This window comes from Levilactobacillus senmaizukei DSM 21775 = NBRC 103853 (genome assembly GCF_001592085.1).
GTDB classification, from domain to species: Bacteria; Bacillota; Bacilli; order Lactobacillales; family Lactobacillaceae; genus Levilactobacillus; species Levilactobacillus senmaizukei.
In genome coordinates, this window is record NZ_BCWD01000007.1 from 1 (window position 1) to 57114 (window position 57114).

At 49.5% G+C, this 57114-nt stretch carries 55 protein-coding genes and 2 pseudogenes (1 of these 57 only partly in view); 33 read left to right on the forward strand and 24 right to left on the reverse strand.

Features of this window, described 5'->3' with window-relative positions:
- Positions 1–22: 22 nt before the first annotated feature.
- Positions 23–769, reverse strand: a pseudogene (gene yaaA, locus LSE01S_RS03840) (peroxide stress protein YaaA).
- Positions 770–1021: 252 nt separating this feature from the next.
- On the opposite strand from yaaA, the gene LSE01S_RS03845 reads away from it, so the two are divergent.
- Positions 1022–1651 carry a DNA alkylation repair protein gene (locus LSE01S_RS03845; RefSeq protein ID WP_061776311.1) on the forward strand — a complete coding sequence of 210 codons (630 nt, stop codon included), beginning with the start codon at positions 1022–1024 and terminating at the stop codon, positions 1649–1651.
- A 130-nt stretch (positions 1652–1781) separates the two neighbouring features.
- On the opposite strand, the gene LSE01S_RS03850 is transcribed toward LSE01S_RS03845, so the two are convergent.
- Positions 1782–2501 (reverse strand): RibD family protein, encoded by a 720-nt coding sequence (locus LSE01S_RS03850; RefSeq protein ID WP_061776312.1) that lies wholly within the window; start codon positions 2499–2501, stop codon positions 1782–1784.
- Between the two features lie 386 nt (positions 2502–2887).
- Here LSE01S_RS03850 and LSE01S_RS03855 point away from each other — a divergent pair, with 386 nt between their 5' ends.
- The 3 genes from LSE01S_RS03855 to LSE01S_RS03865 all read left to right on the forward strand — a co-directional run bounded on the left by LSE01S_RS03855 (position 2888) and on the right by LSE01S_RS03865 (position 4633).
- Entirely contained in the window at positions 2888–3415 is a 528-nt protein-coding gene (locus LSE01S_RS03855) for a hypothetical protein (protein ID WP_061776313.1), read from the forward strand.
- 126 nt (positions 3416–3541) lie between these two features.
- Complete coding sequence (locus LSE01S_RS03860) at positions 3542–4225, forward strand: YjjG family noncanonical pyrimidine nucleotidase (protein ID WP_061776314.1); 684 nt, start codon at positions 3542–3544, stop codon at positions 4223–4225.
- A gap of 27 nt (positions 4226–4252) precedes the next feature.
- Positions 4253–4633, forward strand: coding sequence for a VOC family protein (locus LSE01S_RS03865; protein ID WP_061776315.1), 381 nt, complete (start codon positions 4253–4255; stop codon positions 4631–4633).
- Positions 4634–4685: 52 nt separating this feature from the next.
- Here the strand turns inward: LSE01S_RS03865 and LSE01S_RS11190 are convergent, their stop codons facing one another.
- Complete coding sequence (locus LSE01S_RS11190; protein WP_268872583.1) at positions 4686–4808, reverse strand: hypothetical protein; 123 nt, start codon at positions 4806–4808, stop codon at positions 4686–4688.
- A 136-nt stretch (positions 4809–4944) separates the two neighbouring features.
- Here LSE01S_RS11190 and LSE01S_RS03870 point away from each other — a divergent pair, with 136 nt between their 5' ends.
- Positions 4945–5832, forward strand: a complete 888-nt coding sequence (locus LSE01S_RS03870) for an EamA family transporter (protein WP_061776316.1) — start codon at positions 4945–4947, stop codon at positions 5830–5832.
- 127 nt (positions 5833–5959) lie between these two features.
- Here LSE01S_RS03870 and LSE01S_RS03875 read toward each other — a convergent pair whose 3' ends face one another.
- The gene (locus LSE01S_RS03875) at positions 5960–6838 is read right to left on the reverse strand and encodes a hypothetical protein (RefSeq protein ID WP_235808297.1); all 879 of its coding nucleotides are present in this window, start codon (positions 6836–6838) and stop codon (positions 5960–5962) included.
- 298 nt (positions 6839–7136) lie between these two features.
- Here LSE01S_RS03875 and LSE01S_RS03880 point away from each other — a divergent pair, with 298 nt between their 5' ends.
- The 7 genes from LSE01S_RS03880 (at position 7137) to LSE01S_RS03910 (ending at position 13509) form a co-directional block, all read left to right on the forward strand.
- Positions 7137–9023, forward strand: coding sequence for a glycoside hydrolase family 2 TIM barrel-domain containing protein (locus LSE01S_RS03880; protein ID WP_061776318.1), 1887 nt, complete (start codon positions 7137–7139; stop codon positions 9021–9023).
- Entirely contained in the window at positions 9007–9972 is a 966-nt protein-coding gene (locus LSE01S_RS03885) for a beta-galactosidase small subunit (RefSeq protein ID WP_061776319.1), read from the forward strand. The genes LSE01S_RS03880 and LSE01S_RS03885 overlap by 17 nt, the downstream gene beginning before the upstream one ends.
- Positions 9973–10081: 109 nt before the next feature.
- The gene (locus tag LSE01S_RS03890) at positions 10082–10444 is read left to right on the forward strand and encodes a hypothetical protein (RefSeq protein WP_061776320.1); all 363 of its coding nucleotides are present in this window, start codon (positions 10082–10084) and stop codon (positions 10442–10444) included.
- Positions 10445–10746: 302 nt separating this feature from the next.
- A complete protein-coding gene (locus tag LSE01S_RS03895) occupies positions 10747–11400 on the forward strand; it encodes an NAD(P)H-binding protein (RefSeq protein ID WP_061776321.1) in 654 nt (217 codons plus the stop codon).
- Between the two features lie 19 nt (positions 11401–11419).
- Positions 11420–11866: a MerR family transcriptional regulator gene (locus tag LSE01S_RS03900; protein ID WP_061776322.1), complete on the forward strand. Its 447-nt coding sequence runs from the start codon at positions 11420–11422 to the stop codon at positions 11864–11866.
- Between the two features lie 96 nt (positions 11867–11962).
- A complete protein-coding gene (locus LSE01S_RS03905; protein ID WP_061776323.1) occupies positions 11963–12445 on the forward strand; it encodes a flavodoxin family protein in 483 nt (160 codons plus the stop codon).
- Positions 12446–12465: 20 nt separating this feature from the next.
- Positions 12466–13509 carry a zinc-dependent alcohol dehydrogenase family protein gene (locus LSE01S_RS03910; RefSeq protein ID WP_061776324.1) on the forward strand — a complete coding sequence of 348 codons (1044 nt, stop codon included), beginning with the start codon at positions 12466–12468 and terminating at the stop codon, positions 13507–13509.
- A 493-nt stretch (positions 13510–14002) separates the two neighbouring features.
- Here LSE01S_RS03910 and LSE01S_RS11195 read toward each other — a convergent pair whose 3' ends face one another.
- Entirely contained in the window at positions 14003–14125 is a 123-nt protein-coding gene (locus LSE01S_RS11195; protein WP_268872584.1) for a hypothetical protein, read from the reverse strand.
- Positions 14126–14626: 501 nt separating this feature from the next.
- Here LSE01S_RS11195 and LSE01S_RS03915 point away from each other — a divergent pair.
- From LSE01S_RS03915 to LSE01S_RS03930, 4 genes are all read left to right on the forward strand, one after another.
- The gene (locus LSE01S_RS03915; RefSeq protein WP_061776325.1) at positions 14627–15964 is read left to right on the forward strand and encodes an MFS transporter; all 1338 of its coding nucleotides are present in this window, start codon (positions 14627–14629) and stop codon (positions 15962–15964) included.
- 78 nt (positions 15965–16042) lie between these two features.
- Positions 16043–16645: an NAD(P)H-binding protein gene (locus tag LSE01S_RS03920; RefSeq protein WP_061776326.1), complete on the forward strand. Its 603-nt coding sequence runs from the start codon at positions 16043–16045 to the stop codon at positions 16643–16645.
- A gap of 26 nt (positions 16646–16671) precedes the next feature.
- Positions 16672–17034: a nuclear transport factor 2 family protein gene (locus tag LSE01S_RS03925; RefSeq protein ID WP_061776327.1), complete on the forward strand. Its 363-nt coding sequence runs from the start codon at positions 16672–16674 to the stop codon at positions 17032–17034.
- Between the two features lie 95 nt (positions 17035–17129).
- Positions 17130–18299, forward strand: coding sequence for a PrsW family intramembrane metalloprotease (locus LSE01S_RS03930; RefSeq protein WP_082622336.1), 1170 nt, complete (start codon positions 17130–17132; stop codon positions 18297–18299).
- Between the two features lie 120 nt (positions 18300–18419).
- Here LSE01S_RS03930 and LSE01S_RS03935 read toward each other — a convergent pair whose 3' ends face one another.
- The 3 genes from LSE01S_RS03935 to LSE01S_RS03945 are packed head-to-tail and all read right to left on the reverse strand — an operon-like array spanning position 18420 to position 21507.
- Entirely contained in the window at positions 18420–19598 is a 1179-nt protein-coding gene (locus LSE01S_RS03935) for a MalY/PatB family protein (RefSeq protein WP_061776328.1), read from the reverse strand.
- A 27-nt stretch (positions 19599–19625) separates the two neighbouring features.
- The gene (nhaC, locus tag LSE01S_RS03940; RefSeq protein WP_061776329.1) at positions 19626–21119 is read right to left on the reverse strand and encodes a Na+/H+ antiporter NhaC; all 1494 of its coding nucleotides are present in this window, start codon (positions 21117–21119) and stop codon (positions 19626–19628) included.
- Between the two features lie 22 nt (positions 21120–21141).
- Positions 21142–21507, reverse strand: coding sequence for a RidA family protein (locus LSE01S_RS03945; RefSeq protein WP_061776330.1), 366 nt, complete (start codon positions 21505–21507; stop codon positions 21142–21144).
- 178 nt (positions 21508–21685) lie between these two features.
- Between LSE01S_RS03945 and LSE01S_RS03950 the strand changes: the two genes are divergently transcribed.
- Both LSE01S_RS03950 and LSE01S_RS03955 read left to right on the forward strand, forming a co-directional pair.
- Positions 21686–22387, forward strand: coding sequence for a helix-turn-helix transcriptional regulator (locus LSE01S_RS03950; protein WP_061776331.1), 702 nt, complete (start codon positions 21686–21688; stop codon positions 22385–22387).
- Between the two features lie 135 nt (positions 22388–22522).
- Positions 22523–23140, forward strand: a complete 618-nt coding sequence (locus tag LSE01S_RS03955; protein ID WP_061776332.1) for a LysE/ArgO family amino acid transporter — start codon at positions 22523–22525, stop codon at positions 23138–23140.
- Positions 23141–23196: 56 nt separating this feature from the next.
- On the opposite strand, the gene LSE01S_RS03960 is transcribed toward LSE01S_RS03955, so the two are convergent.
- The 9 genes from LSE01S_RS03960 to LSE01S_RS04000 form a co-directional block, all read right to left on the reverse strand.
- Positions 23197–23778, reverse strand: a complete 582-nt coding sequence (locus tag LSE01S_RS03960) for a cadmium resistance transporter (RefSeq protein WP_061776333.1) — start codon at positions 23776–23778, stop codon at positions 23197–23199.
- Positions 23779–23895: 117 nt separating this feature from the next.
- The gene (locus LSE01S_RS03965; protein ID WP_061776334.1) at positions 23896–24408 is read right to left on the reverse strand and encodes a GtrA family protein; all 513 of its coding nucleotides are present in this window, start codon (positions 24406–24408) and stop codon (positions 23896–23898) included.
- Positions 24409–24543: 135 nt separating this feature from the next.
- Positions 24544–26184, reverse strand: coding sequence for a peptide ABC transporter substrate-binding protein (locus tag LSE01S_RS03970; protein ID WP_061776335.1), 1641 nt, complete (start codon positions 26182–26184; stop codon positions 24544–24546).
- 472 nt (positions 26185–26656) lie between these two features.
- Positions 26657–27016, reverse strand: a complete 360-nt coding sequence (locus tag LSE01S_RS03975) for an MmcQ/YjbR family DNA-binding protein (protein WP_061776336.1) — start codon at positions 27014–27016, stop codon at positions 26657–26659.
- A 403-nt stretch (positions 27017–27419) separates the two neighbouring features.
- On the reverse strand, positions 27420–28544 hold the full coding sequence (locus LSE01S_RS03980; RefSeq protein ID WP_061776337.1) for an NAD(P)-dependent alcohol dehydrogenase: 1125 nt from the start codon (positions 28542–28544) through the stop codon (positions 27420–27422).
- Positions 28545–29006: 462 nt separating this feature from the next.
- Positions 29007–29792 (reverse strand): SDR family NAD(P)-dependent oxidoreductase, encoded by a 786-nt coding sequence (locus LSE01S_RS03985; protein WP_061776338.1) that lies wholly within the window; start codon positions 29790–29792, stop codon positions 29007–29009.
- Positions 29793–29820: 28 nt separating this feature from the next.
- Positions 29821–30144 carry a DMT family transporter gene (locus LSE01S_RS03990; protein ID WP_061776339.1) on the reverse strand — a complete coding sequence of 108 codons (324 nt, stop codon included), beginning with the start codon at positions 30142–30144 and terminating at the stop codon, positions 29821–29823.
- A gap of 225 nt (positions 30145–30369) precedes the next feature.
- Positions 30370–31038, reverse strand: a complete 669-nt coding sequence (locus LSE01S_RS03995) for an N-acetylmuramoyl-L-alanine amidase (protein WP_061776340.1) — start codon at positions 31036–31038, stop codon at positions 30370–30372.
- A 225-nt stretch (positions 31039–31263) separates the two neighbouring features.
- Positions 31264–31779 carry a DUF2798 domain-containing protein gene (locus LSE01S_RS04000; protein ID WP_061776341.1) on the reverse strand — a complete coding sequence of 172 codons (516 nt, stop codon included), beginning with the start codon at positions 31777–31779 and terminating at the stop codon, positions 31264–31266.
- A 204-nt stretch (positions 31780–31983) separates the two neighbouring features.
- Between LSE01S_RS04000 and LSE01S_RS04005 the strand changes: the two genes are divergently transcribed.
- From LSE01S_RS04005 to LSE01S_RS04020, 4 genes are all read left to right on the forward strand, one after another.
- On the forward strand, positions 31984–33168 hold the full coding sequence (locus LSE01S_RS04005) for an MFS transporter (RefSeq protein WP_061776342.1): 1185 nt from the start codon (positions 31984–31986) through the stop codon (positions 33166–33168).
- 267 nt (positions 33169–33435) lie between these two features.
- Entirely contained in the window at positions 33436–33936 is a 501-nt protein-coding gene (locus LSE01S_RS04010) for a TetR/AcrR family transcriptional regulator (protein WP_061776343.1), read from the forward strand.
- An 11-nt stretch (positions 33937–33947) separates the two neighbouring features.
- Positions 33948–35009, forward strand: a complete 1062-nt coding sequence (locus LSE01S_RS04015; protein WP_061776344.1) for an ABC transporter permease — start codon at positions 33948–33950, stop codon at positions 35007–35009.
- A 2-nt stretch (positions 35010–35011) separates the two neighbouring features.
- Complete coding sequence (locus LSE01S_RS04020; RefSeq protein WP_061776345.1) at positions 35012–35683, forward strand: ABC transporter ATP-binding protein; 672 nt, start codon at positions 35012–35014, stop codon at positions 35681–35683.
- A gap of 151 nt (positions 35684–35834) precedes the next feature.
- On the opposite strand, the gene LSE01S_RS04025 is transcribed toward LSE01S_RS04020, so the two are convergent.
- Positions 35835–36794, reverse strand: a complete 960-nt coding sequence (locus LSE01S_RS04025; protein WP_061776346.1) for a helix-turn-helix transcriptional regulator — start codon at positions 36792–36794, stop codon at positions 35835–35837.
- A gap of 82 nt (positions 36795–36876) precedes the next feature.
- Between LSE01S_RS04025 and LSE01S_RS04030 the strand changes: the two genes are divergently transcribed.
- Entirely contained in the window at positions 36877–37347 is a 471-nt protein-coding gene (locus tag LSE01S_RS04030; protein ID WP_061776347.1) for an effector binding domain-containing protein, read from the forward strand.
- Positions 37348–37426: 79 nt separating this feature from the next.
- Positions 37427–38056 carry a GyrI-like domain-containing protein gene (locus tag LSE01S_RS04035; RefSeq protein WP_061776348.1) on the forward strand — a complete coding sequence of 210 codons (630 nt, stop codon included), beginning with the start codon at positions 37427–37429 and terminating at the stop codon, positions 38054–38056.
- Positions 38057–38622: 566 nt separating this feature from the next.
- Here the strand turns inward: LSE01S_RS04035 and LSE01S_RS04040 are convergent.
- A complete protein-coding gene (locus tag LSE01S_RS04040; protein ID WP_061776349.1) occupies positions 38623–39795 on the reverse strand; it encodes an iron-containing alcohol dehydrogenase in 1173 nt (390 codons plus the stop codon).
- A gap of 411 nt (positions 39796–40206) precedes the next feature.
- Here LSE01S_RS04040 and LSE01S_RS04045 point away from each other — a divergent pair, with 411 nt between their 5' ends.
- The 6 genes from LSE01S_RS04045 (at position 40207) to LSE01S_RS04075 (ending at position 46016) form a co-directional block, all read left to right on the forward strand.
- Positions 40207–40953, forward strand: coding sequence for a hypothetical protein (locus LSE01S_RS04045; RefSeq protein WP_156470468.1), 747 nt, complete (start codon positions 40207–40209; stop codon positions 40951–40953).
- A gap of 65 nt (positions 40954–41018) precedes the next feature.
- On the forward strand, positions 41019–42002 hold the full coding sequence (locus LSE01S_RS04050; protein WP_061776350.1) for a serine hydrolase: 984 nt from the start codon (positions 41019–41021) through the stop codon (positions 42000–42002).
- Positions 42003–42845: 843 nt separating this feature from the next.
- Positions 42846–43829 carry a cation diffusion facilitator family transporter gene (locus tag LSE01S_RS04060; protein ID WP_061776352.1) on the forward strand — a complete coding sequence of 328 codons (984 nt, stop codon included), beginning with the start codon at positions 42846–42848 and terminating at the stop codon, positions 43827–43829.
- 249 nt (positions 43830–44078) lie between these two features.
- Complete coding sequence (locus LSE01S_RS04065; protein ID WP_061776353.1) at positions 44079–44450, forward strand: winged helix-turn-helix transcriptional regulator; 372 nt, start codon at positions 44079–44081, stop codon at positions 44448–44450.
- An 80-nt stretch (positions 44451–44530) separates the two neighbouring features.
- Positions 44531–44839, forward strand: coding sequence for a hypothetical protein (locus LSE01S_RS04070; protein WP_061776354.1), 309 nt, complete (start codon positions 44531–44533; stop codon positions 44837–44839).
- Positions 44829–46016 carry an NADH-dependent flavin oxidoreductase gene (locus LSE01S_RS04075; protein ID WP_061776355.1) on the forward strand — a complete coding sequence of 396 codons (1188 nt, stop codon included), beginning with the start codon at positions 44829–44831 and terminating at the stop codon, positions 46014–46016. Before LSE01S_RS04070 ends, LSE01S_RS04075 begins: the two co-directional genes overlap by 11 nt.
- Before the next feature lie 72 nt (positions 46017–46088).
- On the opposite strand, the gene LSE01S_RS04080 is transcribed toward LSE01S_RS04075, so the two are convergent.
- From LSE01S_RS04080 to LSE01S_RS04095, 4 genes are all read right to left on the reverse strand, one after another.
- Positions 46089–46772, reverse strand: a complete 684-nt coding sequence (locus LSE01S_RS04080) for a DUF4097 family beta strand repeat-containing protein (RefSeq protein ID WP_061776356.1) — start codon at positions 46770–46772, stop codon at positions 46089–46091.
- A 77-nt stretch (positions 46773–46849) separates the two neighbouring features.
- Positions 46850–47416, reverse strand: a complete 567-nt coding sequence (locus LSE01S_RS04085) for a TetR/AcrR family transcriptional regulator (protein WP_061776357.1) — start codon at positions 47414–47416, stop codon at positions 46850–46852.
- A gap of 99 nt (positions 47417–47515) precedes the next feature.
- Positions 47516–48787 (reverse strand): MFS transporter, encoded by a 1272-nt coding sequence (locus tag LSE01S_RS04090; RefSeq protein WP_061776358.1) that lies wholly within the window; start codon positions 48785–48787, stop codon positions 47516–47518.
- 133 nt (positions 48788–48920) lie between these two features.
- Positions 48921–49337, reverse strand: coding sequence for a MerR family transcriptional regulator (locus LSE01S_RS04095; protein ID WP_061776359.1), 417 nt, complete (start codon positions 49335–49337; stop codon positions 48921–48923).
- Positions 49338–49612: 275 nt separating this feature from the next.
- Between LSE01S_RS04095 and LSE01S_RS04100 the strand changes: the two are divergent.
- Positions 49613–50688: pseudogene (locus tag LSE01S_RS04100) on the forward strand (NCS2 family permease).
- A gap of 3 nt (positions 50689–50691) precedes the next feature.
- Positions 50692–51240 (forward strand): phosphoribosyltransferase family protein, encoded by a 549-nt coding sequence (locus LSE01S_RS04105; protein WP_061776360.1) that lies wholly within the window; start codon positions 50692–50694, stop codon positions 51238–51240.
- A gap of 176 nt (positions 51241–51416) precedes the next feature.
- Here the strand turns inward: LSE01S_RS04105 and LSE01S_RS04110 are convergent, their stop codons facing one another.
- Positions 51417–53051 carry a peptide ABC transporter substrate-binding protein gene (locus tag LSE01S_RS04110; protein WP_061776361.1) on the reverse strand — a complete coding sequence of 545 codons (1635 nt, stop codon included), beginning with the start codon at positions 53049–53051 and terminating at the stop codon, positions 51417–51419.
- A 620-nt stretch (positions 53052–53671) separates the two neighbouring features.
- Here LSE01S_RS04110 and cas9 point away from each other — a divergent pair.
- Positions 53672–57114 carry the 5' portion of a type II CRISPR RNA-guided endonuclease Cas9 gene (gene cas9 / locus LSE01S_RS04115; protein WP_061776362.1) on the forward strand. It continues 595 nt past the right edge of the window, so only the first 3443 of its 4038 coding nucleotides appear in the window; its start codon is at positions 53672–53674; its stop codon lies beyond the right edge, outside the window.

Sequence of the window (57114 nt, forward strand, 5' to 3'; positions counted from 1 at the left end):
AAAATTGGCCGGGCTTTTTGCGTTATTTTTGAGTGATAAAGGTCAGCTGATCTGCCGTGGAATGGGCCGCACTGAAGGCCCAGTCGGGATGATCAAATTATTTCAGGACGCGCCAATCGGTCGCCTGGTGTTCCGCTAAGAAACGGACCATTTCGCCCCGGGCCATTTTTGCCAGGGTCGCTTTGGTCTTGAGCTTACCATCGACCAGACTGGCAAAGACAACCGTGATAAAGCGCTGGTTAGGCGCCAGGTAGGGCCGAATGGTCTTCGCGTATTCCTGGGAGGCCAGGTTGACGATGGGTTCTGGCTTAGGCGTCAGGGCATGATACAGCCGGTCACCCCAGAATCGATAAAGGTTGGGACTTGTGCCTACGGCTAATTTGGCTTGCATTTCTAAGCGATAGGGTACAACCCCGTCAAATGGCCGCAGGATGCCATAGAAGCCCGATAAGATCCGTAAATTATCGCGGATGTAGTCAAGGGCGGGTGCAGTGAAGAGGTCGGGGGCCATGTACTGATACTGAATCCCGCTGAATGCCAGGATGGCGGGTGTCAGCTGGTGTTCCAGCTCGAGGCGTTGTAGCCGGTCGTAATTGGATTGAGCCAACTGGTCCCTGCAGTTCCACAGGGCCTTGGCCTCAGGATAGGAGAGCCGACGTAGCTCGGTTAAGATGGAGCGGGTCTGACCGAGGTATTCAGGCAGAGTATCGTAGGGGAAGGTGTCCGGATCAACCACCATTTTCTTAGCGGGCGCGATGATAATCTTCATGATGGACCGACCTTCTTTCTTGGCTAAAAGTATAACGAAAAAAACAGCCCTGCGCAAAGCGCAGAGCTGTCATTGGTGAGGTGCGGCGACCTTCGGAATGCTTGCGCACCGATCGCGTACCCCCACCATGGTTTGGCACCGAGAATAGTATCGCACGGCGAGTGGGGGTCCGTCAACCTAAATTCAATGGAACCTCGACTTATCGAAGGTGTTATGGAATAATCAAACTAATCAAGCGGGAGGTGGCCGATGATGGATTTAATGCTAACCGAGTGGACGGCAACAACCTATGCAGAATTTTTGACAGATTTGCAAACCCAGGCCAAACCAGAGGCTGGGCAACGGGTGAAGAAGATTGTGGTGACAGACTATCCCGTCTTGGGAATTTCAATGCGAGAACTGAAGATCATGGGAACCGAAATTGCCAAGGGTAATCCGAATGAATTCCTGCGGTTGGCGGGGGTCGAATTCTATGAAGTCATTATCATTCGTGGCTACGTCTTGGGGCAGTTAAAGGTGGATTGTCAGACGTTTGAACGCTATTTGGCGAGTTATTTAGCAACTGCCGACTGTTGGGCGATCTGTGATATGGCGATTCACTTCAAACAGGTGAAACGCTATCCGGATGAGTTCTTACAGGTGATTAAGACTTACTTGGCTAAAGATAATCCGTGGCTTCAACGAACGGGCCTAGTCTTCTTACTGAAATTTTACCTCGATGTAGCCCACTGGCAAGCCGCGATACAGTTAGGTCTGGCGGTTAGGAGCCCCAATTATTACGTGCAGATGGGACAGGCCTGGCTCCTGGCGACGGCCTATCGGACACATGAAGACACCGTGATCCAGAAGCTGAAAGCCGGGACGTCCCTGGAAGTTGCGTAGCGGACGGCCCAGAAAATTAAAGCGCTCACGCATACAACGACGGAACAAAAGGCTGAATTGACAGCCATCATTCAAAAAAGAAAAACGGTCGCAAAAAAGGACGCCTGGTGATTATCAGGCGTCCTTGTCTTTAGGATTTAGCGTTGTCGACTAAGTAACGCAACCAAACGGTACTGCCGTGGGGTTCAACGTTCTTAAACGTAAAGGACACGGGCTTGTTTTCGGAGAGTCCTTTGGTGGCGGAGAACAGCGTTGGCGTATCCGTGGAGCCGTCGGCAGAGTTCTTCAAGACCAGGCTAAGCTCATCACACAGTCCCTGTTGGATGAAGGACCAGTTCAGGACACCACCACCGCCGAGCATAACGGTTTCCATACCAAAGAGGTCCTTTAGCTTCTTCAGGGCTAGTGGGGCATCGAGTTCATCGTCACCAGCGATGATGTAAGGAATGTTGAGCTTACGCAAGAAGGCCTTGTAGGCGTTGCTAGTCTTAGTCGTCAAGACTTCCAAGACCAGGGCATGTGTGTCGTTGTAAATGAATTCACTGGAATCCCAAGCCAATCGACCGTGAATGTCGATCGAAACGTAGTACATGTCCCAAGGAGACTTGACGATGAAATCACCCGCTGGAACTTCTGGGGCATCTTCATCTAAGTCGGGTTTAGCGTAGTGGGTGAAGTTATCATCCGTCGTGGTCCGACCGGATAACCAGCCTTGGGGATGGTAGTAGCCGTCGCTTTCAAAAGCCAGATGGTAGAACAGGTTGCCTGAATCGGCAACGCTGGCGTAAGCACCGTTGATCTTGCCATCGAGTGAAGTGGCCATATGACAGAAAATATAAGGACGATCCATATGAATTAACTCCTTTCAGATTTGTAACTGTGTTTAGTGTAACAGCTTCGCCCTACTCGAAGGCAAGGCTCAAGGAAAAGTTGTTTCACATGAAACATTTGGTCAACCGTGAGACCAGGCAAATCAAGTGTAAACAGTCGCCAATTTGCGCCACGGCTGGTTATTAATAATTAATTATTAAATAGATTTAGATGCCCGTGAAGACGACGAGTGATCCTATCCTGGCAGGGTCTGGACCGATCTATTGATAATTAATCTGGCCATAAAGGGGCGGTTAGCCAATCTTCTAACATGTCAGATTTCTGAGGGTGTCGTATAGTTAATTTGTTCCCACGATGATTAGGGGGCACAAGTTGTTTGTCGACAGGACTTTAGGAGGAGAATTCATGAAGATTAAACGGGTGGTTATCCTAGTTTTAGTAGCCATGATGGTTTTCACGACGGGTCAGGCAATTGTGAATCCAGCAACGGCTAACGCTGCCGGAAGAACGATTCGCCAATTTCCCAAAGCGTTAAGGGGAACTTGGTACACGTATAATCAGCATCACCTGTATCGGCTCAAAATTGCGGCCACCGTGATCACCGACAATGATGGGCGTACGATTCATTTGCATTCACGCAAGCTATCGAGTTATCCGAAGCCGGGGACCAAGGCGACTCACCCAACCTGGGTGACGGGACTTAACTTCACCAATCAAAAGGAAAAGTGGACCCAGGTTTACGGGTGGTATCAAACAGCCGGGGCCGGCGACCTTTACCGGGTGGCCCATTATAAAATTCATGGCAAGAAGACGCCTGTTCTGCAAGTTGCAAGTGGCGCTGGCATCTGGACAGATGTTCATGGCTTTCATTCAAAAAGCTTAGCGCGGCATTATACGCACAAGCACTTCCGCGGGGAACGTTATCGGAATTAAAAATAGCCATGATTAGGGGCCAACAATTTGGGGTAGCGTTGGCCCTTAATCATGGCTATTATTTACGGAAAAACTCTGGCGGATTTGCTATACTTAGGAAAATTGTGAGTAAGGTGAGGCCGTGAGATGAAGAAATACGTTATTTTTGATTTGGACGATACGCTCCTGGATTTTAACCGGGGTGAAGTCGAAGGCATTCGACAATTACTGAGAGAGTATCAGGTGCCAGATGTTTCGGCCGGGTTCCAAACTTACCTTCAGGTCAATCATCAAGTTTGGGAGCAGATTGAACAAGGCGCCAATCGCGAACAACTATTGAACGACCGGTTTACGGAAACCTTTGCTCGGTTAGGAATGACCGTGGATGGTGCTGAATTGGAGCGGACCTACAGTGGGATGTTGGATCACAACTTTTATACCTTACCAGGGGCATCAACCCTTTTGGCTGACCTACAACAGGCCGGGGTACATCTGATTGCTGGAACCAATGGTACCAAGGCAACGCAAATTAGTCGGCTCGCCGGTTCGGGGGTCGGTCGCTACTTCGATGACGTCTTTATTTCAGAGGATGTGGGTTATAATAAGCCGGATCGCCGGTTCTTCCAGCCAATTTTCCGACGGCATCCTAACCTGAGTCAGCAGAACGCCCTAATGGTTGGGGATCGCCTGCAGTCGGACATCCTGGGTGCCGAGCGGGCGGAGCTACCCAGTGTCTGGTTTAATCCACATCAAGTCGAGAATCGGACGACGATCCAACCGACCTTTGAGACCGGATCTTATACCGAGTTGAAGCAACTAATTCTTGCCTAGTTCAGGTTTAGTTTAGGAGGAAAAGACATGCACGCACCGATAACTTATTTAGCCTTTAAGACGACGGCCAAGGCGGCTATCGAGTTTTACACGACGGTTTTTCCAAACACAACACTCAAATCAATTAATTATTATCCGGATCGGCCCAAACTGGTTTTGAACAGTGAGGTCGACATGCAGGGAGTGACGATTGGCTTGTTTGACATGGGGGCTGACGAGGACGCACCCATTGACTGGGGGACCTCCCTCTATATTGAATGTGACTCGGTTGTGGAATTTCAGACCATCTTTGATCAGCTAGCAGCGGCCGGCCATGTGATGATGGGACCCATGGCGATGGCCGGATTCACTAAGGTGACCTGGGTCACCGATAAATTTGGGGTAACCTGGCAATTAGTTGCCAAATGATGGTTTCACGTGAAACAGGTAACGGGCGTCTGTCCGTTACCTGTTTTTTTGGTTAGAGGTGAATGGTGCCGAAGGGATTAATCAACGCGGTGGTACTCCAGTGAGCCAAACACACGCTGGCCGTAGCACCTAGGATGATAATAGCTAAAATGAGTTTCAAGGTCTTACTGCGCATGGACGTCCTCCTCAAGTCGTTTATTTGCTTTTAGTGTAGCATGTTTCTCTTGAGACGACATCATGGAGGCGTTTGAGAAAATCGGCGAACGCGCCTATCATGAAGGAAGGAGTCATTTGATAAATGAGGCGATTATTTGAAAAGAGTAGCACCATTCTTTGTTGGACTGGGCGCCATTAGTTATGGTGTGCCAGCAACACTGTTTAAAATTGCACGGGGAGAGGGCGTCGTGAACGGACCGCTGTTGTTCTGGTCATTTCTGAGCTCCGTGGTGATCTTAGTTTTGATTCAATTATTTCGGGGACCACGGTTGAGCCAGCAGCACACCAGTTGGCGGCAAATGTTAACGGTTATGGCAGCGGGCACCGCGACGGGGTTCACCAACACCTTTTACATTACGGCACTCCGGTATGTTTCGGTCGCGGTTGCGGCGGTGATGTTGATGCAGGCGGTCTGGTTATCGGTCCTGTTAGCCGCAGTTATCCATCATCAACGACCATCACGATTACAGGTATTAAGTATCGTTTTGGTTTTGGGTGGCACCATTTTGGCTGCGGGACTATTGCCAATCAGAGGAAAAATCTCGACTTTAGGGATGACCTTGAGCTTTCTGGCAGCGGTAGCCTATGCCATCACGATTCAAGTGACCGCGAGTCTGGGCAAAAATTTGGCACCGCTCAGTAAGACGATGTTGATGTGTACCGGGGCCTTCGTCATTGTAACCCTAGTCTGGGGCCCTCAACTGATCTCGGTTCCCATGACCTTGGCTACAATCAAGTGGGGTGTGATTGTGTCTTTCTTCTCCATGATTCTGCCATTGTTGTGTTATACGGTCTTCATGCCCTTGCTAGCCTTAGGGGTTGGGCCGATCTTGTCATCGTTAGAATTACCAGCGGCCATTTGCGTGGCCTTTCTGGTTCTGGGTGAACGGGTCAGTATTCTGCAGATTCTAGGTGTGGCCATTATTATTGGGGCCGTTTTGCTCACCAACTTGTGGGGAGCGCGGCATCGTCAGCAAATATAGGCAAAATAAAAATGGTAAGGCCGACCAGTCATAGCTGGTGTTACTGAACAACGTGAATAGCGGACGCAAAAAGGAGGTGACCTTGGTCATCTCCTTTTCTGATTAAATGGTTGATTTCAAATGATGGTTAATCGCTAATGCCGTCGTAGCCAATAAAGGTATAGTACTTGGTCCCACCAACTTCGTAGAGGCTATCGAAGGTTCCCGCAATCCCTTTGAATGGATTACCAGTGGTATGTTGGGGCGTATGAAGATTTTTCAAAGTGAGACAATACTGTGCGTTTCCGCGCTGGCTGACACGTTTGGTGTGAACCCCCTTTAGGTCATGGCTGAAGTACAGCTTGCGGTAGGGGTCATTGAAGTCGGTTCGAGTAATTTTGGCGATTCCCAGCGGCTTTTGATAGAAGCCTAGGCCAGCGTTGGCCCGTAGATCGTCCTTCATGACTTGGACGTAGCCATCTGAAGTTACGCGGAGACTCTTATTTTGCGGTTCAATCGGGCTCAAGGCAGCCTGGGCACCGCCAATGAACAGGTCACCATGACTGTAACCGGGCATGTATACAGGGGCGGACACCCGTTTGAAGCCCGCCAACTTATCCATGTCTTTGATGGTGACTTGGGGATCGTAAGCCCCGGATCCCGGGTCCAAGGTATAACCAGGCTTAGCGCTATTCTGCAAGGCCGGTGTGCTTAACCGAGCCAGGTAAAGTTGCAGGCTGGGAACCAAGTAACCATTGCGTTTCGTCGTGGTCAAGTTGCCGGCGATGGTGATGCCGGCGGGCAGGTACAAGGACTGCATGATCGGCGACCCGGCCTTGTAGGTGGGAACGTAGGCCACCTTGACTCGGAGGGGCTTGGTCGTTTGATAGTAGGCACTTAAGTTAAGAAAGTCGGTACTGGCCGTATACTGGCCAACCTTGACGAGTGAACTCGGCTTCTCAGTCTGAGCATGAATTAAGCCATTATCAAGGAAGGTGACGACGCCGATCGTCAGTAGGCTAACCAATGCCTTAATGGTTCGTTTGAAGATGGGAACTCGCTCCTTTCCTTAAAAGTTAATAGCTCCAGTATACCTTAAAATACGAAACAAAATAACGGAAATGGGGGGATGTTTTCCGGATGCGCAATTAAAACCTGGGTTATATGCCCAAGTAAATCTAGAAAAATAACCCGGGTTATTTTAAATGAATGATTCAGTATTTCCAGGGCCTTCAGCCGATAGTTTACCGTTTTTTACCGTTTATCGCGGCCATCCTGCGCTATAATGTTAAATGTAAGCGGTTTAAAAAGGAGGAAGAGCTTTTTTGAAAGCAGAAATTTCTTGGCTGGATGATCCCCAGACCTTTCGGATCAACCAGTTACCAGCGCACAGTGATCATCGCGGCTACCAGAGTGTCGATGAGGCAGCTGAACATGACAGTAGTTTGGTTCAAAGCCTGGATGGCACCTGGGAATTTGCCTTTGCGCAGGATCCCCAGCACCGTCCGGTTGGCTTTTATGACCCTGATTTTGACCGGTCTGATTTCGACCGATTAGCCGTTCCTGGGCACATCGAGTTGGCAGGTTATGGCCAAATTCAATACATTAACACGGCTTACCCTTGGGAGGGCAAGCACTATCGGCGTCCCGCCTACTCAATGGGGGCCGATCAACCTGAGAAGGGAATGTTTAGTGAAGATCCTGAGAATACGGTTGGGGCCTATGTGAAGAGGTTTACCCTCGCCCCGGCCTTGCAAAATAAGCGAGTTAGCATCGAATTCGATGGGGTTGAACAGGCCATGTATCTGTGGTTGAATGGTCATTTCGTGGGTTATGCTGAAGATAGCTTTAGTCGCTCCGAGTTTGACCTGACCCCCTACCTGCAGGATGGTCAAAATTTACTGGCGGTGGAAGTCTTTAAACACAGTACTGCGGCCTTCTTAGAAGACCAAGACATGTTTCGCTTCTCGGGGATCTTCCGGAGTGTTCGGTTGGCAGCCAAGCCGGCTCTACACGTGGAGGATCTAACGATTCGGGCCAATGTCGACGATGCCTTTGAAACGGGTGACCTACAAGTGGCTCTTCAACTTTCAGCGGTCGATCAGTTGGTGGGCTCCGTCAAGGTTAGTCTATTGGACGATAGTGGTCAGCCGCTGTGGACGGCCGAAAGCGATGCAGCTAGCAAGCTTAAGCTGACAACCACCATCAACCACGTGCACCTCTGGGATCACCACGATCCTTACCTATATCAGCTTCAAATTGAGGTGTTGGATGCCGCAGGTCACCTCATTGAAGTGGTGCCTTATCAGGTTGGGTTCCGCCGGGTTGAAATGAAAGATAAAATCATGCAGTTGAACGGCCAACGGATTATTTTGAATGGGGTCAACCGGCATGAATGGGACGCCCATCGTGGGCGGGCCGTCACAATGGAAGACATGTTGCATGACCAATTGGTCTTCAAAGAAAACCATATTAACGCGGTGCGAACCTGCCACTATCCCGATCAGGATGCCTGGTATGACCTGTGTGATCTGAACGGGATTTATATGATGGCCGAGAATAACTTGGAAACCCATGGGACTTGGCAAAAGATGGGAGCCGTGGAGCCTTCTTATAACGTTCCTGGTAGTCTGCCGCAATGGCAATTGGCCGTTTTGGACCGGGCCAAGAGTAACTATGAAATGTTCAAGAACCATCCCGCCGTTTTGTTCTGGTCATTAGGGAATGAAGCGTACGCTGGTGATGATATTGCGGCCATGGACAAGTTTTACCACGATGTCGATCCCACTCGGCTAACCCACTATGAAGGGGTTTGTCGCAACCGGATTTACGCCGACCGGATTTCCGATATGGAAAGTATGATGTACGATCCACCACGTGAAATTGAGAAGTATCTACAAAATGATCCCGACAAACCATTTGTTAACTGTGAATATATGCATGATATGGGAAATTCCATTGGGGGCATGGACAGTTATATTGATTTGATTGATAAGTACCCAATGTACCAGGGGGGCTTCATCTGGGATTATATCGATCAAGCGCTTTGGGTTAAGGATGACTTGACTGGTAAGCCAGTTCTCCGCTACGGTGGGGATTTTGATGACCGGCACTCAGACTATGAATTCTCCGGGGATGGCTTGCTATTTGCCGACCGGACGCCTAAGCCAGCACTACAGGAGGTGGACTACTACTATGGCCAACACGACTAAATTAAATGTGATTTTTGGCGACGTGACACTGGGGCTAAGTGGTCCCGGGTTCCACTATATCTTTGCCTATGACCGCGGTGGGCTTGAATCGCTGGTCCAATATGGTAAAGAATGGCTGTATCGCACGCCTAAACCAGCCTTCTGGCGGGCTACCACGGATAACGACCGGGGGAATGGGTTCTCGAATAAGTCAGCAGTTTGGTTAGGTGCTGATCTGTTCAGTGCCTGCACCCAGATCGATGTGGCGGTTGATGGCCAGGCCATCCCGCTACCAATCGCGCCAGAGAATAATAAATACACCGACCATGAGACGGCCGAAATGGTGGCGGTTACCTTTACGTATACGACCACCACGGTTCCCGCAACGACGGTGACGGTGACCTATACGGTGGATGCCACTGGGAAGATCACGGTGGCGACCCATTACAATGGGGCTACTGGCCTGCCCGAGTTACCCGTGGTGGGATTACGTTTCGTGATGCCAACACCGGCAACGGGCTTTGACTACGTGGGTCTTTCTGGCGAAACGTATCCGGACCGGATGGCCGGTGGGCGTCCCGGAACTTACCATATCGATGGGATGCCGGTAACGCCGTACATGGTGCCCCAGGAATGCGGCATGCATATGGATAATGACCAGGTGACGGTGACCCGGGCGACGACGCAAAACAATGCAGACCCCGATCGGACGTCCTATAGCCTAACGGTGCGGCAGGCTGGGAAGCCATTTGCCTTTAGTTGCCTGCCATATACCCCAGAAGAGCTGGAGAACGCCACGCACATTGAAGAGTTACCTGCTGAACGGCGGACCGTTTTGACGGTCTACGGAGCTACCCGCGGTGTTGGTGGTATCGATAGTTGGGGTGCCGACGTCGAGCCACAGTATCACGTGGCCGGTGATCAGGATCATGATTTTAGCTTTGTGATCGATGGTACGATTAAATATTAATATGAGTCTAGTTGACCGTTGGTTTAATTTGATCGAAGAGTAGGCCCTCATATTTGTCGTTGACCCCCTAAGTGAAAACGCGCACACTGCCATTAGGGGGTGGTGGATAATGAAGCAGGCTATTTCAAAATGGCGGCCGTTAATCTCGGTGGTTGTGACCGTTTTAACGATCGGGTTACCGCTAGTGATGATGATTGATGGTTATGTCTTAATGATGCAAAATGATCCGTTACATCCCGATGCCTTGGTGCTCATGGCTTACCTGGTCTGGGGACTGGTGGGACTTGTCGGAGTCATTGCATACGGGATTCATTGCTATCGCGTTGGTTGGCATGGGCTAACCGTCCTGCAACGCTGGTTGTTTTCCATCTATGGCGTCATCTTTGTATTGGGTCTCTTGATGTGGCTGCCGACGTTAGGTGTGAGCTCTTTCGACTGGTCGGAGTGGATCATCTACGGACAATGGAACTAATGATTAAATTTAATGAGAGTGGGGCATCTGGCAATTTTGATTGCCGGGTGTCCTATTTTTTCAGAACAATCGGCTGTTTCAAAAAAATTCAAAAAAATCTATATTTTTCCTTGCCTTGAAGTGCACATTAAGGATTAACCTAAGATTATTCAATTGTTTAGGGTTAACGAAGGGGCTCCTTGATAGTAAGCGGCTGCGCTGACCCAAAGAACTTATTTGGATATTTATTGTCCAAGACTAAATTAAATGGGGTAACCGGTGGTGTTTAATTCTGGCTCACCCCCAAAAAAGGAGTTTTAATGATGACAAAAAAAGTTTTAATCTTAGCTGCTAACGGGCGGATTGCCCAAATTGTTGAGAACCGTATTTTGACCGAAGCAGCCTTTGCTGGTGTCGATCTCACTCTGTTCTTGCGGGATGCCAGCCGGCTGGATCACCTGGCCGACAACCCCCGCGTCACGCTCATTGATGGCGATATCACGGATCAAACAGCCGTCAGCCAAGCGATGGTCGGCCAGGACCTGGTCTTTGTCGCCGTGGTCGATCACGATGATCAAAACCGGCTGACTAAGACCGTGATGGCCGCGATGGAAGCCAACCAGGTGACCCGCGTACTCTTCACCAACGTCCTAGGGATCTACGGCGAAGTTGGCGGTGAATTTGGTCGCTGGAATGCCGAAATGATTGGTGCTGGGATGGCTACGGCTCGGCAATCCGATCAACTATTGGCAGACTCTGGGCTCGACTACACCACGCTGCGGTTGCCTTGGTTAAATGACCAGGGAATCAAGTACGCGGTTACGACCAAGAACGACCCTTACGAAGGGGTTTCCGGCTCCCGGGACAGTATTGCCGACGTGGTGTTGAGTATGATCGCTGACCCTACCAAGTACAGTCGTGATAGTATTGGTGTAGCAGACCCCGATACCGAAGGGCAAGATCGACCAGTCTACTAATCTGAGGAACTGATCACTTATGAATATTAAAGAGGCTAGCGAAAAAACCGGTGTGTCGTCCGCGGCAATCCGGTACTATGAAAAAGAATTATTAATTCCCGCGATTGACCGGACAGATGTTGGCAACCGGGATATCGATGACCGGATCATTCGGCGAATCCAGTTTGTGACGCAGATGAGAGCGGCGGGAATGAGCATTGAAAACCTACGGCGGTACATTCAACTCTTCGATGCCCAAGAGGACAATGCGAAGGAACAGAAGGCCATCCTGAAGACGCAGTTGGCCGCCATGGAAGAGAAGCGCGATGACCTGCAATCGGCCATAGATCACCTGAACTATAAGTTAAATCATTTCTACGACCATATGGAAACGACGGAAGAAGAGCTGCGGGAGCTGGAGCGGCAACATGCCGAGAAGGTTACCGATGATGCGATGAGTGAAGGTGACGGATACAACAACCGGTAGATGGTGGTCGATTTGAACGTCGTTGTGACTCATGATGTTTGAGCCGATCATCGATTGATGATCAGACAGAATCTGGATTAGGAAAGGACGACCAATATGACAGCAAAAACATTGATTTTAGACTACTCTTGGTCAGGGACGACAGCAAAGATGGCGACGGCATTACAAGCCGTTACCGGAGCTGACAAGTTGGATTTAACCGTGGCTTCGGGGACCTTCGGTGACACGATGAATGCCACGGCAGATATTGCCAATGAACAACGATCCGCCGGTGATTTTCCGACTTTAACCACCAGTTTGCCTAATCTCAATGATTATCAAACGTTGTTGATTGGGGGTCCGGTTTGGTCGGGCAAGGTCTCGACGCCTATCCGGACGTTACTGAATCAGTTGGGCGACTTTTCAGGTGTCGTGGCGCCCTTCTACACGGATGCCGGCACTCCCGGCGGCTATGAAGATGAATTTGAAAGTCGGCTGACCAAGGCTCAGTTTGTCCCCGGAATTGGCATGACTGCCGGTGATCTGCGGCATGCGGACGAACAACTTGTCGGCTGGTGGCGACTATTTAAAATTAATTAATCCAATGTGGAGGAAAATTTATGAAAACTGCTGTCTTTGTTGAACCCGGTAAGATTGAAGTACAAGACTTGCCTAAGCCAGTTATCAAGAACCCAACGGACGCCGTTTTAAAGATTGTGCGCGCGTGTGTTTGTGGTTCCGACCTTTGGTGGTACCGGGGCATTAACGACCGGAAACACAATACACCGGTCGGCCACGAGGCGATCGGGATTGTGGAAAGTGTGGGGGACGAGGTCACCAACGTGAAGCCCGGTGACTTTGTCGTTGCCCCCTTTACCCATGGGTGTGGCCACTGTGCCGCATGTTTAGCGGGATTTGATGGTAACTGTGAAAATGCTCAAACCGAAACCGAAGTTGTCGGCTATCAAGGGGAATACCTGCGGTTCCGTAACGCTAATTGGGCGCTGGTTAAGATTCCTGGCCAACCCAGTGACTATACCGATGCGCAATTAAACGATCTGTTGACCTTATCCGATGTGATGGCAACTGGCTATCACGCCGCTGCAACGGCCGAGGTTAAGGCTGGTGACACGGTTGTCGTGATGGGCGACGGTGCCGTTGGTTTATGTGGTGTGATTGCAGCCAAACTCCGTGGCGCTGAACGGATCATTGCCATGAGTCGCCACGCTGATCGGCAAGCCTTGGCCAAGGAATTTGGTGCAACGGATATCGTTGCCGAACGTGGTGACGCCGCCGTTAAACGGGTTATGGCTCTGACTGATGGCGCCGGTGCTGATGCCGTCTTAGAATGTGTCGGCACGGAACAATCCGTTGATACCGCTGTTAAGGTTGGTCGTGCCGGTGCTGTAGTTGGCCGAGTTGGGGTTCCCCAAAAGGCCGAAATGAACACGAACAACCTATTCTGGAAAAACATTGGGCTCCGTGGTGGGATCGCCTCCGTAACCACTTACGATCGTGAGGTCTTACTGGATGCCGTCTTAAAGGGCGACATCCATCCTGGGAAGGTCTTTACCCAACGGTTTGACCTTAACCACGTTCAGGCCGCCTACGAGGCCATGGATCATCGTGAAGCTATCAAGTCACTATTAGTAATTAGTGACTAGCCGTGGGGTCAGGCCGCCTTCGGCGGCCAGGCCTGGCACCTGCTATGGGGACCGGAGAAAGCCACAGAGCGGTCCTCCTCCTCGCCTGAAAGACTTGAAAAGCACAAGTCTTCCAGATCGTCCCACGATTTAAGCCGGCCTGAACCGCCGGCTAATATCGTCGACATAGCCGATACCAGCGCTGGTATCCTTTGGCTACACTTGTGGATTCAATCGACTAAAAGGTGGCTTTTAAGATAATTGGTCTTCAACTAGACAATTATTCACTTAAATATTAATAATAAAAGGGGCACGTCTGTTGACGTACTCCTTTTTAATAACTAATCGACTTTTGGTTAGATCCTAAACTGCTTGAGGATTTGTTCCCGTTGGGCCAACTACTTTTTCTCAACTTAGCGAAGTTGTGCCATTTAAAGTGTCAGAGACGGGTCTTTAAGAAGGTGCCGTGGAAGAGGAGTTTGACCAGTGGTGCGCCGAAGAGTAGACGGTAGGCCTAGTTGGGAGTGCTCATGGTCGTCACGATGTCGATTCGCGGCTGCTTCAGCTTGGTTTGCATGGTATCGGCTTGGTCGCGGATATTCTTCGCGTAACCCTTGTCCAAAAATCCCTTGGTCATCGCGGGTATGACTTCCCACCAGACAGGAAGATCATTCGATTCGCGGCGAGTAGGCGTTGTTGGTAGGTAGCCACTTTGGGGGGCGGTAGGACGTCTTCGTTGCCAATTTGATAGGTCGTCGACGGAACGCTATCAACGACTACGGGACGATGAACCCTAGATCTTAGATCGGGACCCGCTACGGTTAGTCGCCTCATACCTGGGGATTACACCGGTATCACTGAGTCGAATTCGGACCCGGTTAAAACAAAAATAATTATAGCTAATCCATAAAGGCCAGTCTCTAAGTCACAGAGACTGGTCTTTTTTGCCAATGATTGGTAAATATTTGCGAAAACATGCAAAAAAATTCCGATTAATTTCGTTAGTGAGAGTAGGGGGAGGAGAAGCGGTCTAACGAGATCAATCTTTTTAAAAGAATTTCATTTTTCGCCTTGCCTTGAAGTACGGATGAAGGTCTAAACTCCTAATTATTCACTTAAAGACGAGGAGCAAACTAACATGACAAAGCAAAAACGATTCGATTGGATATTATTAGTTATTCTGATGAGCTACTTTATGATTCTATTGGACAACTCAATTATTTTTACGGGGACCGTTAAGATCGCCCAAGACCTGCACTTAAATCAGGCGACCCTCTCGTGGGTCAGCAGCGTCTATTCGCTGACGTTTGGTGGATTTTTGTTGCTTGGTGGTCGCGCCGGGGACTTATTTGGCCGTCGGCGGGTCTTTGAGATTGGTCTGGTCATCTTCGGACTAGGGTCATTGCTGGTCGGTCTGGCGATTAATGCCCCAATGATTATCGCTGCCCGCGCCTTTCAGGGGATTGGTTCAGCCATCTTGGCCCCAACCACGTTGGCAATCCTAATGGATACCTATGAGGGCGCCGAACGGGTCAAAGCGATCGCCTACTATGGGGCAATGGCCGGTATTGGTGCCAGTGTCAGTCTGGTTATCGGGGGCGTTTTCGCCAGTTTGCTGACCTGGCGGGTTGGGTTCTTCATCAATGTTCCCATTAGCATCTGGATGTTTTATCTCGCCGTTAAGCATTTGAAACGCGATCAAGGTCAGTCAGGAAAACTCGATTGGGTGGGCACGATCAGTTCCCTGTTGGGGATGAGTGCGTTGGTCTATAGCATCATCGGCGACTGGTTACAGGTGCCAGCTCTGATTTTAGCCATCGGGTTCCTGAGCTTATTTATCTTCCAAGAATGGCGGATTAAGTCGCCAATCATGCCACTGCGACTATTTGGCGACCGGGAGCGGATCGGTGCCTATGTCGGGCGGCTTTTTTACTTGGGAGCTATGATGGGTTTTTGGTTCATCACGCCACAACTCATGCAAAATCAACTGGGGTTCTCGGCCTTGATGGCTGGTATGGCCTTCTTCCCCTTGACCATCGTTAACTTTGTCGTGGCCTTACAAGTGGCTCGCTTAACGGCCAAGTGGGGCAATGGTGGCCTCTTAGTCATGGGGATTGCCCTGACGATGGCCGGCATGCTCTGGATGAGTTTCTTCACCCCTGCCGTTGGTTACTGGTTAGGGATTGTGGCACCAATGATGATTATTGGGATTGGTCAAGGGCTGTCGTTGAGTCCTTTCACCGCCGCTGGGGTCGCTCACACGCAGGGAGCAGACGCCGGCGCCGCGTCGGGTGTGGTCAATGTTATGCATCAGATTGGTGGCTCCGTGGGGCTGTCGGTCTTGGTCACGACGCAAAGCCTGTTTAGTGGCCAAATCAGTGGGTTTCAACATGCCATCTTGATGGGATCCGGGCTGTTACTTTTGGCCTTGTTGGCGGCGGTTTGCTTAATCGTTCCGGGCGAACACCAAAAATGATTGACTATAATACTTGCCTTGAAGTAACTGCAAGGGGATAAACTGAATTTATCAACAAACGAATTGGAGGAAATAATCATGACAAATGTTTTAATTATTGGGGCAACGGGTTCTGTAGGTAGCACCACCCGGCGGTATTTTTTAGATAATACCACGGATAACTTAACCTTGATGGTTCGTAATACGAAGCGATTAGGTCAATTAGATGGTGATCGTGAACGGGCGCTGGCCGGTAGTGTGACGGATGAAGCGGCCTTAAGCAGTGCCTTGAAAGACCAAGATGTCGTCTTTGCCGCCCTCAGCGGTAATCTAGCCGGGATGGCACAGACTCTGGTTAAAGCCATGGGTACGGCTGGGGTTGATCGGCTCCTGTTCATCACCTCCATGGGCATCTATGATGAGATTCCCGCGAGTGTTGGTGCGGGCGGGAACTTGTCGGTTAACCCGATGTTACGGGGTTACCGTCAGGCTGCGGATATTATTGAAGCATCCCCATTGAATTACACCGTGATTCGCCCCGGCTGGTTTGATAATGGCGATGATACCGATTATCAGGTCACTAAGAAAGGTGAACCCTTCGGCGGACACAGCGTATCACGCAAGAGTATTGCGGACCTAGTGGTGCGGCTGGCACATGACGAGACGTTGGGTTCTCGCGATAGTTTAGGCATTAACCGCTAGGCAACGGGTGGAAAGGTGTGGGTCAAATGGAAACGATGATTTTGCAACTGTATCGAGACTACAATGCTGCTATGGCGGTCGATGATGTCCGGGTGCTGGATAAGTTACTAGCCACGGATTTCACGTTGACCCACATGACGGGTTACGTTCAGCCCAGGCAAGAATGGCTAGCGGAGATGAGTGCAGGAACCATGCGGTATTTCACATCGGTTGAAGAACGGGTTACTGTGACGAAAACCGCCACCGGTTGGCAAGTGGTGGGGGATAACCAGGTAGCGGCCAGTATTCACGGGAGTGGCCGGCACACCTGGCCGCTGCGCACAGTGCTGACCATTGAGCGACAGACAGGTCCCTGGAAAATTCAGCGGGCCGTCGTCACCATGTATTAAGCTGGATAGCTCATTTCTAAAATTTGACCGTCGTCGATTGGCGAAAACCGCTATACTTGAGGTAATGAATGAATACCTCAAGAGGAGTGATCAGGATGAAGTATTGTCCCAATTGTGGCGCAGAAGCCGCTGATGGCGCTCGATTTTGTCGGCATTGTGGTCAGCTGTTACCACAACCGCAGGGAACGCCCGAGGCCCAACCCCAGTCCCAGCCGAGGGCGGCCCAACCACAACCGACGAAGCCTAAGATTAAGCCAGTTGGTAAACGGCCTGACCTATACGATAGTGCCACGGCGGCCTTAAATAAGTACACTGGTGAGGAAGGGGCCGTCAAAGTTAATTTGATTGACCTGTTTTCAGAGGTGCCCAAGCACCACACGAAGGATGAGGCGGAAGCCATCTTCATCGCCGGGACCAAGAACACGACGCCCACGCTGAGTGATATTTCTGATGACTGGGCGAAACCCTGGTTATTTTCCCGGATTCTGGTGGGGTTTCTGTTGGCCTTCGCCGCCCTCTGGGTCATGGCGGCTGAATTTCAAAATGCAAATGCTATTCCTGGGCTGATCTTGGTCGGCGCCTTTGCCGTGCCATTCTCTGGATTGGTCTTCTTCTTTGAGGCAGACGTCTTCAAGGATGTGAGCCTGTTCGATGTGGTGAAGGTCTTCTTCATTGGAGGGGTCTTTGCGTTAATCGTGACCCTGTTTCTCTATCAATTTGTCAGCTTTAGCATGATGAATCGGATTACCGGCGCCTTGACCGTAACCGATTCACTGTCGGTCGGGTTGGTTGAAGAATTGGGTAAGTTCATGATTACCCTGACCTTCATCGATCAGTTGCGGGTGCGACACGTCTTGGACGGTATCTTGATTGGTGCCGCGGTTGGTGCGGGCTTCGCCGCCTTTGAAACGGCCGGATACATTTATGGTTCCGGCAATCATTTGCTAGAAGTCGCCGTCTTACGCGGTTGGTCCGCCATTGGAGGTCATCTGGTTTGGGCGGCCATTGCCGGTGGGGCCTTCATGGTGGTTAAACGGCAGAAGGCCTTTCAGCCTAGTCAGCTGATTGACGTCCGGTTCTTGATCTTCTTCTTGTTGGCGGTACTCATGCATGCCGCTTGGGATTGGGATTTCACCTTATTTGGCAGTTACACGCTTAAGCTGATTGCCTTAATCGTTTTGGCTTGGATGATCGTCTTCGTCTTGATGAATGCCGGGTTGAAGGAAATTACCCATCTGCAAGAGGCGGAAATTAAGCAGCCATGATTGTTCCATGTGGAACATTGAAGGATTAAAATAAAAGGGGCTGTGATCACCGTCACAGCCCTTTTTTTGATACCAAAAGCGCCGTTCAACCCAATTGGATTAAGCGGCGCTTGGTCGTTGCTAGTTAATTAAGTCACGGTAATGTTCTTGCATTCCGGCCAAAAATTCCTTCAATAGAATTTGTGAGGTCGCGATGTTTAGACGAATGAAGCCATCACCATATTTTCCAAAGGCATTACCCATATAGATCTCAGCACCCACTTCATTTAAGAACCAGTTTTGGACTTTCTCGGCCGTTACATCAAGGTCGCGATAGCTAATCCAGAGGGTATAGGTTCCTTGGCGCGGATAGACGACGAAACCCGGACAATTCTTGGCCAGGAAGTCGCGAACCAATGTTTCACTGTCATCGATGTAAGCATTCACGGCCTTTAGCCAGTCGCCACATTCACGGTAGCCGGCGCTAAAGGCCGGCAGTGAAAAGATGTTGGGATTATGAATTTCCATCCGGTAGAATTCCGTTTGAATGGTTTCACGAATTTGTTCGTTCGGTACAATCAGGTAGGAAATTTCTAGGCCGGGGATGTTGTAGGACTTGGTCAGCGAGTTGGCCACGATGATTTGATCGTATTGGTCGGCAAACTCGATCAGGCTGTGGTGCTTGATACCGGCCTTCAGTAGATCCGCGTGGATTTCATCCGTGAAGAGGAGGATCTTATTCTTAGCGGCGATGTTCATCAGTTGTTGTACAGCCGCTTCATCCCAAACGGTTCCAGTAGGGTTATCGGGATTAACAAAGAACATGGCCCGGTTAAGCGGCTGTGCCGCGGCTTCTTCGATGGCCTCAAAGTCCATGTGCCAAGCACCTGCGTCGAATTTTGTCGGTACGGGAATCGCTTGGCGGTCATTGGTGACGATGGCATCCTTTAAGGGTGAATAGCAGGGTTCATTGATGATGACGCCATCGCCTTCACGGGTCATGGTGTTGATGAATGCTGCCGCAGAGTTAATCACCCGGGGGGAGTAGACAATCCAGTCACGGGGAATCTTGAGACCATACTTGGCGAGATAGTGCTCTTGGATGGCGGCATAGAAGGCATCGTCGACATCCGTGTAACCGTAGACACCATGGTCAATTACACCGCGGAGGGCCGTCTGAATGGGTTCTGGTGAAACGAAATCCATGTCGGCCACGCCCAGGTGCATCAGGTGATCGTTATGATAGTTTTTCGCTTGACTGTCCCACTTGGCACTGTTGGTGTTGCGGCGATTAACTAGCTTATCAAAATCATATTTCATGATAATTGTCCTTCCTTCGCTAACAAATTAGGCTACGGGATCACTGGGGGTATCAACGGGTTTGCCATTACGTTCTTGGTACTCATTCCAGAAACGACTCTTCTTGGTAATCTTAGCCACACCAATCCCGGTAAAGGCATAAATCAAGGCGAAAATTGTTCCGGTGTAACAGAGAATTGCCCAAGGCAAGTAGGCCATGGTATCAACACCCAAGGTGCTGGCCATGTAGACCCCAGCAGCAGTCCAAGGAATAATTGGTTCAATCATGGTTCCGGCATCTTCGACAGTTCGCGAGAGGTTCTTAGGTTCGAGCCCGTACTTAACAAAGATGTCACGGAACATTTCACCAGGGAGTAATTCAGCTAATTGACCGTTAGAAGTCACCCCGGTAACTAACATCGTGGAGAAGATCGCGGTCGCAATCAATTGGCCGGTTGAGCGGATGGCCTTGGTCATCGCGTTTAATACGACGGTCAGTGAGTGGCTGACATCGAGGGCCCCGGCGAAACCGTAGGCACACAACGCAATCAGGACCACGCTCAGCATGGAAATCATGCCACCCCGTTCCAACAGTGTCGTCAGGTCAGCGCTAATCTTGACGCCTTGCGGTAACATATCGGTGGTAAACCCGGTCACGGCAGCTTCGGCAGCAGACTTAATATCAAAGTGCTGGATGAAAACAGCGTTTAGGATGGCCAAAGTACTCGACAACAACATGACTGGGATGGTTGGCTTTTGTAGCGCGGAACCAACCAAAACAATGACAATCGGAATCAGAATCCAGAAGTTCATGTTGAAGAGGCTGTGAATAGACTTTTCAACCAATTGGATTTTATCGCTATTGCCACCGGCCATGTCGGGGAGGTTCAAGCCGACCATGGTATAGACAACTAAGCAAATCAAGACCCCGGGAATCGTGGTCCACAACAGGTGGCGAATGTGTTCATAGAGCTCAGCCCCGGCGGCAATGGGTGCCAGGTTGGTTGAACCCGATAGTGGTGAGATCTTATCGCCGAAGTAGGCCCCAGATACGACGGCCCCGGCAACGATTGGTAGTGGTGCGCCCATGCTGGCTGCAACCCCCATGATGGCGACCCCAATGGTCCCAGTAGATCCCCATGACGTCCCGGTACATAAGGAGACAAAGGAAGTTACGACAAAGGCCGTCACGATGATGAATTTAGGACTGATAAGCTTCAGGCCGAAGTAGATCATCATGGGAATCGTACCGCCAATCATCCAAGTCCCGATGAGGAAACCCACCACGATTAAAATTAAAATAGCAGGCATCGTTTTAGCAATTTTATCCACAATATTATCTTGGATCTCATCCCAACTGTAGCCTAAGAAATAGGCAATCAACGCCGCAATGGCGGCGGAGGTTAACATTAAGACTTCTGGTCCGATGTGGAAGAACCCATACCCTAGTCCTAGCAGTAAGATCATGGCCACAATTGGCAAGACGGCCACGATAAATGTGGGTTCCTTTTTCACCCGAACCTTTTTTTCTTTTTTACTCATGATAGATTCTCCCCGTTAGCTGCTAATGGTCAAAGGCGGCGATGGCTTCGATTTCAACCAACGCATCCTTTGGCAATCGCGAGACTTCAAATGCGGTTCGTGCTGGGTAGGGTTCATGCAGCATTTCCCGGAAAACTTTGTTAACGCTTTCAAAATCGGCCAAATCCTTCAGGTAGACCGTCAACTTTAGGGTGTGGTCCAAGTCGCTACCTTCACTGTTGAGGATGGCGGCGATGTTGGTGAGGCTTTGCTTGGCCTGCGTGTAAGTGTCGGTTCCTGCAAACTCATTCGTTGCGGGGTCCAAGGGTAGTTGACCAGACGTGATAATGAGATCTTCGGTCCGCCGATATGCGGCATAGGGACCGATTGCCTTAGGAATATCATTCATCGATAAGAGCTCCCTTCTTTTTATGCCTCCAGAATACCCAATCAACCCGGCACTGTCAATAAATGTTTATCATGAAAATAAAAAATTATTGTTAAAGCACTTCATTTATTGTAGAATGGTCGTAGTAAAAAGACAGAGTGGGGATCACCACCCCTAACAGTGGATTAGGAGGTTGACTATGAGTAAAACGTTAAATGAATACCGTCAATTGGTGCATTTCTTGGGTCAAACGTTGGGCAAAGATTATGAAATTGTGCTCCATTGGAAGAGCGAAAGAAATTCTTTTTACATTGCCGCAATCGAACATTCCTACATTAGCGGGCGCAATATGAACTCGCCAATTACAGGCTTTGCCCTCCAATTAGTTCAGGATAAGGTCTATTTACAAAAAGACTACGTGACCCAGTATTTTGCCACGACGGATGATAATCGTAAGATTCAGGGATCCACCTACTTCATCAAGGATGGGGCGGATGGCATCTGTGGGTTGCTCTGCATCAACTTCGATACCAGTCGCTACGTTAATTTGGCAAATGAGGTCTTGCGGATGACCGGTGTGGACATGCCTTCGGTCAATCATCTCATCCAGCCTAACGATGGTGAGACGGATGCCGTGGCAACCTTATCGGAACCAGTAGCCGCGGCCAAGCCGGCCGAAGCCCTGCATGCTGACGTGGAGGCCATTATCAATTCCAGTATCGATCCTCAGTTGCTGCAACCGGGTGTGGTGATGACACCAGAGACGCGAGTCCAGATTGTTCAAGAGCTCAGTGATAAGGGTGTTTTCCAGATCAAAGGGGTCATGCCACACGTGGCCAAGGTCCTGGGCGTTTCCGAACCCAGTGTGTACCGTTACCTGCGGATGATTGACAAGCCATAAGTGTTTCACGTGAAACGAAAGGGTTCCGCCAAGGCGGAACCCTTTTACTATTAACGCCAGATTTGGTATGCTAGTAGGAATTATTTCTAAACTTGGGTCGACGACGGAGTGGGACTTGAGGGAAAGCGGTGCTTTATGTTTGTAATGTATCTACGGGGGCTGTTGTTAAGTCTGGCGCTCGTGTCATCGATTGGGATGCAAAATTTATTTGTCTTTAACAACGCCATTAACCAGCGGTTACCGAGGGCTCTTATCGTGACAATTATGGTTTGGTTTGCGGATACCGCGCTAACGCTGGCCGCGTTTTTCGGGATGGGCGCCATCATCAGTGCTCACCAGACCTTTAAGCTCATCATTATGTTCCTTGGCGGGTTGATGGTGATTTGGATCGGGTTTGGTATTCTGCGTTCGGCGCGGAGCTTTCAGCTAGCCAGTTCCAATACGCCGCTCACCATGCAGAAATCCCTGATTAATTCCTGGGTTGTCACCTGGGCTAATCCCCAAGCCCTGATTGATACCAGCCTGATGTTTGGCGCGATGCGGGGGTCGCTTACCAATACACAGGTGACGCCGTTTATCTCCGGGGTGGTAACGGCCACGGCCATTTGGTTCTTCGGCATTACCCTGATTCTGGGCCTACTCAAGGAGCGGTTGCCGCAAAAATTTCTCATGTGGGTCAACATTATTTCCGGTGGGATTGTGATGATCTACGGTTGCTACCTGCTGTGGCAAGCGGTCATGATGGTGATTTAATTTAAAACTGAAAAGATGAATGGCCTGGGACGGTAAAGTTCCAGGCCATTTTTAAGTTATTGAATAAGAATAACGATACCCACGATCACGAGGAGTAAGGGCGACAGCCAAGCGCCGAAGCGGGTAAATAAACGCCGGGCCCACGACGACTTAGCCAGTCGATAGCTGATGAGGAGCCAAAGGCCAATCATGATGATAAAGACGACTAAGACGATGCCCAGCTGGCCTTGGCTAAGATGCGTAAAAAATGGGATGTAGATGCTGAGATTGTCGCCGCCATTTCCTAAGGTTAGCGACCAGACCAAGGGCAGACTGATTAGCTTGGGCAGGGCGGTTGGGGTGCGATCATGCTTCCGCGTGCGATACCAGTTTTGCAGGCCAATGGTCCCCAACGTAAAGGGAATCACGCCTAGCAGATGTGTCCAGTGGGTAATGTTTAAGGCGACGAGGCCCCAACTAATCCCCCAGGAAATGGCCATCAGTGTCAAGATTCCGAGATATTGACCCACCATAATTGACCGGCGTTGACCGGGGGTCTCGGCCGTTAACCAGAGGAATAGCAGCACGATGAGGTCATCGGTATCTGTGACGAAGAAGACGCCAATACTGGTGAGAATGAATAATAGCAGGGAAGGCATGGGCAAATCAATCCTTTATTAGATTTGAGGCAACCATTCAAGCATACACTAAAACCAGTCGGGGATGGATGGTGTAATCAAAAAAGACGCCCAGGCCACGGCCCAGACGCCTATTGATTAATCGTTGATTTCGGGATGTTTCTTGAAGACTAGCTTCATGGACAAGAAGTAGTTAAAACTGACGGCCAGCCCATGGGCCACGACCTTGGTGATGGTTGGATGGAACTTTAGGACGGTGATCCCTAACCATAGCAGAACGAATTCGATCAGATAGGTAATCAGCCGTGTGCCGTAGAAGGTCGACATTTCTTTGAAGTAGCGCGTGGACTTGTGTTTGAAGACAAAGGTTCGGTCCAGCCAGAAGGAACATTGAACGGTCAAAATCCAGTCGATGAAGTTGGCTAATTGATATTCGATCCCTAACATGTGGTTCAGAATATAGAAGAGGGCAATGTTGACGACCACGGTCAACGCTCCAAATAGTAAGAATCGTTGAGCTTGACCCTTGTTTTTGTTTTCAACAGCGGCCAATTGTTCCGCAAATTCGGCCTCCGTTTCCGTTAACTCGGCTTCGTATTCTTCTTTAGTTGTTGGGTAGTGATCGTGCCGTAATGGCGTTTGTTTCTCCATAGCAATGGAACCTTTCCTTACGTTCAGGACCCGCGAGATCGCTGGTTTTCGCCGGAGATTCACAGGATGAAAACGTGTAATTTGTCTCTTTAGGCCCATTATAACGCAAGTTGGTTAACCTGCTAATGAAAATTTCTAATTCGCTATGTGGGCTAGTCGGTAGTCGGCATCCCCATTGAATTTGTTGTAAACGACGCCCTTTAACTTAGGGTTAACCAAGGTTCCGGTTCGCCCTTCATACAGTGGCGTCACGGCCTGATCCTTGGCTGCCGTTTGGGCTGCCTTGACTAGTTCGCTATACCGGGCTGGCTTATTGAGGGCATCCTTGCCTTCGGAGTTGGTCAGCGCCTGATCGAAAGCCCGGCTGGTGTAGTGGCCCATGTTGGACCCGTTCTTGGATTCCAAAATTTGCAACGATTGGATTGGGTCGGCGTAGTCCATGCCCCAACTGGTCAGGTTCACCTGGAAATCTCCTGAAGAAACCTTGCTAAGCATCGCCGTAAATGGCATTGCCGCAATGTTTACCTTCAACCCCAGCCGGTTGCTGAGTTGGCTCTGAATGAACTCAGCCAAGTTCTTGCTGGCATCGTCATCACCACAGGTGATCGTAATGGCGAGTGCCTGTTTATTGAGTTGTTGTTGAGCTTGTTTGTAAAGCTTTTTGGCTTGGGTCGGGTTGTAATCAACGGTGTTTTTGACGTAGGCATCGCTAGTGAAGTCGGTGCCAGTCTTAGGATTTTTCATCATGTTTTTGATGCCAAAGGTCTTGGCTGGAAGTGATCCATTTTTCAAAACCTTAGTTGCCAACTGATGCCGGTCGATCGCGAGGGACATGGCCGTCCGGAGATTGCGGTTAGCAGCGATCTGATTCTTTTCGTTGTATTGCATGAAGCCAATCCGTCCTTGGGAAACGGTCTTTAGGTTGGGATTGTTCTGGTTCTGCGTGGTCTGTTCACCATCTAACGTGACAGCATCCAACTTCTTAGACTGGTAGAGGTTATAAGCAGTCGTGGTCGACTTGATTACCTTGTAGTTGATGTGATTGAGTTTCACGGACTGGGCTTCAGCGTAACGGGGATTCTTCTTTAACGTCCAGTTGTCACCGGTGCCGGTCCAGTTGGTAAGAATGAATGGACCATTATAAACGGTCTTTTTGGCGGAAGACCCATACTGCTTACCGTATTTTTCAACGGCGGTTTGGTTCATTGGGTAATAGGTGGTGCTGGCCAGCATCTTCTTGAAGTAGTCGGCAGGCTGGCTCAAGGAGATCTTTAATTGATACTTGCCAACCGCCTTGACTCCCAAGGTCGTTGGGGCCTTCTTGCCCGCCGCGATGGCGTTGGCGTTCTTGATGTTAGCGAATTGGTAGGTGAATTCAGACTTAGATTTGGGATCTAGCGTCCGTTCCCATGAGTAAACGAAGTCCTTCGCCGTTACCGGTTGACCGTTACTCCATTTGCCGTCATGCCGCAGGTTGATGGTGTATTGGTGACCGTGATCAGTCACCGTGGTCTTGGTGGCCAAAGCGTTCTCCACTTGGCTATTGGCATTCAACCGATACAGGCCTTCACCCACCTGACTTAAGGTAGTACTGGAAACGGCGTCGGTAATCTTAGCAGTATCCAAACTGGTGATTGGTGCGGTCTGCGCCAGGCTTAAATCCTGGGCTGTGGATGTCTTGGTTGATTTCGACTGGGCCGTTATGGCAAAGATTCCCCCGATTAAGATAATTCCGCCACACAGCAATAATGTTTTTTTATGTTCTAGTAAGCTCATCATAAATTCCTCCAGAAAAGTTAATTTTGTTGGTTAGAAGTTAGATAAGCTTGGCCATCGTTTCAACATTGTGAATCCCCCTCGAGTCATAAAAGTGTAGACAAAAAACCGTCCTCAACAGCCAGTGTGTTAAGGACGGTTTTAACCGCGGTGCCACCTTAATTAGACGGATCTCGAAAAGAGATCGCGCCCCTCTCCACAGGGAACCAACATTCCCCTGACAACTGACGTATGTCGCACGTCTTCCCGTACTCTGATTCGGGGAAGCCCTCGGTGGTCCATTTAACTACCTGCGTTCGGCCGTACTCTCAGCAACGACGGCTCTCTTGGCGTGCACGATAATCTTGATCTCCACCTCAATGGTTTGTTTCGGACGATTTATTGAATTGAGGCTAGTGTACCCCTGAAAAAAAGGAGTGTCAACTAGTGTTTAGAAAAAAAAGATTGTCAGTTGTTTGTTAGTTATTAATAATTAATTATTGATAACTAAATTGTAACTGTCATCGAGCAACTGAAATAGTAAGGCTTCATCGGTCGCTTTGTCCAAGACCATGGATAGCCAGTGTTCCTTATTCATGTGGTAAGCGGGTAGGAATCCTGATTTGCTACGTAATAATTCGCCGAATTCGGGATCAACCTTGATGTCCAGGATCTCCAGATCGGTGGTTCCGCTTAGGCCTAATTTTTGGGCGGGAACGTTCATGACTAGGCCAAACCACTTACCATGGCGGTTCTTAAGCGCCGTATAACGGGGGTACTTTTTAAATGGAAATTCGGGTGTGACGCCGAAATTATCCTCGATATACTTAAAAATTGCGGTTCGCGTGGTCATGGGGCCTTACCTCCGAGTTTAGTTGATTAGCTTTAGTCTATATTTGTTTTGGGTAACATTCAATGGCCGGCTCGACGGCTAAGTCGGCAAATCGATAGTTCTCGCCTTTTTGGAACGATTCCGGCATACTAAAATTAAATCGGGAGGATGATGGAAAATGGCAGAAGCATACGTGTTATTGGCACTGTGGCAAGAATTGGCGCGCCGCGAGGATTGGCTGGTTCAGACGCATATGCTGGCTGGCGGTCGCGATAACTTTTCCGATCGGCTCTACTAATTAAAAGAGGCGCCAATAGGGGAATTGAATAACCTGGTCGACCGGCATTCGTATTTTAGTTAGATCACTTTTAAAGACGCAAAAACGCTATGATCTCAGTCATAGCGTCTTTTTTAAATTCGATATTTATTTGCCAGGAACGTAACTGTCATCAATAACCAGGACGGGCTTGATGGTCTTCCCGGAAACAGAGTCGGCGTTTGCGGCATTGATGTCGCTGAACTTGTAGAACTTTTCAGTCTTATCAAAGTCGAACATGCCTAACTTGTAAAATTCGATTAGACGAGGAATGTCGATTTGAGGAACGGAGTCGCCCATGTTAACGCCGATGACACTCTTGTCGTTGACACAGAGGTCATTCCAGGTGTCGAGGTCGATGTGTTGGTTCGTCACCGCAATTGCTGCAGACGTCCCACCTTGGGCCAAGGCAGCGATGGAGTTACTAATAACAGCGGAAACGCCAGTTGTATCAACAGCGAAGTTAACGCCGAAACCACCAGTTAAGTCTTGAACGGCCTTCACAACGTCGTCAACCTTGTTGCTGTTGATGACATCGGTGGCGCCTAAGTCCTTGGCCAAATCTAACCGTGAATCCACGATATCAATGGCAATAACCTTGGTGCACCCGGAAATCCGACCGGCCATCATGGCAGCCAAACCAACCGCACCAGTCCCAAAGACGGCAATGGTGTCACCAGGCTTAGGCTTCAAGGTGTTGAGAACCGTTCCGGAACCTGTGACGTAGCCACAGCCCAGCGGTCCTAACTTGCGTAAGTCGAGGTCCTTATCGACCTTAACAGCGTTCCGTTCACGAACCACCGTCGTGGTTGTGAAGGAACTCTGGTCGAACATGTCGGCAACCTTGTGACCATCTTCGGTGAAGTGGGCGCTACCGTCTGGCCGAACACCGGACAGGTTGTTAGCCGCGTAGTTTTCACATTGGGTTGGCATCCCCTTCAGGCAACTCTTACAGTTGCCACAGCCATAGAAGCTTAAAACAACGTGGTCGCCTGGTTGGAATTGGGTAACTTCGGGCCCAACCTTTTCAACGATCCCGGAACCTTCATGGCCTAAAACGATCGGGTAGTCGATCGTGGCAATCCCAGTGCGTAAGGCTTCATCGGAGTGGCAGATCCCACTGGCAACCATGTGAACTTGAATGTCATCAGGACCCATGTCAGTCAATTCAACGTCATCACGAATATCAAAATCAGCATTTTGCTTATCAACAACTGCAGCTTGAATCTTCATAATCGGCACCTCGTTTATAATTATTTAAGTTTCGTATACACTGATCATTATTACACAATCAGTCACAAAAGCAAGCGCTTTCACAAAAAGTTTCAGCCAACAGAAGGCCTGGTAACCCCAATGAATAGGGGCTTCATCAACCGCAGGGAAAATTTCGAATTTGCGGGAAGTTGAGACTTGTTTAGTTGCATTCAAAGAAAAGCGCCCCTTCGAAAGGGGCGGGGCATTTTTCATGGGAGATTAGTTCCGGATCCGTTTAAGATGATCTGGTGGATAAATGCTGTGGGCGTTCGGGAATTTTTCGAGTCCGTGCCGGCCATCGTCGCCGCCAATCTAGGAGTTATTCAGCTAGGGAATCGCAGGCGGTTAACTGCTTGTGGCCCGACGGAACAGACATATCGAGTTGGGCACAGTCGAAAAAAGCCTGGGTTTCATCCCAGACTCTGGTTTGGTTATTCAGGTTTAGTGGCGTTTTAAACAACCCGGATGGGACCGAATGAAGGCGGCCGCCCCGGCGTGTTCTTCGAGAAAGGCATATAGCTTTTCGGGATCGCTGGTCAACGCTTGCAATTGATCGAATTCGGAGGTGGCATTGGGCTCGCCCCCGGGGTAGAAGATTTCGGTAGCGGTCCGTTCCCGGGCTGCTTGGGTGTACGCCTGAGCTACATTCACGGGTTCCATTTCCGTGCTGGTTCCGGAAATACCTTGAATGGTAATCAGACCCACATATACTCCCCGTTTCTTAACGGCCGGGGCCAGTGAAAAGACGTAGCTCCGTAATGCGGCCTTAGTCAGTGACAGTGACGTGGTGAGTTGGCCGGGATGCAGCGCGGCCCCGCCGCCGGTTACCAAAACGGTGCGAGGGGTATCGTCCGGGGTCAATGCAATGAACTGGCGGATGGTACTGATGGCACCGAGCACGTTGACTGCGAAACGGTGACTAATTTCATCGATCTGTGACTCCAACGGGTTATCCAGGCTGGTGTCGGCGACGTTGTAGACCAGCGTTGTGGGCAGGTCCCACCGGTTTTGAACGTCATCGAACATGGTTGCCGTTTGGGCGGCGTCCGTGCAGTCGGCGACCAAGTAGTCCGCCGGTAAATCTTCAGTGTGTAGCTGGGCACATCGTTTCTTCAATGAATCCGCGTGACGGGCAACTAAGATTGGATGATCCCCCTGCTGCGCAAAGGCCCGGGCGATCGCCATCCCAAATCCTGCGCCGGCGCCAAGAATAACAACAGTCCCCATTGTAGATTCCCCCTTAAGCTAAGACAGCCTAGTGACTAGGCCCATACAAGTTCAAAACAACCACGCCGACAACCACTAAGCCCATTCCCACGATACTCGCGAGATTAATAGGTTCATGCCAAATGGTGAGGGAGATGACGGTGGTGATCACAATGCCAATTCCCGCCCAGATGGCGTAAGCAATATTCAAGTCGATACTCTTCATGGCTAACGATAGGAAATAAAAACACAAACCGTAGGCCACCATGGCACCCATGCCAGGAATAAGTCGCGTGAAGCCGGTCGCGGCTTTAAGTAAGTTGGTTCCGATTAATTCACCAAAAATAGCAGCTCCTAAGTAAATGTAAGGCATTCTGATCACTCCCTCGAGTTATATAAAAATATCTATCAGAATGATTCTAGCAGTGTATGTAAGCGTTTACAATAAAAACCATCGATTTTTTTCAGGTTGATTGACTTGGTTAAGAAAGGCAAGCGCTGACTGGCGTGGGCTCGGTCGCCGTATGGAAAGTAAGCGCAAGTTTACGGAGTAGGTTGGGTATTAAAAAAGCTGTCAATATTCTGACAGCTCAAAAGATTATTTAATTTTTTCGTTGGTGATAGCTTCGATGTCAGCCTTGGCAATCTTAGCCATATTTTTCTTGAGATGCTTGTAGTTAGACTTGTTGGTGATAAAGCCCATCTCTACCAAACTGTAGTCGATGCCGCGCTTTCGGAGGACATTACAGTTTCTAAGGTTGGTGCGGAAGCTGTAGCCGCCTCGGTAGCCCCGGTTAAGCCCCACGTATTTCTTGATTACCTTGGCCAGGCGCTTGTCTCGTTTCGTGGGGTGCTTCTTATGGATGATGACGTGGCCACCCTTACCGTAGGGGGCATCCAGATGGAACATGATCACCGTCGTATGTTTGCTAATCTTGTAGGACCCTTTGTGATGGACCAGGGTATCCTTGACGATATTGTGTTTAGGATTATAGAAGGTGATCCGACTATGTTTAACCTGCTTCGAATATTTTTTTAGTTGGGGCAGTAGGTTTTTACGGAGAAAGGTCGCTTCATTGGTGCCATTTCCCCTAGCACCGGGATCACCGGCGCCATGGCCCATAATGATTAAGTAGTGTTTTTTAGGCTTAGTCTTCGCGCTCGTGGTGGCCTTGCTGGCGGCCTGAGCCGAGGTCGTGGAGCCGACAAAGGCCAGTGGCAACAACAGCATGAGGGCGGTAGCCAACCGTAGTTTCCATTTTTTCATATGTAGGACGCTCCTTAAGAAATTTGGTGAATAGTTAACTTCCTTAAGGATACGCCAAAAGCGGGAAAAGAGGTAGTCCCAGGTCAAATTAAACTAACATTAATCACCAAAAACGGCATGATCTCTGATCATGCCGTTTTTGGGCTTATCGACTGGCGTGGGTCCCCAGCAAATAAAAAACGCCGCAACACTATCTAGGTGATAGCGGCGACGTGAAGTTTTGGTTTATTCGTTAACGGATTCTGGTTCTGATTTAGCTTCGGTAGCGGATTTAACAGCGCTCCGTGCTTGAACGGCACCAAGAATCTTCCGGGCGATTGGGCCCACGATCAACAATTGTAATGGCAGAGCCATGAAGATATTGAAGATCCAAGTGTGCAGGTAGGTTAAGAAGAAGTTGCTACCGAAGTTCTGGGTGACAATCATCCCGAATAGGGACATCAAGGTAACCATGCCGGCAACCATCATAACGGAGATGGTTAAGGCAATTCGAATTTGTTTCTTCTTCATGTAATCGTTAATAATGAAATGGAAAAAGAGGTACTTCACCCCGGGACCGATAATCCCCAGGTCGCAAATGGCTGCGACGACCAAGGCCAGTGGATAACCCAACAGCACCTCACGGACGTAGTGGTTACCAAAGCCATCGGCTAAGGCAACGTTGTAACCTGCCATGACCAAGACCATCAGGCCGGCCATAACAGCAGTAAATAGTAATTCTTCTTTGAAATTTTTAGGCATTATGTTGCTCCTCGTTTAAATTCCCACGATTGGTTACTATACCACGTTTTTTCGGCCGTCGTAAGGATTATTTTGAAAATTTGTGAAAAAGTCCTCGGCATTTTCAGAAAATTCTCACTTTCAGAACTGAAAGCGTTTGCGAATCCGAGCACTGGTTTTCATTTGGCGGTAAAAGTCCTAAACTTTTGTTAGGAGGTTTTATGTGTGAATACAGAAGTGACTTTGTCTCGAAGAACCATCTTGCTCATGGCTGTGGTAACGGGGGTGATCGTTGCCAACCTAAATTTCATTCAACCGATTGAAAATTTGATTGCGGCCGACTTTAACCTGTCGAAGGCCGCGGTGGGTCTGCTTGCTATGTTGACCCAGCTCGGTTATGCGTTTGGGTTACTGCTCATTGTTCCCCTAGGTGACATCTTCGACCGGTATCATTTAATCCAATTCATGATGCTACTGTCGATTGGCTCACTGCTGCTGGCGTTCTGGGCACCTAATGCCGGAGTATTTGCGGTGGCGACGACGTTGGTCGGAATTACCTCGGTGGCGCCACAGATTATTATTCCCTACGCAGGTTACCTGGCGCCGAGTCTACAACGGGGGAAGGTTTTAGGGATGGTTCTCAGTGGCTTATTGACCGGAATTTTGCTTTCGCGATCCTTTAGTGGCCTGCTGGGAAGCATCTTACCCTGGAAGGCGATCTACTTGATTGCGGCCGGCATCGACCTGATCTTTCTGACCATCGTCCATGTTCAGTTGCCACGAGATGTGCGGGGCCACCAGGCACTGAAATACTGGCCGGTGATTCGGACGTTACCCAAGTTATTTACCAGTCAACGAGCGCTACGTGGTGCGGCCATCAATGGATTTTGTCTATTTGGTATGTCCAACGTCCTGTGGTCGACACTGGCCTTTTATCTGGCCGCCCAGTATCATCTGGGTAGTAGCGTGGCCGGCCTGCTAGGCCTATTGGGAATTGCCGGGGTCCTGGCGGCGCCGATCATTGGTAACCTGGTTGACCAACGCTCACCACGATTGACGGTGGGGCTGGGGATGGTATTTTCCGGCTTAGCCTTCGGTATCTTTTGGGTATTGGGTCACTGGCTTCTCGGACTGATCGTGGGGATTGTTCTATTAGACTTGGGAACGCAATTCAGTCAGGTTTCTTGTCAGGCCATCGTTCAATCGTTAAATAAACAGGCCAGCAGTCGGAATAACTCGGTGTTCATGTTCAGTTATTTCTTGGGGGGATCGCTTGGCACCCTGTCGGCTACCTGGGCCTGGAGTCATGCCGGATGGCCGGGGGTCTGTACTGTGGCCGTCGGATTCTTACTCCTAGCGATCGGTGGTCACCTCGTCATCGGCGAACCGCAAAGATTAACGACTGATTAGGCGAGCGGGACCAACGACAGGTAGCCGGGGCACCGCTAGGCTGATCACCTAATCATCTTGGCTGGGAATCGCTGGGCGATCGGTTCAGGCAGAATCGGCCGCCCTTTGGCACCCTTTCGAGTATAAAAAACAGTCTTGAAAAATCGCCTGGGACTTGGTCCCGGGCGATTTATTTAGCTTAAAGTTGACACGGTGTCACCTTCGTGATAAAGTACCTCATAGTCACGAGTGACACGGTGTCACTTGCGACTTGAAAGGAGTAAAAAAATGCCTTCAAAAACCTATAAAAATTTAACAATCGCCAAGCAGGACCGAATCTTAGCGGCCCTGCTAAATGAATTTTCCCACTATAGTTTGGCTGATGCCCAGGTGGACCGGATCGTGAAGGATGCCGGGATTGCCCGCGGGGCCTTCTATAAATACTTTGATGATTTAACCGACGCCTATCAGACACTGTTCAGACAGGCGATGGCGGCGGTCCATCATGACGTGTCCGATCCAACCGAGGCGTTTGATCCGGCAGCCTATTATACGGCCGTGGCTAGCTTCGTCGACCATTTCCAAGATAACAAGTACTCGGCACTGATTCGACGCCATTACAGCGAGAATGAAAGCCTGTTACCGGAAGAACCCACACCGGCGAGTCTCAGTAGTGCCGATTGGGCCGCTATGGTCTTGAGTCACGCGACGATTAAAGCCATGATGAGTCATCCTTCATCGGCAGTCATGGATCGGTTTCGCCAGGCCCTAGAATTGTTGAAAGAATAGGAGCGAATGCGATGTTTTTAGCACTGAAAGAAATTCGCCATGAAAAGTTGCGCTATGGGTTGATTGTTGGGATGGTGGTCTTGGTCAGTTATCTGGTCTTTGTTCTAAGTGGTCTATCTTATGGGTTAGCCCAGCAGAATACCCAGGCGATTTCGTCTTGGGATGCCCGCTCCATAACCTTGAATGATGACGCTAACGAGAGCCTATCGCAATCGCTGATTACCGCGAAGACAGCCAAGACACTGACGCTCAGTCGTCATGAGGCCTACATTGGTCAGGCTGGCGTGGTAGCCAAGACGCGGGGCCGGGCGAAGTTATCGGCCCAGTTTCTGGGGTTAGATCGTGATCAATTTATCTATGACCGAGTTCCTGTGACGAGTGGCCATAAACCCACCCAGGCCAATCAAGTTATGGTTGACGACAGCTTTAAGGATAATGGCTACCGTCTGGGGGATCGGGTCCAACTGAATTCCACCAGTACGCACTATCGGATTGTAGGGTTCACCCACAATGCTAAGCTGAGCGTTGCGCCCGTTATTTACGGCACATTGGCGACCTGGCGAGCCCTGAGTCACGTGACGACCGACTTTAAGGCTAGCGGAATTGTTTCGAACGCGGCGACCTTTAAGCCTAAGAACTCGGCACTGGCCACGTTGTCGATGAGCAAATTTATCAATAAATTGCCGGGCTATTCCGCTCAAAATACCACTTTTACCTTTATGATTGCCTTTCTCATGGTGATTGCAATGGTGGTCATTGCCGTCTTCCTGTATATTCTCACCATGCAGAAGTTACCCAACTATGCGGTGTTGCGAGCCCAGGGGATTCCCGCGACCGTATTGGTTAATACCACGATTAGTCAGGCGCTTATCCTGGTGGTGAGTGGGTTGGCAATTGGCGCGGTCCTGACGGCAGCCACGGTCTTGGCCCTGCCCGCCGGTGTCCCGATGAGTTTTAATCTGCCATTATTGGCGGGGGTCACCGGGGGAATTTTATTGACCGGTGTCGTGGGGGCATTGATTCCCGTTCGGATTATTTTACACGTTGACCCCGTCAGCGTGATTGGAGGTTAATCATGCCAGCATTAACATTAAGTCATGTGACTAAGGTCTTTGGGCACGATACCAATGAGGTTACGGTTTTAAAGGACGTGAACTTCGAGGCGGCTACCGGTGAGGTGAGTCTGGTCATTGGGCCGTCCGGTTCCGGCAAGAGTACCTTTCTCACCATTGCCGGTGGTATTCAAACACCGACTGCCGGTGAGGTCCAGGTACAGTCAGAGAACCTGCATCGGTTGAATGGTAAGGCCCGCGATGCCTTACGGCTAAACAAGATTGGGTTCATTTTGCAGGCCTATAACTTGGTGCCTTACTTAACCGTTCAAGATCAATTTACGTTGGTCGATCGGGTGAAGCCACAGGGGAATCTCTCTGCCGCGGCTCTAACGGCGCTCCTGACACAGCTAGGCATTTTGGAGCTGATCCACCAGTTTCCTGGTGAACTTTCGGGTGGCCAAACGCAACGAGTAGCCATTGCCCGGGCGCTCTATCAGAATCCGGAAATCATCTTGGCGGATGAACCCACAGCCGCCCTGGATAGTGAACGGGTTAAGGTCGTGGGTGGTTTGCTACGCGATTTGGCCAAACAACATCATAAGGCGATTGTGGTGGTGACCCACGACCTGCGATTGAAGGAATTCGCCGACAAGACGTATGCGATCATGGATGGTCGCATGACGCTCGCTTGAAAATATTGGTTAACACCGTCATGAGCAGTTTCTTGGCAAAGTGGTCGATTTTTCTAACCGGGTTGGCAGTTAAATCAGATTAAACAGTAAAAATGCTCTGGGGTCAGTCATCCCAAAGCATTTTTTACTGTTCACGGTCCAGCATCAAGGCTTAGTCTAGTTGTGCCAACTGGGCCGTTAGTTCCCGGCGTAACGCAGTTTTGACGGTCGCTGGTGCGGTGGTAATCTGGGCCGTATGCCCTAAGTATAGGTACCACCGGGTGAAGTCGCGCACCGATTGCGGTTTGGTCACATCCACGGTACATTCGAGTTTGGCCGTCTGTTGAAAAGGGTCCAGAAACTGTAGGACTGCCGTGGGGTGGGGATGCTGACGGAACTGTTGAATAGCCACCGTGTCCAGGCGGAGAGCGACGTTAGGTATCGGACGGGCAGCCTGGATGATGGTGGCCAGTTTCTTGGGATCGATGATCTGGTCCGGCGCTAACGACGTGAGCCGTTGAATAGCGGTTATGGCGATTTCCCGAAAGCGTTGGGCCTTCAAGTCCCAGACGTCGGCATACCAGTTGTCTTGGCGGTTGTAGACGTGCCGAACCCACACGGCCATCGTCGCTCGCGCTAGTTGAAGTTTCAACTGACGGCTCACTAAACAGGCGTTGAGTAAGGTTTTTAGCATGGGCGGGGCAAAGTCAGTAAGCTCGGTTAGTTGGGTGTTGGCCGGATTGGTGTGCTTGAAGACCAGTAGCTCTTGTAAGGTTAACAGGTCGTCTTGCTGAGTTTGTGAAGCGATAGCCACCAACTTTTCAGTTAGCGTGTTGCGGTTTTGTAGATAGGGGAGTTGTGTGTTTAACGTTGCTAGAAAGCTAACAAAGAGGGCCTTGAGCTCCTCACTGTTAAATTGCACAGCGGGCAGCAATTGATTCTGCATGACGGCGTAGCCACCGTCGCGGCCCACGGTAGCGGTCAGGGGCATTCCAAGTTCTTGAATATTATTGAGGTCCCGAATGATGGTGCTACGGGAAACCTTGAAGTGGGTCATCAGCTCGTGAATGGTAAAGAACTGACGATTGTTGATATAGCGCATGATGGTATTGATTCGGTCGGTTTTAGTCATATTGGTTTTCTCCTAACAGTGTCACTTTTTGAAACCATTAGACGGTACACTGAGTTTATCATCTTAAGGAGGCCACAACAACATGGCAGATTACACGATTGAAACAAAGGCAGCATTTACAGTCCTGGGCATCGATAAACTTCTGACTGGCGACTACTCGACGATGGGTCAGCAGAAGCAGGACTTCTGGCGGGGGATTAATGCCAATCATGCCCTAGATGAATTGACCGGGATTAATGATTATCCTTTTGCCGTTAATGAAGCAATTAATGGCGAATTTCATTACTATGCGGGTCGCCAAGTCGCGCCAGCCACGACGGCGGCCGCTGGTCAACGGTTGATCGAATTTCCAGCCGGCAAGTATCTGGTAATAACTGGCACGGCCGCCGATCAGATGGGTGTTTACAATGCCTTAGAGGGCCCGGCCTTCGGCGAGATTTTGCCACAACTGACGGACTATGCCTACGTTGGTGGTCCCAACACCTCGTTTGTAACGGGGACGGATGCCGATGGGGTTCATGGCGAAATGTTGATCCCGTTAGTTGAAAAATAATGCCAGAAAGCGCTAGTCAATTGGACTGGCGTTTTTTTGGTGAAATGAAGCGTAACCCTGGGGATTGGAGGATGACGATATGAAGCATGAATGGCGGAAGAGCGAACAGGCTTGGTATTTGCCGAAAGAACCGACGGTGTTGACGTTGCCGCGGTTGAACTTTATCACGATTCAAGGTCAGGGTGATCCTAACCAACCCGAATTCAGCGAGCAGATCGGCGCCTTGTATCCGGTAGCCTATGACCTGAGAATGGCGTTAAAGCGGGGCGAACTCGGCGATCCGTACGAATACGTCGTTTATCCGTTGGAGGGCGTCTGGACGACGACAGATGGCTCACGGGGAGTAAATTTAAACAAGGCCGCTTTACGGTACAAGATCATGTTGCGGCAGCCAGATCGATTAACTGAGGCAGACTTCCGAGCCAGCCTGCAGCGAGTCCGTGCGAAGAAGACCAATCCCTGGTTGGACCAGATTCGGTGGGAATCTTATGAAGAGGGACTCGTCTTACAAACGATCCACCACGGACCGTTTGATGATGAACCGGCAACCTTTGCCAACCTACAACAGATCCTAAAAGAGCGACGGTTACAGGTCCGACCGACGATGGGAGATTACTGGCATCGGGAAATTTATCTGACGGATACACGGCGTACGGCTCCCGAAAAGGCGAAGACGGTTTTGCGCTACCGGGTAGAACCAACTGATTAAGAGAAAATAAAAAATGACTGATGCTTACCGTCCAGTTAGGCGGTAAGCATCAGTCGTTTTGTTATTATTTATAACCGTTGCTCCTCATGAATTGGCTATGGCGGGGGTTTAGTTTGACAAAGTGGGTAAAAGAAAAGAGTCATCCGAAGATGACTCTCGTCTTACATCACAATCGTACCCGGACTAATCACTCGCGAAGGGGGCAAGTGGTCAGGCGAGCTGACACACTTACAGTCTTTAACCGAAACGAGTTCGGACCGGCTGTTGGATCAGTGTCGTTCACACATTGTCGACTAAACAACGGCTAACAGTTCTCACCAACACCCCACCGGCGCCTGGACAGGTCGGTTGATTATTAGATTTAGTGCAGACTTCTAGCTTGTAAGGGTTCGCTGGAAGCTGACGGTTGCGGTCGATCGGGGGGGAATAGCTGGGCTATTCGTGGTCGGCCACGGATGAAACTGGTTTCTGAGACGCCATTTGTGGCTCGGGGATTCTCGATCCGGGCGACCGGCGACCGCTGAAACGGGTTGGGTCAGGCAAATTTTTCCGCCTGACGTCACCCTTTATTTTGCGTCGTAGGCTGCTTGGAAGATCTTGATGATATCTTCTTTAGTCCCCTTACGAGGGTTAGAGAAGGCGTTCCCATCCTTTAAGGCGTTTTCAGCCATCAATTCAAAGTCTTCTGGCTTAACACCGATTTCCTTGATGGACTTAGGAATACCAACGTCTTCGGACATTTGCTTCATGGCCTTGATGGACAATTCAGCAGCGTCACGAGTTGATAAACCATCGGTGTTTTCACCCATGATCTTTGCTAATTCGGCAAAACGTTCTGGGCAAGCAATGATGTTGTATTGTTCAACGTAAGGTAAGAGCAATGCACAGCAAACACCATGAGGTGCATCGTATTGGCCACCAAGTTGGTGAGCCATAGCGTGAACGTAACCTAAGTTGGCGTTGTTAAAGGCCATCCCAGCTAACATTTCAGCTTCAACCATCTTAGTCCGTGCGTCCAGGTTGTGACCGTTGGCAACGGCTTCACGTAAGGAAGTTTCAATTAACTTGATAGCTTCGATACATTGTGAGTCGGTGATCGGGTTATGATCAACGGAAACGTAGGGTTCGATGGATTGAACAAAGGCGTCCATCCCAGTAGCGGCAGTTAAGCCCTTAGGAACATCGAGCATCAAAGTTGGGTCGTTGTATGAAACCAACGGAATGTTCCGCCATGAAACGACCACGAACTTCAAGTGAGTTTCTTCGTTAGTGATAACCGCGTGACGGGTCAATTCTGAACCAGTCCCGGCAGTCGTGTTAACGGCAATTAGTGGAGGTAATGGGTTGTCGAACGTTTCGATCCCAGCGAGCTTCGTAATGTCGTCGCCGTTGGTCAAGATAATGCCGGCACCCTTACCAGTATCGTGAGCAGACCCCCCACCAATAGTAATGATGGAGTCCGCACCAGAGTCTTCATAAAGTTTCTTAACTTCTTTAATGTTACGAATCTTTGGGTTTGGTTCGACATTGTTGTAAATGACGTAGTCGACGCCAGCAGCCTTCAGTGAAGCCAGCGACTGTTGAACGGCACCATTTTCCATGCTTTCCAGGAATTTATCGGTAACAATTACCGGTTTCTTCATTCCTAACATCTTTGCACGGTCACCAATTTTAGAGATTACACCAGGGCCAAAAAAGTTGACGCTGGGCATCAGAAAGTCATAACTACGATCAGCCATTATACAAATACCTTCTTTCAGAAGTTTTGAAAATCTTTAATACCGATTTCACAAAGCAATTATAGCCGAACTAGTTACAGTTTGCAATAGGTTTCCGATGGAAGATAGGTCGTTGAACGAAAAAACTAATAGAGTACACTGATAGCAAGCGATCGGTCGCCTAAAAGAAAATTTAAGTTAATGCTTTCACAGGTGAAAAAGCGATCGTGAAAAGGATCGTAAATTTCATAAGTTTTGATTGATTGTTCTATCAGTGAAGGGCGTTTCCGGTCAATGATTGGATAAGTAGTTGCGTCGGTTATTTAAAAATGGATTTATTTATTGTAGTTAAATAACAATTAGCTTAAACTGAAACTATGGTTCCAGCATTATACATAAAAAGTCTTTATAAAAAAATGGAGGCACGTACATATGAAAATCAAAAAAATTATCCTGACGGCGGCCTTGGCAGTCTTAGCAGTTGGGATGGCGGGTTGTACCGCTGGGAACAGTGCGGCAGATAAAAACGGCAGTTCCAGCAGTTCATCCAATAGTCAATTGGCCGAAGACGAGGTTATTATTAAAGATGCCCAGTCATTGAACGCCGATGGCCACTATAAGGCTTCCAATAAGAAGCTAAGCAGTATTGATATTGCAGATCTGAGCAAGAAGGGCTTCGGCTCATTGAAATCCGAATACTTCCATTTGCAGAAGAGTAACGACAAGTTCCTATTAAAGGATAACAAGTCTTCCAAGTCGACCAATAATGGGAATAACACGTCGAATAATAACACCACTTCGACGGGAACTAATAACAGTTTTAGTAGTTTCTCGAAGTTCACCGGGGACTATGTTTTCTACAATTCTGATTCCGATCGGCAACAAATGGATCTGACGATTAGTTCCGATGGTTCTGTCGTTCAACACAACAATGATGGTTCGGCCTTTTACGGGACGGCGGTCGCTTCCGGATCTAGCCAAAGTGGCATTCTGTCTTATGACGTGACGACGGGGACGAATGACACCAAGAAGATTAACGCCAACGTTGAAATCGATGTGACCTGGGACAATGGGGAACACGAAACGTACTACGGCTATACATCTTACGATGATGACATTGTGTTGACCGATGGGAATTCTTACCACGGCGACCTGGTCAACGAGGTTTGGATCAAGTAAAGTTAGGGTGAACAAAATGAGGTCCGGGACGGTGGTCTCGGACTTTTCTTTTAGGAGTGAAAACAATGAAAAAACGTGGATTAGCGGGAATCGCCGTCATCGTTTTGATCCTGGTCGGCGGCGGGCTCTGGTGGGGTCAGGCGAATTCTAAACTGGCACCGGCACGCTCAACGAGTCAGTCGGCGAGTCGATCAAACGCCCCGCGGCCAACCAAAAAGGCGAAGACGCCAGCCAAAAAAGCCAAGACTAGTGGGCAAACGAGTAAGGCTTATCCCTTCAAGACCATTACCCAACAGACAGTGGGAAAGCTGAAAGGCCACAATTCAGTTGCCATTGCGACGAGCTTTTCCGGTGACCACTATCAGTGGCATAATCAGGCACAACGAGCCGCCAGTGATATCAAGGTCTTTATCTTGGCGACGGTTTACCATCAGGTGGATCAGGGAAAATATCAACTCAGCGGGCACTATACGTTAAGGGATGCCGACAAGGTTGGTGGAACCGGTAGCCTGCAAGGCATGGCGGCCGGTACGACCGTGACCAACCAACAACTATTACATTATATGATGACCGTTAGTGATAACACGGCAACGAATGTTATCCTCCGGCAGGTTGGGGGATTGGGCGTTGTTAATCAATATGCACGGGAGCTGGGGGCCAAGGATACCCACGTGGTTCGCAAGATGATGGATCAGAAGGCCTTAGATGCCGGTACGGACAACCTGACGTCGGTGGCTGATCTGAGCATGGTTCTGATGAAACTTTGGCGGCATCAGTTGATATCGACCTCGGCGGACACGGCGATGTTGAAACTGATGAGTGAAAATACCAACCACAGCAAGTTGCCTAAGAATGTCCCCACCGATCGGACGATCTACAACAAGACGGGGGAATTCGATACCTATGGTGTTGAGAATGATGCCGCCATCTTTGCTAAGGGTGGCAAGGCAGTGGTCGTCGTCGCCATGAGCGAGGGCGGCCAACTCGGCCAGCAAATACCAGCCATGAATCGGCTCGGTCAACAGGTCGATCACGCGGTCTTTGGCTAAGTCTTGATGGGTTTGGACCGCCGACGGCGGTTAGGGGCTCCGTCCTATGGGGCCCGCTTGGAGCCAAGAGACGGTCTCCAAGCTCACTTTCAAGCCACCCAAAGAACGGGTAGCTCGAAAGGTGGCCCGTGGTGTAAGACCGGCAAGTCCGGCCGCTCTAACGCCACCGACACAGGACTACGCCCCTAACCACCTTTGGCTTAGATCCAGCTTGCCAGTAGTGGTTGACGCTCCTGAATGGCGAGATGGACACGATGACTCGGATGTTGATTAGGGCTTGATGGACTGGACCGTCGACGGCGGTTAGGGGCTCCGTCCTATGGGGGCCCGCTTGGAGCCGAGAGCCGGTCTCCAAGCTCACTTTCAAGCCACCCAGAAAGCGGGCAGCTCGAAAGGTGGCCCGTGGTGTAAGACCGGCAAGTTCAGCCGCTCTAACGCCACCGACACAGGACTACGTCTCTAACCACCTTTGCTTTAGATCCAGTTTCGCCAGCAGTGATGGTTGAGTATTGTTATCCGATGACGGATTTGTTTTGTGAGGACACGTATGCTGAACAGAGTTGGGCCCCAGATAGTTTTTGTATTCAACGCGCTAGTTTAATTTTGTTATTTGGCAATCTGTGATTGTTAGTCTTGCGGTCTTATACAAGACAAGTGACCTTATTAATTTTTAAATAGTTTGTCGGGATAGGCCCATTTGGCATGCGGCGACTTAGTTTGATGGTTTCAAACGACAATCTTGAGCTGTAGGCGGGGAAGTTTGATCTATTTCAATGTGGCTAGTGTAATCGTCATAAAAGTGATTATAATGGACAGTATCTTAGGGGATAAGAGGGGTTGCTCATGAACGAATTTGACGAGCATCGGCGTCAGGAAACCATTGCCTGGCACGAACGCCAACAACAAGAATTAAAAAAATTAAAGGGTGCCCAGCGTCATCTTTGGTTAAACGTGGCCGCTTATCTAACCATTTCGGTGATCGAATTTTATTTAGCCGTCGTGGGGCACTCGCAAACCTTACGTGCGGATGCGTTTAATAATTTATCGGGAATCATCGCGTCCGTCCTATTATTAGTCGGGATTCACATTGCCCGCGATATTGACGATGATGACTTGATGGGACGGCCATTGCCAGAAGAGTCTCAGCACAGTGGGCAACGTCTCCAATTGACGCGGTTCCACTATGAGACGGTCTTTACCATGATTACGGGATTAGTGATGATTGTGATCGCGATTAGTGTTATCTATGGTGGCGTTCAGAGCCTCATGAGTCACGCCGAACAGGAGATTCCTAAACCAATCACCCTGGTTGGGGCTGGGATTGCGACCGTGATCATGCTGGGCGTCTGGTGGATGAATAAACGTGGTGGTCGGCGTCTTCAGAGTGCCGCGTTGGTTGCGGCCGCGCAAGATAGTCTGAGCGACGCGGTAACCAGTGTCGGTACGATGGTGGCAATTGGTGGTGCCATGCTATTCAAGGTCGAATGGCTAGATGGTGTGGCCAGTATGGTTGTCGGGTTATTCATTCTGTCCGCCGGTGTTAAGATTTTTCGTGAAAGTAGTTTAAACTTGGCGGATTACTTTGATCCCAAGTTGGAAGATCAATTCCGAGCTGCGGTTGGAGATTTTCCGGCGGTCAACGAGGTCTTGGAGCTTAAGGCCCACTACAATGGGAATGTCGTTACGGTGGATACCACAATCGCCGTCGATGCGCACATGGAAGTCCAAGATAGTTATCGGTTGAGCGAGGATATTGAAGGCACACTACGTCGGAAGTTTGGGATTGTGGATACCAGTGTAATGGTCGTGCCCACAGAAAAAAATTAAATTAATTTGGCCGTCAAGATGGGTTATTCACAAGCTGGGCGGTTTTTATGAGGGGGACTATTCTCACCTGTTCACAAAGATCAGTTCCGATGGCTTCGCCGGTTTATAGTTACGATCCCGCAGGATATACAAGCATCATTGAAATTATGCAGGACAAGTTGCGTCGGAATTTCATGGTTACCCAAAAGTGCCTACTACCCAAAATAGCCCGTAAAGGGTAAACTGATCAAAAAAGCGGGAGGTCGACTTGTGAAACAGACATTTAATAATGGCGTTGAAGCCACGTTAAAAGTTATTAGTGGTAAGTGGAAGCCGCAATTGCTCTGCCATTTAGGCAATCGGCCGCAACGAACCTGTGATCTGCGGCAAGCGCTCCCAGATATTTCGCAAAAGGTTCTGACGCAACAATTGCGGGAATTAGAACGAGATGGGATTATCGATCGTCAGATTACGGGTGAACAAGCACCGTTTAAGGTCACTTACTCCTTGACTCCCCTGGGTCGTTCATTAGGACAAATTTTGGTGCAAATGTCCATCTGGGGCGAGCATCGCGCCAGTGAATTGCCCGATGTGGAGATTACCAATGACCACGGTGGGTTTAGCCGCTTACTTGAAAATTAGACGGAAGGCACTTTAAAGTGCCTTCTTTTTTTGTGGCCGAAGACCAGGTATGCTGAGCGTATTGTTTAAGGAGGTGGCCGATGGAAACTCAAATTCGGGGACTAAAAACAACCCAATCCATGGTTAATCATCCCGTGGAATGGCGGTTGATGTTAGCCCTACTGGCGGGGCCGCGGACCCTGTCACAGCTACGACAGCCCTTTCATGGATGGCAATGGTGGCAAGCTTATCCTCGGTTATGGCGCCTGCAACAGCGACAACTGGTGGTGGTCGATCACCAACATCATTTGTGGCGATTGACGGCGGCGGGTGAGAGTTTATCCCCTGTCTTAACAGCACTAGCGACCTGTATGGCCTCGCAGAAAGAAGGAATAACGGATGAAGTATAAATTTATGGAACCCTATACGTTTAATAAGGGTGTGACTTTGAAGAACCGGATGGTCATGTCGCCTACCACTACTATGTCTAGCTTTTATGATGGTCAGGTGACGAATGATGAGATTGCCTTTTACGGCGCTCGCGCCGGCGGTATCGGTCTGATCATCGGGGAAGTGGCGAATGTGATTGCCAGCGGGAAAGGCTTCGAAGGCGAACTATCCATTGCGGACGACCGCGATATTGCCGGGTTGAGCAAGCTGGCCGCGGCGATGAAGCAAAATGGGACGAAGGCTATCCTACAGATTTTCCATGCCGGTCGCAAGTCGAACGACCAGATTTTGCGGGGGAAGCGACCGGTCAGTGCTAGTGCGGTTAAAGCCGTGTTTCCACCCGATTCGCAGGAGCCACGGGCGTTGACGGTCGCTGAAATCGAAGACATTATTGTGGCGTTTGGGGCGGCCACTCGCCGAGCGATCGCAGCGGGCTTCGATGGCGTGGAACTCCACGGCGCCAACACCTATTTGTTACAACAGTTCTTTTCTCCCAATTCCAACCAACGAACGGACAAATGGGGCGGCGATCGCAACGGTCGGATGGCCTTTGCCAAGGCGGTGATTAACCGCGTGGCTGCCACAATTGATGAGAGTGCCGATCGACCATTCCTGCTGGGCTACCGAATCTCACCGGAAGAAATTGAAACGCCCGGGATTCGCCTCGAAGATAGCTTAGCCTTTGTGGATCAACTGGCCGAATCGGCCGTTGATTACGTCCATGTTTCCATGGGGTCGGCCCACCGGACCTCGTTGAATAATCCGGCAGATCATGAATTGATCATGACCAAGTTAGTTAAGCAATTGGCCGGCCGTAAGCCGTTGATCGGTGTGGGATCGGTTGAAACACCGGCCGATGCCGAGGCAGTTCTCGGGATGGGTGCTGAATTGGTGGCCATGGGTCGAGAAATGATTCGGGAACCGCAATGGTTTGAAAAGATTGCCGATGGTGATGAAGCCAGCATTCGTTACCAACTGTCACCATCCGAAATGGATGAACTGAAGATTCCGCGTGCCATGCAGGGGTATTTGAAGACGGCTTTCTACTCGGTCATGCACTTTACCACCGATCCTGAGGCGGCGGCCGACTATCAAAATCAGGCGGCACCGATGGAAGGTTTCGAACAAAAACTCTAAAATATTAATTTCGCGAATAGAAATGACTTAATCGCAAAAATGGACGGCTCCCTTGGGATAGCCGTCCATTTCTTATTGGGATACGCTCACCTGACCAGAACCGCTAGTGATACGCAAGGGTTGGTAGCCAGATTGCTGGTAATGGCGGCCAGTTTTTTGGCCGTTCAGCTTGAATTGGCCGGTCCTAATGGTAACGGTCAACCCATTGCTGGTGAGGTGTTGAATGGTTGTTCGGCCATTGTCTTTAGTCACCTCGCCAGCACCGGTGAGGGTCAAGTTCTGGGCAAAGGTGGTGCCGTTGTGATGATGAATTGCCAGGTTATTGGTGGTCAGGTCATTCAGGTTTAGAGTGCCATTGAGTTGGTTAATGGTCAGTTGTTGGATCGCCTGAGGATCGGCTAGGGTCAAGGTAATGGTTGGCGACTGGCCGATTTCAAGTTGGTGACGGTTAGCTTGTTTTTCCGTGAGTGACCAGGACGTGCCAGTCTGATTAACTTGGTATTGATTTTGGCCGGCATTGGTTAGCTTGAGTTGGTTAGTCCGGCCGGGTTCGATCTTGATGACCGCGGTCCGTAAGTCAAAACGGATTTGTTTGGGCGACTGAGAAAGTATTTGGGTCTGGGTGGTTAACGGTGTTGCAGTGAAGTGGTTGAGGTTAAGCCGCCGATGGGTGCCAGATGCCCAGGCGGTCAGGCCGCCGCCAATAAAGGCGATGGCGACAAGAACGATAAGGACCGCGATAATGATTTTTTTCATGGTTAGGTCTCCTTCGGGGTGTGAATGAATAAAATTAAAATTCATTCATTAATAATTAAAAAAATAGCCATTCCTGGTTATTTTAGAATTTTTAATAGGATCGCGTCGATGAGGTCGCCAAGTAACTGAAAATAGTCGTCAGTTTGCAGCTCACTCTGGTGGAAATCTACGACCGTTAAGGCATTGAAGAGGCTGAGAACTCGGCTCTTAGTCATTGTCGGCTTGAGTAAACCGGCCGCTAACCAACGATCGATGAGGGTGACCAGTGTGGCATAGATGAAGCTGTTTTCGACCGTGAGGGCATTGGTCTTAGCGATGATGCCATTCAATTTGGCGTTGGTAAACCATTCCTGAAGAATCCGGTTATTAGCAGACTGGTCAAGGATTTGTTTGAGAATGGTCTTGATGAGAGGATTAGGGGCCTGATCAAAGTCAACATTAGCAAGAATGGCTCGTTTAACCCGGTCATTCTCGGCGTTGTAGACCTGGACGAAGACGTCCGTCTTGGACTGATAGAAGTTGTAAAAGGTTCCCACGGCCACGTTGGCTCCCGCGACAATGGCGGAAATATTGGTGGCTTTGAAGCCTTGCGTTAGAAATAAATCATGAGCTGCGTTAAATAATCGTTGCTGTTTTTTTTCCATGGGGGCCCCTCCTAATTGGCTATGAATGAATATTATAATAATTCATTCACCTTGTCAAACCAAAAATCCGATTACAAAATATGCAATCGGATTGGATAGTTATTCAGATGGTTCTTCGACAACGGTGGCCGCCGTTTTAGCCTGGAGCTCCTGGTCAAAGTGCCGCGCACTGGGCATGATCCACATGGCGAAACCGCAGACGAGCGATCCGATACCGCCAATAATGAAGAGCTTTTCCACGCCAATGGTATCGGCCAGTGGACCGGCAAAGATTAAACCCACGGGACCTGTGATACTCATCATCGAGTTCAGCACACCCAAGATGCGACCGAGTTGTTCGGCCGGAAAGCTCTGTTGAATCATGGACATTAGCAGGGTGCTGTAGAACGGTGTGACCACGCCTGCCAAGGAATTTAATACCACGAACCAAACAAAGCCGGTGTGGTTACCTGGTAATAGGCCGCTGCCACCAAAGGTGATTCCCATGGCAACCGTGGCCCACAGGATGGGTTTCATTCGATCTGGCCAGTTACCGAAGAGACCGATGATCGTTCCGCCAACCAACATCCCCACGGAGTAAATGGCCTCGATCAGGCCGGCTTGACCAACGTTACCATGGAAGTAGCCCATGGTCATCAGAGGATACAAACTGGCAGCCGGCATGAACATCAAGGTGAAGGCGGCACCGGTCATGGTAATGGCCCAGAGGCCCTTGGTCTGACGAAGCTTATCCAGACCAAATTTGGCGTCGGCCAGAACGTGAACCTTTTCGTCAATGACGGGGTGTTCAGGGATGGTAACGAACACCAGTAAGGTAATCCCGATGGCGGCTCCCAACACATCTAATAGGATCAGCCAGTTGATCGGTACACTGGCGAAGAGAAATGCCCCCAGTGCCGGGGCAATGACCATGTTGGCTGACTGTACCATGCCCAACTGGCCATTGATCTTAGTCAGCTCTTTCTGGGGGACCATTATCGGTAAAATCGACTGAATGGTGGGCATTTGAAATGTTTGAGCAATCGACCGGACTAGCAGTGAGATGAAGATGAGCCAGAGGGGGTAGCTGGGTAGGAGTGTCCCAGTGATCGACAGAATGATGGCAAAGATTGCCGCGATTATGTCTGGAATAATTAGTAGGGCTTTCTTGTTCCAGCGATCGACGAATGGGCCCACAAAGGGACTTAAGAGCACCATTGGTAGCATACCCAGTAGCGTGGCAAAACTCAGTACTGTGGCCGACCCGGTCTGCTTGGTGAGGTACCAGACGATGGCGTATTGGACGACCATGCTGGTGATTCCCGACAGAAATTGACTGGTTAGAAATAAATAAATGTTACGCCGCCAGTGCGGCAATGGTGTCGTGTCCAAATAACAGGCCCCCTTTTAAAATCAATGAGCTTATTATATTAGCATATCGTCAGTGTTATATCAAACGCTTACATTAAAAAGCTGATCCTCGCAACAAAAAGGCTCGGGATGCGGGTCCTGAGCCGGTTAATGGTTAATTGTTGACGGGTGTTTGGCGAAGGTTACTTGGAACAAAACTGTCCGGCTCGTGGGAGTCCATCAGACCAGCATAGTGGTCAACCTTGAAGTTGATAGTTGATAGATGCTCTTGCAGCTGATTAATCTCTTCAAGTGTTCGTTCCTGTTGGACCTTCATCATCTCATAGCGTTCCGGAACCGTCGATTTGCCTTCTTGGACTAACTCGATGTAGTGGCGAATCCGTTCGACCGGCATCCCGGTGGCCCGCAGGCAAACGATCATATTCAGCCATTCCAGATCACTGTCGCTGAAGACCCGATTGTTATTCGCGTCTCGTTGAACAAATGGGAGCATTCCGTGGTCGTGGTAGTAACGAATACTATAAGTAGAAATCCCCGTCTTTTGGGCAACTTCATGAATGGTGTAAGTCATGAGAACCTCCTAATGAGTTGGCGTTAGACCAACTCTAAGTAATAGGTGTATTTTACCCGTTCCTCGCCGGCCTAACAAGCATTTGCCTTGTGAAAAGAACCAGGGCGTTTGTGAAATGAATTGGTTTGAGCAACGAACAATAATCGAATTTAATAACTATAATTATAGTTAATGTTCGTGAGAGCCGATAAAATTAGTGACTTAGTCGCCGGATTACCTTATGATTTAAATTGAATCACGAATAATGAGCTTACAATAAAGGGGAGAATTGAGTTATGCACTGGGTAGCTGACTTATTAGCGGCCATTGGGGTAGTGTTAAACGGTATTCCACAAGGAATCATGGCGATGTCGCTGGGATTTGCTATTTTTCCAACCATGTTTTCTTTTATTTTTGCTTCAGCGGTTAACGGTGCCTTTGGAGCGGTTGCGCCGCTTTCCTTCCAGGCTGAATCGTTGGCCCTGACGGGGAATCTTGGGCGCAATCTACGTGAACGAACCTCCATTATCCTTGGCGGCTCGATGGTGATGCTGGTCATTGGGGTGACCGGTACGCTGACTAAGATCGTGGACGTCTTGGGTGCCAACATCATGGCCGGCATGATGGCTGGTGTGGGGATCATGTTGGCGAAGATTGCCCTAGGAATGGCTAAAGGCCAACGTTTGACGGGGTGGTTGTCGGTTGCTTTAGCGGCCGTGACGTACTTTGTTAGCAAGGATCTGGTCTGGACCATCGTGATTTCTGTGGTGGGTTCAAGTCTGGCGGCGGTATTCATCGAACATTACCGCGCCGAGTTATCAGAACATGTCACCGCCCGCCGATTCATTTTTACGAAGCCAATGCTGAGTGTGCGAGTGGTTCGGGGAGCCCTAAGCTTGGCCTGCTTGAATATTGGGGCGAACATTTCCTATGGTTTGATTACGGGTCAGATGACGGGTCAGAAGCCCAATCCGGTTAACCTGAACCTACTGACGATTACGCAATCAATTGCCGATATGGGAACCAGCCTGCTGGGTGGGGCGCCGGTTGAGGCAATTATTTCCGCCACGGCTAGTGCACCGGAACCGGTCGTTGCCGGTATCATGATGATGTTAATCATGGCGGCCATCTTAGCGGTTGGCTGGTTGCCAAAGCTTGGGAAATATGTGCCTAGTGCGTCGATTGCCGGGTTTCTTTTTATTCTAGGAACGGTTGTGATCTTTCCGGTTAACGCCACGGCGGCCCTGCAAGGTTCGTCCGGCACCATTGCGGCCATTACCATGGTTATCACGGCGGTTGCCGATCCGTTTGCGGGGTTGCTGACGGGGCCTGCTTGAAATTCATTTTGCCACTTCTTGGATTGGGGGTATAACGAATGCTTAAAACCTATCAGCTTCAAATTGGTCCCATGACGCGACAGTTACCCGTCATGGCAATCAACGATACGACAGCGATCGCGTCCTTCGTTTTACTAGGGGATGCCGAACTCACAGATTACGCGGCTCACGAATTGGTGCAGCGGATGCCCACTGAATTTGATTTTTTGGTAACACTAGAGAGTAAAGGAATTCCGTTGGCACAGGAACTTAGTCGATTGACGAATCATACCCAATATGTGGTCCTACGCAAGAGTGTGAAGGACTACATGCGGGCACCCCTGACGACGCCGGTAAGTGCCATCACCACGAGTGCGCCCCAGCGCCTGGTGTTGGATGGGACCGATGCCGATCGATTGGTCGCCAAGCGCGTGGTCATTGTGGACGATGTTATCAGTTCCGGTGGTTCCTTGTCGGCGGCGGAAGAACTGGTCGAGAAGGCTGGGGCGAAGGTCGTCGGCCGAATGGCAATCTTGGCAGAAGGGGATGCCGTGAAGCGCCAGGACATCAGCTATCTGGCAGAACTGCCGTTATTTCCCGTTGATTAAATAGCTAACTTTTTCGCGGTCTCGTACGCAGCTATCAGTCACCAATGACGGCGGTCTTCGATTGATCAGGAATTGTAAAAATGGGGCTAAAAAATAGGACTCGACCGAGGCACTTAGACGTGTCGGTTGAGTCCTATTTTTTCATTATGAGTCAAAACGACGGGGTTAATTGATTCCTACTTAGCAATATAGGTTGTCTTGAAGTCGTATGGGACACCGGCGGGATTGTAAATGATGCCCTTGACGTTGTTGCGAAGTAGTTGGGACTTGGCCGTCTGGAACAAGGGAATCGTTCCTTGGTCGTTCATCAGGATCTTTTCGGCCTGGACCAGCTTGGCCCACCGCTTACTGGGTTGGTTACCGTCCTGGTTTTCCGCTGCCGCCAATAACTTGTCGTATTGGCTGTTCTTCCAGTGGCCGGTGTTGTAACTGGAGTTGGATTCGAAGACGTCCAGGAAGTTAATGGGGTCGGCGAAGACGGATTGCCAGTTGGCCAGGGTCAGTTCGTAGTTGCCGTTGTTTTGTTGGTTAATCAGTTGGACGTAAGGGACCGTCTTGATGGTGATCTTAACGTTGGGGAGCTTTTCGAGGGAGCTTTGAACAAATTCGGCCGTTTGCTTACTGGTGTCGGTGTCCGAAACGGAGAGGGTCAGGTCTAATGGCTTCTTGCCGAGTCCCTTGGCGAGTAAGGCTTTGGCCTGCTTGAGGTCGTAAGACGTCCCGGTCGCGGTGGCCGCCTCTTGATTGAAGGCCTCACCCGTCTTAGGATTGTTGCCCATGCCGGCTGGCACGTAGCCCTTGGCGGCCACTGAGCCGTCTTGCAGGACGTCGGTAACCAGCTGATGCCGGTCGATAGCCAGGGATAAGGCCTTGCGGACATCGGCATTCTTGAGCGCGGCAACCTTATTTTCATTTAGGTCTAGTCGTTGCGACCCGGTTGGCAGACGCTTTACGAAGTCCTGACTGTTGCTATTGTTCTTGATTTGTTGGCCGCTGAGTAGCGTCTCATCGGTCTTCTTAGCGTTGTAGAGGTTATAGCTGGTGGTGGTACTTTCGGTCACGGCGACGTTAATCTTATCGAGGTGGACGGATTGCTTATCCCAGTACGTTGGGTTCTTGGCCAACGTCCACGACTTACCGGTACCATTCCATTTGCTGAGACGGTAGGGTCCGTTATAGACGGTGTTGGCGGAGCTCGTGCCATATCGCTTGCCATATTGGTCGACGGCCTTTTGATTCAGTGGGTAAAAGAGGGGCCAGGCCAGTAATTTCTTAAAGTAGAGGACGGGCTTGGTCAACTGAACGGTCAGCTTGTAATCGCCGTGGGCCTTGATACCCAGGGCGCTGAGCGGCTTCTTTCCCTGGTTAACGGCCTCGGCATTCTCGACTTGGTAGAGGTAAAAAGCATCTTGTGACGCCGTCTTAGGGGCCAGCGTTCGTTGCCAGGAATAGACGAAGTCCTTAGCGGTCACGGGTTGGCCATTCGACCATTTGGCATCTTTGCGAAGCTTAAAGGTGTAGGTCTTACCGCCGTTAGTAATCTTGGTACTGGTGGCTAAAGCGTTGGCTGGCGTTCCCTTACTGTCTAATCGGTAGAGACCTTCTTGAGTGTTTTGCAGAACGGTAAAGCTTAATGTGTCAGTAGCCTGAGCCAGGTCGGAGGAAGCGAGTTCGGATGGCTCCGTCCAATTTAGTTCCTGCTTGGCGGCATACTTGCCGTTGCCCGTTTGCCCGCTCGCCTGGCTACCACATCCGGCCAGGATTAATACACTTAGTGCTGCAATAGTTAGAATTGTTCCCTTACGTTGCATCCCCAAACATCTCCTTAAATAAAAATCGTCCTTATGTGATTAGACATAAGGACGATTTTACTCGCGGTACCACCTTGCTTTATGGGGAGCTCACGCCCACCATCTCCGTAACTTCTGTTGCCAAAAGTCGGAAGCGGTAACGGGCTTCAGGTCGAGTCGTCAGCTTGCACCGATGACTTGCTTCCAGGTTCATCTTCGCGGTTCCGTTGTAAGCCACCTTTTCAGCTACCGGTGGTCTCTAAACTTAGCGGGAAACGCTACTCTTCCTGGTCAGGCGTTCGTGTATGTTTAATATGGCTCCAATCATAACCAGGCGGTTGGGGTTTGTCAACAAAGAAAATCGGGATTAGTTCGACGGTGTTTGAAAATTATTAATGACAAATAGTAGAAGGGATAATCGGGAAAAGGGTGGAAAATAAATATAATTATAACGATTGGGATTTATAATAGGAATGAATAAATATACATAATTGAATATCCGAAATATAGTAAACGCTAATTATATATTTATGATTGAAATTGTTTGTAGACAGAAGAATCTCTCTTAAGTAAAATGAACTTAACTGCCTGTCACTTTGGGGTCAAAGAACGACAGGACGGGAGAGGAGACGTTATCGCCTATGGTTGAAAAATATGGAATTGGATTAGACATTGGGACCAGTACCCTGGGCTGGACCAGTGTCGATGAGAATGGCAAGATTCAGCGTCTAAAAGGTCAAACGGCGCTGGGGACACGGTTATTTAACGAGGGACAAACGGCTGAGGAACGCCGTGGGTTCAGAACAACCCGCCGTCGCATCCAACGTCGTCGCTGGCGGCTACGGTTACTGCGAGAAATATTCGACGAACCAATTGGTTCCGTTGATGCGGGATTTTTTGCTCGTCAGAAGATGTCGAGCCTATCACCGCAAGATGACCGATTCGAAGATACTTACCGATTATTCAATAATCAAACAGATAAGGCCTTCCATGACGAGTATCCAACGACTTATCATCTGCGTCAGGCGTTAATGAATTCCGATCGACAATTCGATATTCGGGAAATCTATCTGGCCATTCATCATATTGTTAAATATCGCGGAAACTTTTTGCGCTCAGGTAAACCAGCCGACTTTAAAACGGGGAAGCTTGATTTAAAGGAAAAGTTTGAAGAGATTAATGCAGACTGGCAAACGTTAATTAGTGAAGATGCCCCACAATTACCAGTCGATGATTTGACAACCATTAAGGCCGTTTTGGTTGATGGTTCACGAAGTCGGTCAGATCGACAACGCGGATTAGTAAAGCTCTGGATGGCCAATGAGACCGTTGAGAAGAATTGGAAGCCAGTCATGACTGAATTGGCCAAGGCCATTTTGGGGCTGAAGACAAAATTGTATCTGTTGACTGGTCTCGATTTGCCCAAAGAGGACCAAAAGGCTTGGACCTTCAGTCTGGATACCTTGGAAGACCATCAGGGAGATATTGACAGTTTCTTCGATGACCATGCTCAGCAGTTGATCGATCGGTTAGCCGAGCTACGGGCAATGATTCAGTTAACGGAAATTATTCCCAGCGGCCTCAACTTTTCACAGAGTATGGTTCAGCGGTATGAAGCACATCGGTCTCACTTAGAGATGTATAAACAGTATGCCCTGGATCAGACGGATCCTAAGCGTACCAAGGCGTTGAGAGCAGCTTATAATGCATACATAGATCAACATGAAATTGCTGATGATTTTTATACGGCGGTTAAGCGAGTTACTAAGGATGACCAGAGTGAAACGGCCGAGGAAATTAACCGGCTAATTGGGTTGGAACAGTTTATGCCCAAGCAAAGAACGAAGGAAAACGGGGTTATTCCATATCAAGTCCATCAACAAGAGTTGGACCAAATCATTGCCCACCAGAAGAAGTATTATCCTTTTCTTGGGACGGAAAATCCCGTAATCGATCACCGAGAATCTCAGCCCTATATGCTGGATGAATTGGTGAGTTTCCGGGTCCCTTACTACGTGGGCCCAATGGTTGCCGCCAATCCTGAGCTCAAGACGACCGAGAATCCGTTTGCCTGGATGATTCGTAAAGCTCAGGGTGAAATTACGCCTTGGAACTTCGATGAGAAGGTCGATCGTAAGGGTTCGGCGACGGCATTTATCGAACGGATGAAGACTACCGATACCTATTTGTTGGGCGAGGATGTTTTGCCACAGCAGAGTCTCCTTTACCAACGGTTTATGGTCTTAAATGAATTAAATAATATTCGGATTGATGATGAGTTGTTGACGACCAATCAAAAACAGTGGGTATTTGATCGTGTCTTTAAAGGAAAGGGCACCATTTCAGCTAAGCATCTACAAGATGCCTTGAAGCATCATGGCGAAACTGATGGTTTGCCCAAGATTTCCGGACTAGCAGATCCTACCAAGTTTAACAGTGCTTTGACGTCGTACCGTGATTTTCAGAAATGGTTACCAAATGATATCGATCGGAAAGACAGAACTGCCGATATTGAAACAATTATCAATTGGTCAACGGTATTTGAAGATACGCATATTTTTGTGGAAAAGTTGAAGGAAATTGAGTGGTTGACGGCAGATCAACGGCGACGGATTGCCAGCAATCGTTATCGAGGTTGGGGCCGCTTATCTAAGCACCTACTAACAGAAATCAAGGATGAACAGGGCCTGTCGATTATGGACCAGCTTTGGCGAACTCAACATAACTTTATGCAGATTGTGCATGAACCAGACTATGCGAAGCAAATTGAAGCGGCTAATACCGTGGGTATGGCCAAGCAGGACATTGGAACTGTTATTAATGATTTGTACACGTCACCACAGAATAAGAAAGCCATTCGGCAAGTACTGGCAGTTGTTAAGGATATTCAAAATGCCCATCATGGCGTAGCCCCTAGCTGGATTTTCATGGAAGCCGCTCGCGGTGCTGACCAGAATCCGCAACGGAGTCGGCAACGTCAGCGTCAACTTCAAGACTTATACGCCAAGACTGCCGCAGATCTGGTTGATACCGAAGTTCAACAGGAATTGACGGATAAGATTAAGGATAAGGCGAACTTCACCGATCGGTTGATGCTGTATTTCTTGCAAAATGGTCAGGACATGTACTCGAAGGAAAAATTAAATATTGACCGACTGTCGGAGTATGACATTGACCATATTCTGCCGCAGGCCTTGATCAAGGATGATTCTTTGGACAACCGCGTATTGGTTCACCAGAGTATTAATCGAAATAAGAGCGATACATTTGCTTCCGAAAAATATGGTGCGAAGATGCAAGGCGCCTGGCACCAATGGCGAGCAGCGGGTTTAATTAGCGCTCGTAAGCTTCGTAATCTGGAGATGCGTCCGGATGAGATAAGTAAGTATGCGACCGGATTCATTCGTCGTCAGTTGGTCGAAACCCGTCAGGTCATCAAGTTGGTTACGGAAATTTTGAGTCATCAGTATAATCCAGAAGAGACCAAGTTGGTTTCGGTTAAGGCGGGGCTGTCGCATGAGCTGCGACGCGAGGCCGGTTTGCCAAAATTACGGGATCTGAATGACTATCACCATGCCATCGATGCTTATTTGGCGGCACGGATTGGTACGTATCTTCTAAAACGATATCCACGACTGGAACGGTTCTTTGTTTATGGCCAATTTCAAACGAGTCGTTTGGATCTACGGCGATTTAACTTTATTCATGATTTGGTCAAAAGCAAGCAAGGCGTTATTGTGGATAGCGATACTGGGGAAATTCTCTGGGACCGTCAGAAAGATATCGACTATATTAAGCACTTGATGGGCCTGAAACATTTGCTGGTCACACATGAAGTTTATGATAGCGCTGCGGAAATGTATGCACAGACAATCTTCAAAGCTTCTGATAACGACAGTAAGGTTTTGATTCCGACAAAGAATGATCGGCCGACGGCGATTTATGGCGGCTACACGAAGCGACGGAATGGGTACCTAGCTATCCTGAAGATTACTGAAAAAAAGGCAGAAACTTATCGTGTAGTTGGGGTGCCGACTCTGTATATGAGTCAACTTGCAACGGCCCGTTCGCACAGTGTTGAAGC

What these genes read in the sequence shown, in the direction of transcription:
- LSE01S_RS03845 (WP_061776311.1), top strand. Translation starts at nt 1,022, where the DNA reads ATGGATTTAATGCTAACCGAGTGGACGGCAACAACCTATGCAGAATTT.
- LSE01S_RS03850 (WP_061776312.1), bottom strand. Translation starts at nt 2,501, where the DNA reads ATGGATCGTCCTTATATTTTCTGTCATATGGCCACTTCACTCGATGGC.
- LSE01S_RS03855 (WP_061776313.1), top strand. Translation starts at nt 2,888, where the DNA reads ATGAAGATTAAACGGGTGGTTATCCTAGTTTTAGTAGCCATGATGGTT.
- LSE01S_RS03860 (WP_061776314.1), top strand. Translation starts at nt 3,542, where the DNA reads ATGAAGAAATACGTTATTTTTGATTTGGACGATACGCTCCTGGATTTT.
- LSE01S_RS03865 (WP_061776315.1), top strand. Translation starts at nt 4,253, where the DNA reads ATGCACGCACCGATAACTTATTTAGCCTTTAAGACGACGGCCAAGGCG.
- LSE01S_RS11190 (WP_268872583.1), bottom strand. Translation starts at nt 4,808, where the DNA reads ATGCGCAGTAAGACCTTGAAACTCATTTTAGCTATTATCATCCTAGGT.
- LSE01S_RS03885 (WP_061776319.1), top strand. Translation starts at nt 9,007, where the DNA reads ATGGCCAACACGACTAAATTAAATGTGATTTTTGGCGACGTGACACTG.
- LSE01S_RS03890 (WP_061776320.1), top strand. Translation starts at nt 10,082, where the DNA reads ATGAAGCAGGCTATTTCAAAATGGCGGCCGTTAATCTCGGTGGTTGTG.
- LSE01S_RS03895 (WP_061776321.1), top strand. Translation starts at nt 10,747, where the DNA reads ATGACAAAAAAAGTTTTAATCTTAGCTGCTAACGGGCGGATTGCCCAA.
- LSE01S_RS03900 (WP_061776322.1), top strand. Translation starts at nt 11,420, where the DNA reads ATGAATATTAAAGAGGCTAGCGAAAAAACCGGTGTGTCGTCCGCGGCA.
- LSE01S_RS03905 (WP_061776323.1), top strand. Translation starts at nt 11,963, where the DNA reads ATGACAGCAAAAACATTGATTTTAGACTACTCTTGGTCAGGGACGACA.
- LSE01S_RS03910 (WP_061776324.1), top strand. Translation starts at nt 12,466, where the DNA reads ATGAAAACTGCTGTCTTTGTTGAACCCGGTAAGATTGAAGTACAAGAC.
- LSE01S_RS11195 (WP_268872584.1), bottom strand. Translation starts at nt 14,125, where the DNA reads ATGACCAAGGGATTTTTGGACAAGGGTTACGCGAAGAATATCCGCGAC.
- LSE01S_RS03915 (WP_061776325.1), top strand. Translation starts at nt 14,627, where the DNA reads ATGACAAAGCAAAAACGATTCGATTGGATATTATTAGTTATTCTGATG.
- LSE01S_RS03920 (WP_061776326.1), top strand. Translation starts at nt 16,043, where the DNA reads ATGACAAATGTTTTAATTATTGGGGCAACGGGTTCTGTAGGTAGCACC.
- LSE01S_RS03925 (WP_061776327.1), top strand. Translation starts at nt 16,672, where the DNA reads ATGGAAACGATGATTTTGCAACTGTATCGAGACTACAATGCTGCTATG.
- LSE01S_RS03930 (WP_082622336.1), top strand. Translation starts at nt 17,130, where the DNA reads ATGAAGTATTGTCCCAATTGTGGCGCAGAAGCCGCTGATGGCGCTCGA.
- LSE01S_RS03935 (WP_061776328.1), bottom strand. Translation starts at nt 19,598, where the DNA reads ATGAAATATGATTTTGATAAGCTAGTTAATCGCCGCAACACCAACAGT.
- nhaC (WP_061776329.1), bottom strand. Translation starts at nt 21,119, where the DNA reads ATGAGTAAAAAAGAAAAAAAGGTTCGGGTGAAAAAGGAACCCACATTT.
- LSE01S_RS03945 (WP_061776330.1), bottom strand. Translation starts at nt 21,507, where the DNA reads ATGAATGATATTCCTAAGGCAATCGGTCCCTATGCCGCATATCGGCGG.
- LSE01S_RS03950 (WP_061776331.1), top strand. Translation starts at nt 21,686, where the DNA reads ATGAGTAAAACGTTAAATGAATACCGTCAATTGGTGCATTTCTTGGGT.
- LSE01S_RS03955 (WP_061776332.1), top strand. Translation starts at nt 22,523, where the DNA reads ATGTTTGTAATGTATCTACGGGGGCTGTTGTTAAGTCTGGCGCTCGTG.
- LSE01S_RS03960 (WP_061776333.1), bottom strand. Translation starts at nt 23,778, where the DNA reads ATGCCTTCCCTGCTATTATTCATTCTCACCAGTATTGGCGTCTTCTTC.
- LSE01S_RS03965 (WP_061776334.1), bottom strand. Translation starts at nt 24,408, where the DNA reads ATGGAGAAACAAACGCCATTACGGCACGATCACTACCCAACAACTAAA.
- LSE01S_RS03970 (WP_061776335.1), bottom strand. Translation starts at nt 26,184, where the DNA reads ATGAGCTTACTAGAACATAAAAAAACATTATTGCTGTGTGGCGGAATT.
- LSE01S_RS03975 (WP_061776336.1), bottom strand. Translation starts at nt 27,016, where the DNA reads ATGACCACGCGAACCGCAATTTTTAAGTATATCGAGGATAATTTCGGC.
- LSE01S_RS03980 (WP_061776337.1), bottom strand. Translation starts at nt 28,544, where the DNA reads ATGAAGATTCAAGCTGCAGTTGTTGATAAGCAAAATGCTGATTTTGAT.
- LSE01S_RS03985 (WP_061776338.1), bottom strand. Translation starts at nt 29,792, where the DNA reads ATGGGGACTGTTGTTATTCTTGGCGCCGGCGCAGGATTTGGGATGGCG.
- LSE01S_RS03990 (WP_061776339.1), bottom strand. Translation starts at nt 30,144, where the DNA reads ATGCCTTACATTTACTTAGGAGCTGCTATTTTTGGTGAATTAATCGGA.
- LSE01S_RS03995 (WP_061776340.1), bottom strand. Translation starts at nt 31,038, where the DNA reads ATGAAAAAATGGAAACTACGGTTGGCTACCGCCCTCATGCTGTTGTTG.
- LSE01S_RS04000 (WP_061776341.1), bottom strand. Translation starts at nt 31,779, where the DNA reads ATGCCTAAAAATTTCAAAGAAGAATTACTATTTACTGCTGTTATGGCC.
- LSE01S_RS04010 (WP_061776343.1), top strand. Translation starts at nt 33,436, where the DNA reads ATGCCTTCAAAAACCTATAAAAATTTAACAATCGCCAAGCAGGACCGA.
- LSE01S_RS04015 (WP_061776344.1), top strand. Translation starts at nt 33,948, where the DNA reads ATGTTTTTAGCACTGAAAGAAATTCGCCATGAAAAGTTGCGCTATGGG.
- LSE01S_RS04020 (WP_061776345.1), top strand. Translation starts at nt 35,012, where the DNA reads ATGCCAGCATTAACATTAAGTCATGTGACTAAGGTCTTTGGGCACGAT.
- LSE01S_RS04025 (WP_061776346.1), bottom strand. Translation starts at nt 36,794, where the DNA reads ATGACTAAAACCGACCGAATCAATACCATCATGCGCTATATCAACAAT.
- LSE01S_RS04030 (WP_061776347.1), top strand. Translation starts at nt 36,877, where the DNA reads ATGGCAGATTACACGATTGAAACAAAGGCAGCATTTACAGTCCTGGGC.
- LSE01S_RS04035 (WP_061776348.1), top strand. Translation starts at nt 37,427, where the DNA reads ATGAAGCATGAATGGCGGAAGAGCGAACAGGCTTGGTATTTGCCGAAA.
- LSE01S_RS04040 (WP_061776349.1), bottom strand. Translation starts at nt 39,795, where the DNA reads ATGGCTGATCGTAGTTATGACTTTCTGATGCCCAGCGTCAACTTTTTT.
- LSE01S_RS04045 (WP_156470468.1), top strand. Translation starts at nt 40,207, where the DNA reads ATGAAAATCAAAAAAATTATCCTGACGGCGGCCTTGGCAGTCTTAGCA.
- LSE01S_RS04050 (WP_061776350.1), top strand. Translation starts at nt 41,019, where the DNA reads ATGAAAAAACGTGGATTAGCGGGAATCGCCGTCATCGTTTTGATCCTG.
- LSE01S_RS04060 (WP_061776352.1), top strand. Translation starts at nt 42,846, where the DNA reads ATGAACGAATTTGACGAGCATCGGCGTCAGGAAACCATTGCCTGGCAC.
- LSE01S_RS04070 (WP_061776354.1), top strand. Translation starts at nt 44,531, where the DNA reads ATGGAAACTCAAATTCGGGGACTAAAAACAACCCAATCCATGGTTAAT.
- LSE01S_RS04075 (WP_061776355.1), top strand. Translation starts at nt 44,829, where the DNA reads ATGAAGTATAAATTTATGGAACCCTATACGTTTAATAAGGGTGTGACT.
- LSE01S_RS04080 (WP_061776356.1), bottom strand. Translation starts at nt 46,772, where the DNA reads ATGAAAAAAATCATTATCGCGGTCCTTATCGTTCTTGTCGCCATCGCC.
- LSE01S_RS04085 (WP_061776357.1), bottom strand. Translation starts at nt 47,416, where the DNA reads ATGGAAAAAAAACAGCAACGATTATTTAACGCAGCTCATGATTTATTT.
- LSE01S_RS04095 (WP_061776359.1), bottom strand. Translation starts at nt 49,337, where the DNA reads ATGACTTACACCATTCATGAAGTTGCCCAAAAGACGGGGATTTCTACT.
- LSE01S_RS04105 (WP_061776360.1), top strand. Translation starts at nt 50,692, where the DNA reads ATGCTTAAAACCTATCAGCTTCAAATTGGTCCCATGACGCGACAGTTA.
- LSE01S_RS04110 (WP_061776361.1), bottom strand. Translation starts at nt 53,051, where the DNA reads ATGCAACGTAAGGGAACAATTCTAACTATTGCAGCACTAAGTGTATTA.